Raw genomic sequence first — 57,671 nt, forward strand, 5'->3', positions numbered from 1 at the left:
ATACATTTCTAAATAAATAGATTGTTGTATAGAAATGGATAACGGTTTTTTTTCTTCTTAAAAACATAAAAGTATGGAACAAACTATCAATGACAGGATAAATACTATCATGGAAAGAGAAATGCTTTCTCAAGCGGCATTTGCTGAAAAATTAGAGATCAATAGAGCCACTCTCAATCATATTTTGAGAGGAAGAAATAATCCGGGAGTTCAAATAATTGAAAAATTGATCTCAAGTTTTCCAAAGTACAATGTGGAATGGATTATTTCCGGAAAAGGAGAAATATTAAAGACACCCTATTTGCAGCCTGATTTATTCCAAATAGAACCTTCTGAAGAGGAACAAGGTGTTTCTAATGAGAGTTTTTCAATGAAACTTTTAGAAATCACGCAGAAGTTTTCCAATTTGAGTGAATCTGTGCAGAATCTATCTGCTACAATAAAAGAGGAGCAAAATGCAAATAAAAAATCCGAAAGAAGAATATCCAAAATATATGTCTATTATTCGGATAATTCCTTTGAGGTATTTACTTCGACAGATGCCCAATAAAAAAAAAGCACTACTTTTGAATTATCTACTATTGGATGATTTATAAAAGAGTATGACAACATGAGTTTTTCGGAGTTTTTTGATCTATCCTGTATTTATCATGGAGGACTTCAACCTGTTGATGTTGTAGTTCGATTGCTTTATAGCGTAGTTGTCGGTATGCTTATAGGATATAATCGTCAGGTGCGCTATCAAAGAGCTGGTCTTAGGACATTTACCCTTATTACAGTTGGTAGTACTGTTGCCATGCTTATATCTATTTATCTTCCGGACATCTCCGGAATGGGGGATCCCGCCAGAATAGCAGCACAGGTGCTGTCGGGTGTGGGTTTTTTAGGGGCTGGAGCAATACTTAGAGGGCGTGGAGATAATGTTCAAGGGCTTACTACTGCAGCCGGAATATGGGTTTGTTCCGCATTGGGCTTAGCCATAGGAGCCGGTATGTATATGACATCTGCCATTGTTACCTTGCTGGTGCTCTTTGTTTTAGTAGTTATGGGATATGTTGAAGAAAAACTCGGTTTGAGACAGAAGAACCTTGGTATAAATATAGATACGACAACGGCTCTGCCCGATATAAATGCAGTTAAAGGACTCCTTTCCTGCATGAAAGTTTCGATCTCTAATGTATCATTAGACTCTAATTTCAAAAACGATACCGGACATATTTATATAGAAGCCAAATCAAGTGGAGATAAAGTTAGCTATGAAGTAAATAAAGCCTTAGGTGAATTGGACTTTGTGAGTAGTGTGAAAACTAATACCTACTAGTTTTAGTTTACCTTCCACGAAATAAGAAATTAAAAGCCTGATCTACCCGGCTTACTCCTACAACCTTGATTTTATATTTATTCAAGTCTATTCCTTGCAAGTTTTGAGTTGGAATTATGATTGTCTCAAATCCTATCCTCTGTGCTTCACCAACTCTTTGCTCTATTCTACTAATAGGACGTATTTCTCCACTAAGACCAACTTCTCCCGCAACGCAGATGTTGGTTGGGATAGGAAGATCAAGATTGGATGAAAGCACGGCTGCAAGAATAGAGAGATCCAATGCCGTGTCCGATAACTTAAGTCCCCCCGTGATATTTAAGAATACATCCTTCTGTATGAGCTTAAATCCTGCACGTTTTTCCAATACGGCAAGTAGCATATTCATTCTTTTTCCATCTACTCCTGTAGAGGATCTTTGAGGTGTGCCATAAACAGCAGAACTGACAAGAGATTGTATTTCTATTAGAATTGGTCTGGCTCCTTCCATGGCACATCCTACACAAATACCACTAAGTTGTTCTTCTCTTCTTGTTATCAAAAGCTCTGATGGATTCTCAACACCTCTCAAACCATTTTGACGCATCTCATATATCCCAATTTCGGATGTGCTACCAAAGCGATTTTTATTAGCTCTTAATAGCCTATATTGGTAATTGGTGTCTCCTTCAAATTGCAATACCGTATCGACCAAGTGTTCCAATATCTTCGGACCGGCAATGCTACCATCTTTGGTAATATGTCCAATCAATAAAATAGGGATATCTGTATTCTTCGCATAAGCCATAAGTCTTGTAGCACATTCTCGTACTTGGGTAAGGCTTCCGGGAGATGAGTCTATTTGTTCTGTAAATATAGTTTGAATAGAATCTACGATTACAAGATCCGGAGAAGCCTCTTTGCAAATCTCCAAGATCTTTTCTAAATGAGTTTCACAGTAGATTAAAAAGTTTTCGTGTGGAATCGTTTCTACTACTCTGTCAGCCCTCAGTTTTATTTGTTTTTCACTTTCCTCTCCGGATATGTATAATGTACGTATCCCTTTCGTGTTTAGTAACGTTTGGAGAATAAGTGTACTTTTACCTATACCGGGTTCTCCTGCAATAAGTACAACAGAGCCTTTTACAAGGCCTCCTCCGAGAACTCTATTTAACTCTTTATCTTGCAGATCTAATCTTTCAGCTTCTTCTCCTAAGACTTCTTTTAGTGGTTTAAATGAGACATTTCCTTTATCAAGAGATATGCTCTTAAGTATATAACGAGTATCCTTTACTTTATATTCAGACAAAGTATTCCAAGCATTACACATAGGACACTTTCCGGACCATTTTGAAAACTCATTTCCACACTCTTTACATAGGAATATTACTTTATCCACGTTCTTCCCCATATACTAATGCAAATTATTTCTTTTAAGAAGAAGTTACTTGAAGACCTTTTAGAGAAAGAGACATTTCACTTAAGCGTGCATTTTTCTTCTTTATGAAATCGTTCTCTAGTGTTTTCTTTATCAAATTTACAGCTTTCAGATCTTTTGCCACGATGTACAAGTAACCGCCACCTCCTGCTCCGGGTAACTTATAGCCTAAAGCCCAATCATCTATAGCAGAAATCAGGTATTCTATTTCGGGAGTAGATACACCGGAATCTAATCTCTTATTAAGCTCCCATGCTTCTTTCAGAAGACTTCCATACGTTGTTATATCTCCCTTTTTTATAGCGTGTTCTACTGCGTAGCTATGGGTCTTGATCTCTCTTAGTATATCTAATGTCTGAATATCTTGATCAATCACTCTATTTACGATCTCAACTAAGATATTTTTTGCTGTTCTTGTTATGCCTGTGTAATATAGCATGTGATAGGATCCATAGAGAGGGTCAGTGAAAAGTGTATTTGGCAGTGTTGTGGCATACGGCTGTTGTAAAATAGATGCTTCAGACTCTATAACCTTTATTCCTCCATACATTCCTCCAAATTGATCTTGCCAGCCGCCTCCGGTAGTTAGCAGTTGTTCTACGGCAAGAGTCCTTTGAGCAATTTCTTCGAGACTCCATTCAAATCCGAAGAAATTGCTGAGAGCTCCTAAACATGCTGAGCATAGAAGAGAACTTGTACCAAGACCCGATCCTGCAGGAATACAAGAAAGCATGGTGAGCTCTATCCCATACCCAAGCTGTTTCAGATATTCCTCTAAAGACTTAAAAACATGAGTATTGAACTTTGGGCTCAAACCACACAAGCATAGAGCCGCCTTGGGAATACTGAATGGAGAACCAACTTTGTCAAACTCCTCCAATATATCCAAAGAGGTGATTTTTTCATCCAGTCCGGCATCTATAGAGCGTAGTATTATATGAAGTTCTGGTGTTGGTTTTACAAAGACCTGAAGAGGCTCTTGACCATTGACATTTATAGCCATATTTATGACACGTCCTCCATCTGTCATGCTATAAGGAGGTGTATCTGTCCATCCCCCTGCCAAATCAATTCTCACAGGAGACCTGCTCCACACAATTTGATCCATAAAGACCTTTCTACTTGGGTAGAGAGTTTGCTTAAAGTAGGGAGCTACTATTTGTGATCTGATATCACCGGATCTTTTCAAATTCAAATTTGTTCCCAATATTTCTTTACGGGGAACTTTTTTGTTCTTCATTCTCTATATAGTTCTTCAAAGTCGGTCATACTTCCCAATTCTTTGGCAGAAACCTTGGGGATTTTTTTATATGTTTCTAAAACCTCTTTGTTATTGCTTTTTGAAGAGTATAGATGCCATTGAGATAACCATTCTCCCACAAAGGCAAGCACATCTATATCTTCAGAACAAGGGAAGAGAGGTAGCTCATAGATATCAGTTGTTGTGGATAGACTCGCTATTCCGGCTAACTCTAATAAAGGAGCATTTACAAAAGAGGCTCCCTCTATGGCTGTCCCTTTGAAAAGATCATCTATGCCATATACTCTAAGGCACTTTAGACCGTTTTTCAAAGGTAGAAAATCCAAACATACACCATTCGGAAGCTCCCAACCTTTCATTTCTTTTGGAATATGAGTAAGGATATTATCTCCTTTCAGAATCCATTTATCACTTAGCTCCGAGCTATCTATCCAGCAAGATCCCTTTATATCCAAGTTTAGGGATTTTGCAGATCTTAGCAAGTCCTTACTGGATCCGAAGTGATAGAAATGAGAGTCGGAAGAATCATACATTACTCCTATTGAGAGTTTATGCTCTTTTATTATATCCGGGAAAGAGGAATATAAATCAAAATATTTTAGTTCACCCTCTGTTCCTCTGCTACTTTTGAAAAGAAGGTCTGAAGCCTTTTGGGAAAGCAACCAAAGCCCTGAGTCTATTGCAATCTCAAATTTTTCCTGAAGTACTTCAAGTTGTTGTACCAAAGGCTTTTGTAAAACTTGTATCGGAATAGAGAAAATATTTGCATTTTGAGAAACAATAAAAACACCATGTTTTGAAGCTTTCTCTAACTCGCCTTTTACACCTATACACAATAGATCATAGTGTGGAATAAAGGGAACTTGCTTTAGATCCAATAGCACATCACCACATGAAATAGCTGTGCGATAAAACCCATCTGTATCGGATTCTAAAAAAGTGTCTATCGTTTCTACCTGGATGTCTAAAAGTGTTTTATAAACTTTCCCGGGAAGAGGCATCATCACCTTTCCTTGTACCGAGTAGGCAGGAAGTCTTCTACTTTCACCATCACTATTTATCACAATCTCTCTGTGATATAACTTTTTCCTCTTATCACGAGCTTGCATTATGGCATATACCGAACCTCCTCCCGATCCCAATTTAGCATTTGGAGGATCTGAGCAGAAGAATATATCTCTGTCCTCTCCCTTTTTAGGAAAAGAATTTAGATATTCAACATGATTTGATGGAAGAGAAACTATGTAGATGCTTTCATGCATAGCCAAACAAAACTATTTCTCGTTATGACTTTATAAATTCGGCATAGTCTTCACAACTTTTTTGCAAACGCTCAGGAGTCATATTTACCTCCGCTCCATATAATGCAAAAATGCGTCCGGACTTGGCTCTAACAAAACCAGCAGAGCCTTTGACAAAGCTAAGATATGTCTCCAATGATATTCCCGCATCAAAGACAAATTCCGGAGCACCTGTACTTACAGCCACGTCTATAAGTTTTCCCTCCATCTTGTCTCCGTTTTCTCCGTATGCCCAACCTTCGCACCAAACGGTATCCATCCACTCTTTCATAATGGATGGTACCATGTACCAATACAACGGAAACTGCAAAATGATTCTATCATATTCCGACAATATCTCTTGCTCTTTTTTTATATCAAAGCCCTTCTCTTCACAATGCTCCGAAAGGACTCGTATCATCACATTCAGCTCTTCACTATTAGCTTGAATGTACTCACACCATGCCCTGTTTATAACAGACTTTTCAAGATGTGGATGTCCTACTACTACTAATGTTTTCAATGTTCAATATGGTTTAAGTTGATTTTATCACAAATGTAGGTATTTATTTTAAGAGCATTTCCTACTTCTGCTAAATGGAGAGACTGATCTCTATTGATCTAGGTTGTTTAGAAAATGGTATTTGAAGAAAGCACTAAAGGTTTTGAGAGAAAGCACTAAAGGTTTTGGAGAAAAGCACTAAAGGTTTTAGAGAAAAGCACTAAAGGTTTTGGAGAAAAGCACTAAAGGTTTTGAGAGAAAGCACTAAAGGTTTTGAGAGAAAGCACTAAAGGTTTTGGGATATTGATAATTATCTTTTCAAGGAATAGGGCCTGTACCTTTAGGTATTAATACCTACCTTTGCAAGACTTTTCTAAAAATGGTTCTACAGATTTATGAAGCTAAATCTGTAGAACTTTACATTTTGTGTCATTTTAATTGTATCAATTATTTATGTTAAGAGACATACGACCTTGGGTCTGTAAAGTTTTCTCTGTGGTATTGTTCTTTGCTTCTTCTATTTCTCTTTCCACCCCTGCTGAAGGACAGAGCAAGACAACAACTATCACAACTAAACCTGTAGCGCGCTCCGTGCGTTGTAAGGTTCAGTTTAAGGACTACTCTCCGGCTATTGGAGCAACTATCTATGTCAACGGAAGAGCTACGGCTGTAACAGGTGAAGATGGTTCTTGTCTGATCCGTATTCCGAATGTCAAAGAAAAAATAACTCTGGCTGTTTCCTATGTGGGAATGAAGCCTTTGAAACTATTATATGAGGGAGAAAAACAGCTCTCTCTTATTCTTGAAGACGACTCTTCCGAGTTGGGAGATGTTGTGGTAACCGGCTTTCAGACAATAAACAAACGTAGATGGACAGGAGCAGCCACAACTCTTAAAGCCTCAGAGATTGTTCTTCCCGGTGTCAGTACCATAGATAAGAGTTTGGAAGGATTAGTCCCTGAAATGCTTGTTATGCCTTCCGCCGGTGATATAGGCTCGTCTCCTCGTTTGCGAATACGTGGTACCAGTACTATTTTAGGAGTACGTGAACCTTTATGGGTTGTCGATGGTGTGGTAGTCCGAGATCCTGTAACAATTCCGGCAGAAGATATCAATGATCCTGACTTTATCAATCGAGTAGGTAATGCTATCGCAGGTATCAACCCATCTGATATAGAGCGTATAGATGTCCTTAAAGATGCTGCCTCTACAGCTCTTTATGGGGTACAAGCCGCCAATGGCGTTATTATGATCACTACCAAAAAGGGACAGTATGGTAAGTTGCGCATTAACTATTCGGGGAGCAGTAGTCTATCTCTTCGTCCAAGATACACAGACAGGGATGTCAACTTGATGAACTCAAGAGAGCGAGTCAATTTTTCTCGTGAACTGGTAGAATCCAACTACTATTTTCCTGTTGATATGTACGAAGTGGGATACGAACACTTGGTTAAGAAGTTATATAATAAGGAGATCAGTTTTGAAGAGTTCAATAGTCGTGTGCAGAGCATAGAGTCTCTGAATACCGACTGGTTCTCTCTATTGATGCGTGATGCTCTTTCTACAGATCACCACCTCTCTGTATCAGGAACTTCTGAAAATCTAAATTACTATGCTTCTTTAGGGTATAATCTTAGCAACGGAGTTGTTAGAAGCAATAGAACTCAGCGTACAACAGGTAACCTTAAAGTGATTGCAGATCTCAGCAACAAGAGCAAGTTAAGTGTTTGGATGAGAACGGGCGTAGAGTCGCGTCGTTATAATGCTTCTACAATCAATCCGGTAGACTATGCTTATAATACAGCACGTACCATCCCCACTTATGGAGAGGATGGTGCATACTCTTTTTATAGACGAGGGGATGACAGATATAACTATAATTTTAATATCCTAAACGAACTCGAACATAGTGGATATAAGCAAGACCACTTTAACACTTCTCTGAGTGTGGCGTATGACCTCAAGCTCTCTGATCGACTATCGGCTTCAGCTTTATTGACCTATGCCACTTCCAATACAAATGGGGAAGAGCACCACGATGATAAAACTTATTACGTGGCAGATAAGAGATGGGCAGATTATGGAAAACCTTTCAATAAGGTTGCTTTGGAACATAGTGAACTGCCATACGGAGGAGAACTCAATCACTTTCAAGAGCGTTATCAGTCTCTCTCCGGAAGATTGATGTTGAACTATTCTCGTACATTCGACAATGAAGATATGTTGAACATACAAGTAGGAACTGCTGCTGAAAGCATTCATACCAGAGGTATGAAGCAGATACAGAGAGGCTATTTCCGTGATTATGGAGAAAAGTTTGTTGCTCCGGAGGATATAGATCGCTTCCCTGCATACAAGGCTTGGCTTATAAGTGAAGAGGCACAACCCAGACGTACGGACGATTTGCTCAATCAGGCATCTGCTTTTGCAACCATTTCATATACTTTTCGTCACAATCTCACGTTAGGACTGAATGGACGGACAGATGGCTCTAATCGTTTTGGAAGTCAAAGCAATCGTCGACTTCTTCCTGTATGGTCTGTTTCCGGTAGTTATGATTTCTCTCATCTCCTCGCCGATGGTACTTGGTTCAATTACCTTTACTTGCGTACATCCTATGGCACACAAGGTAATATGTTGAGAGATCAGTCGCCCGAACCGGTTATTCGTAAGCTGAGCACAGACCCTTATTACAATGAAAAGTTGGCGATATTGGCTCGTTATCCTAATCCGAATCTTCGTTGGGAAAAGACAAACTCTTTCAGTGCGGAGCTGGATATTGCTGCATGGCAAAGACGTGTTGCGGCCACTTTGTCTTATTATCACAAATACACCCGTGATGCTTACATGAATTTGGGCATTGATTTGGTGAATGGTTTTCCATCGTATGTTGTCAATAGCGGAAATCTTCGTAATCACGGTTTCAGTCTTGCTCTTTCGGTAGAGCCTGTGCGTGTTCGTGATTTCTCATGGCGTGTATCCACCTCTTTTTCTAAGAGCTTCAATCGTCTTGACAGCAAACCTCAATATGGTCAATATAAAGTTCGAGACTTCTTGCACGGTCGCGCCTTGGTGGAAGGAGAGGCTTTGGGATCATTCTATTCTTATCGTTTCCGTGGACTCAATCCGGAAGATGGAGGTCCGATGTTCCATGATGGAGAAGAGCGTAAAGAAGAATTTTATGGTAAAGGAAACTATGAAGTTTTCAGTGAAGTCTTGTCTAAGTCGGGGAATCGCTATCCTACAGCATTCGGCAGCTTCCGCAATAGTATTCGTTGGGGAGCATTCTCGCTTCGATTTAATCTATCATATAGTATTGGAGCTAAGACAAGACTTTTCAAACCTTATGGCTCAAGCAAGAATTTCTTACCTGAAATGAATGTCAATAGAATCTTTATGGATCGTTGGCGTAAGCCGGGAGATGAACTTTATACACACATTCCTGCCGTAGTAGATCAGATGGTGCCTGCTGTTTCGGATAAATATAACAGGCACTACTCTCGCTATACATCGGGTAAAATGCCTGTAATAGCAGAGAATGTTTGGGATATGTACAACTATTCGGATATTCGTGTGGTATCTGCCGATTACTTGAAGTGTACGGATCTTAGCCTCTCTTACGAACTCCCTTCTAAGTGGTTGTCGCGTCATGGAGTGGAAGCTGCGCGTATTACCTTCTCTACCAATAATGTTTTTGTATTGGCAAGACCGGAACTTAAAGGACAGACTCCCGTTCAAGGAGGATTTACAGAGGTAAATCTGTCCGAACGTCCGCAATACACGCTTCAATTAAATATTACCTTATAAATAAAAAACAGATGAAACGTATAGTTAATAATATATTTGCCGGTCTGTTCCTGATACTGACAGGAAGTATAATGACGACTTCTTGTGGAGATTTTCTTCGTGAACGCTCGAATGACCTTGCTTATATTCGTACAGCTGATGATCTTGATGAGTTGCTTATCGGTGCGTGCTATATGAGTGTGGCACCTACTACTCCTCGCCGTTACGACAACTTTTACTTTCCTTATTTGCACTATATGTCAGATGAGACTCAGGAGCTGATAGGCACTACTCGTTACAATCCGGAAGCCAATATCCGCCCACGTATGTTCGGCTATTATACTTGGCAACAACATATTGGGGAGGCATTCAATGGCTTGGTTTCTTATAAGGAGAGTGTAGATTGGTTGCGTGTATATAACCACATCATCACTTTGAACATTGTATTGAATGAAGCATCAAGCATAAAAAGTACAACAGAAGCAGAGCAGAATCGAATGAATCGCATCAAAGCAGAAGCACATTTTCTTCGTGCTGCCTACTACTTCTTTTTGGTAAATCTTTATGCTCAACCTTATGCTCCTGAGAATTTGGATAAGCCCGGTATTCCGCTTAAAACAGCACACTATATCGAGAATAAGAAATTCCAAAGATCCAGCATCAAAGAGGTTTATGACCATATAATCAGTGATCTTGATGAGGCTTTGAGGATGAGCCAAGGGGTTAAACAGCTTTCTCTTTACAGAATATCAGAAGCCGGAATAAACCTTTTTGCATCGCGTGTATATCTCTATATGCAAGACTGGAAAAAATCCGAGTTTTATGCTCAAAAGGCAATGGATTTGCACCCTCAGCTATGTAATTTGAATGGCTTGGGAGCGGAGGAGTATTTCTTTTCTTCATCTAATCCGGAATTGATATTTAGTATGGGAGGAGGACTCATTGCAGCTGAAATGAGTAACGCTCCCATAGGCGGTTTTGCAGTATCGAAAGATTTGTATGCTTTGTATGACAAGAAAGACCTTCGAGCGCAGCGTTATATGATTCGCTCCCAAGCTAAAGGAGCATTGGATGGAGGACACTATGTGCAGGTAACTAAAACAAATCCTAAAAACTTTAATCGTAGTGAAGTTTCGGACGTCTTTGTGCTTCGCAGTGGTGAGATTTATCTCAACTTAGCAGAAGCACTGGCTATGCAAGGAAAGAATAACGAGGCAGTCGAATTGATTAACAAATTGAGAAAGAGTCGCTACCAAGCAGGAGCTAACTCCGAAATTACAATGTCTGCCAGCAGTGAACTTGTACAAGCAATACGTCAAGAACGCCGAATGGAACTCTGTTTTGAAGGACAACGCTGGTTTGATATTCGCCGTTACAGGGTTAACAGTATTTATCCAAGCAAAGAAGAGCTGGTGAATACATATACTATATACAAAAAAGATGGACGTAACAGCAAGCCGAATATTACTTACTACTATACTCTTCCGGCAGAAGAAGATGAAGGATATGTTCTACCTCTGCCTCGTGAGCAACGTAGTATCAATGATCAAATACAGGATAATCCTCGCTTGGATCGCAAACCCTCAAAAATACATAATTATGAAACCAAATAACAATAATACAATCCTGTTCACTATGTTTTTATTGAGTCTGTTTTTTGCAAGTTGTAGCAAAGAACAGCTCTCCGGAGATGTAGTTCCCGAAATAAATCTCTTTGTTCCGGATGATGCAGACCAATCGGAGGAGGCAAATCTACGCCGTTCGTTTTACGAACAGACCGGATCATACCTCCTTTTTAACGATACACTCCGTCGTGCCAATCATACAAGAGTTCTCAGTATCCCTTATAGTGTTACCATTACCGGTACGGACTACTATGAAGCACAGCTATATCGTCTGAAATATCTACAATCATTGTCCGAGTATAGACAGGCTGCCGAGTTTATTCGTAATAAAGTAGCTTCTTTTGTAGCCAAGAGCACAATGCCGTACTCTTTGTTATTGGTAGACACCATTACTTCTTATCCTTATGATCGTAGTCGTAAAACATACAATATGGATAAGCCAGATGATAAGCATATCACCGTATTTGGAATGCAAACATTGGCAATAGCCGGTCTTAAAGATGTCGGAACTAAGAGCAATGATGAACAACACAAGCTCGCAGTAATAATCTTAAATAACCTGGTGATGCGAGTGATACAGCAAGCAGATGCAGAAACTCTTGCTCCTTTTTACGCCATTAGCGAAGCTTATTATGGCAAGGCTTTTTCGGAAGAAGAAGGTAATATGCCTAATATTAAAGATATTAGGGAGTTGGGATTCCTAAAGTCCTATTACTTCAAAAAAGAAAAGGTCTCATTTTATCCTGCCGATCGTGATTTGGAAGTATTTCTCAAAGAACTTTTAGGCAAGCCTGAAGCCGAGTGGAGAAAGTCTCATGCAGACTATCCATTGGTTATCCGCAAACTGGAGATACTGAAAGCACTCATAGAGAAAAAGGGTATAAGTCTTGACTACTTAGGTTAGAGGGGCACATTACACAAGCTTGGAGAAGAAAACAAACGGATAGGGGATTTAGCGACTTTGCTTTTGTCTCCTGTCCGTATTTTTTCTTTTATTTTCAAAAAAGGGGGGGGAGTATTTCTTTTTATTTTTTTTGGAAAGGGAATATACCTGAAAATTATGTAGCTGTTTTGGAAGAATACTCATAACCCTATAGAATTAGGTAAATGGCATTTGTCTTTTATCCAAAATATAAGGTAGCTAAAAAGAAAAAAGCGTCCTAATTCCAACGAATTAAGACGCTTTCTCAGTTTTTGAGCGGTATGGACGGGACTCGAACCCGCGACCCCCTGCGTGACAGGCAGGTATTCTAACCAACTGAACTACCACACCGGTTAAGGATGAAGTCATCCTTGAGCCTCTTGTCGGATTCGAACCAACGACCCCGAGATTACAAATCACGTGCTCTGGCCAGCTGAGCTAAAGAGGCAGGCGGGTAAGCTTACTACATCGCGCCGCTACAACCATCTACCCTTGCTGCGATCAAGCCCTGGGGGAGTTCAATAGGAGCTGGCCGTATAGGACTTACCCAGCGCAAAGGTACGATATTTTTCTATTACTGCAATACCCTTCAGCTCGCATGGGCACTCTTTTGGAGCTTTCTCTCTAATAATAGGAAAGATAGAAGTCGTATTTTTTTATTCCTTGCGCTCTAAGCGGATCTCTCCGGCTATTTCCCAAATGAGTTTTTACCCTTTCATCGGCAACTTATTCCACTAAATCTGTTCAAAAGATGCTCTTATCGGGTTCAATTCTTCTGTTTAATAGAGTAAGAAGTCCGAATCCTGCCTTGATCTCCACAAATCAAAGCTCGATTTTAGCTCATCAAAGTTTGGTTCATGAAAGTTGGAGCTTGATTTGGAACTCTAAAAGGCATTAAGCTGGTTTTTATTAACGAATAGAGCAGTTTATAAATACGGTTACAGATTTTTGTAAGCAGATGGTGCATGAGAGTAAATACAGTCATTAAAAATTGTTATCTTCGTTCATCTTAAACAAATCTCCTTATGAGTATCGTAGATAAACCTTCTCAGTTTGTGAATGATCCCATTTCTCTCACGGACATTCCTCGTCTTGAAAGAGAGGCGTATAAGCCTCTTAATCCTAAGTATATCAAAGTATTAAGATTGTCCTCCATAGTGCCGATAGTCTTACTGCTTGTTGCTACGATCGTTGCAGGCATTATGAAGAATGATATACCGTTTTGGATAATACTCAGTATCTGCTCCGCTCTGCTTCTCTTTGGTATTGTGCATCAGATGTTGATGGTAAAAATATACAGATTCAAAGGGTATCTTTTCAGGGATAAAGACGTTAGCTACCGATCCGGAATATTTATGCCGAAGGAGAAGAGTGTTCCGTATAGCAAGCTACAACACGTTGTCCTTTCGCAACATCTATACGATAGACCTTTTGGGCTTTACCGTCTTTCTCTCTTCAATGCTGCCGGAGGTGTAGAAGAAGACCTTATAATTGCAGGTCTTGAGAAGGAACAAGCGGAAGCCTATAAGGAGTGGATTATAGAGCAGATATCGGATGTCGAACCATCTAAAGAGTAGGGGAGTCTTGAATACAAATCGAAATCTGTGGTCGGAGCCTCGTAGAATGGGGCTTTCCTCTCTGTTGGTCCTATACATAAGAGAGCTTGTTGCATCCTTGAAGACATGGCCCTTTATTTTTTATTTTCTCCTTTCTTATGCAACCGAAGAGCTATCTGTCTGGCAAAAGTTGGGATATGCTATTGTCTTTTTCTTTGTATTTGTTTTAATCCAAGCTCTTTACAAGTATTTTACGACAAAATATTTTATTGCAGACGAAAAGATACAGATAAGGATTTCGGGGCTGAAAAAGAAAGAACTTTACCTGCCTCTGAAGAAGGTGTATCAGCTGAGAAGCAGTCAATCTTTTCTGTTACAGATGTTGGATATGGAGGTCATACAGTTTGAGTCTCTTGGTTCCAATCAGGTAGAAGTTGAGCTTGTATTGCCTCAAGAAGATGTACGGGCAATGAGAGATTATGCCGCAAGTTTCCAGTCTTCCATGAGTGATTCGGATGGAGAAGAGATGAAAGAGGAAAGCTTGGAACTGCCGGAGAATGAAAGGGGAGAGAGTCCGGTTTTGGGCTCATTCTCTTATACAATATCGAGGAAAGAGCTTCTGATTTCGGGTCTTACCCGAAATCCTCTAAGAGGTTTGATATTGGCGGCTGGTGCTGTCGGTACTGTTTTCAATGAAATATCCGATTATCTCGTAGACTACATCCGGATCTGGTCTGACCGTGTAGAGCTATGGTTTTCCAATCTAACCCTTGCAGTGGGGATAATAATCTTCTTGGGAGTATTTGTTTCATCCTTTCTCATTCAATCTATCTTCCTTATACTCAAGCAGTATGATCTGAACATTTCTGTCAAAGGAGGGCAGCTAAAATATAGTGCGGGGCTTATCAACAAGATTTTTCAATCTTCTACATGTGACAGGATTGTCTCATGTACATTCCAACAAAATCTTGTTGAACAGTGGGTCGGATTAGGGACTGTACACATTCATTTTGCCTCTGCAATGGTGTCGGCAAACGAAAAGAAGGAAGATAAAAAGTCGGATATCAAAATATATGGAATAAATAAAGAGCGTGTCGCAATACCGCTTATGGAGAGTATTTTTCCCGGCTATGAGCCGAGTAGAGGGCGAAGCTACAAGTCGAAGTCTGCTTATCTCCGAAGACTTTTGTTCTTCTCTTCGATAATAACTTTACTTGCTGCTGTCGTTGCCTATTTCCTTAGCCATATCATTTGGTATTTTGTCCCTTTGGTGGCTTTGTCCGGAGTGTTCTATTCTTATCTGTCTTACAGACAGTCTTGGTTCTCTTTTGAGCATAGTCATCTGCTTATAGGTCATGGGGCATTTACTATCAAGCGTACTATTTTGCCTGTAAATCAGGTAGAAACAATGGTGTTGTGGCAAAGATGGAGGCAGAAAAATGGGACAACTGCAAATATGAAGTTTGCAACACGAGGTACATCTCATCAGATTTCATACATTGATAAGAATGTTTTGAATAATCTTCGAGATCATACACTTTGCTTTCTTGAGTTTCCCCGATATGCCTCTTCCGACTCAGTAAAGAGAAGTGATATTGATTCTTAGGGGAATTGTTGTGCCAAAGATAAGTGTCTGCTGTTTCTCTTGAATATTTTTACTATAATCATAGTTATGTCAAATTGAGTGCATCGAAATAGAAATACTCAAGAGAAAAAGATGTAACATATAAAGCAAAAAAGAGCTATCTTTGGACTGATTATGGCTTAGATAACAGCAAACACAGAAGAGAAACTCAAAATGTCATCTACAGAAATCATATTATCCTACAAAGATGTTGCTCTCAAACGAGATGGACATGAAGTATTATCCGGTATAACGTTTGATGTGCACAGAGGAGAAATGCTATACCTTATAGGTAAGGTTGGCAGCGGAAAGTCTACCCTTTTTAAGTCTATCTACAAAGACACGGATATAGCTTCCGGAAGTGCAAGATTTATGAACTATGATTTGTGTAAGATTAAAAGAAAAGAGATTCCTTTTTTGAGGAGAAAATTGGGAATTGTTTTTCAAGATTTTCAGCTGCTTACAGATAGATCCATCGATGCAAACTTAGAGTTTGTTCTTCGTGCTACAGGCTGGAAAAACAGAACGGATATAGCACATCGTATCTCGGAAGTGCTTGAGCAGGTGGACATGACAAGCAAAAGCTACAAGATGCCACACGAACTCTCCGGAGGTGAACAGCAGCGAGTGGTGATTGCGAGAGCTCTTCTGAATAAGCCAGATCTTATATTGGCTGATGAGCCTACCGGAAATCTTGATCCTGAGACAGGGAAACAGATATTCGGTATATTCAAAGAGATTGCGAGCGGAGGTACAGCCGTGATAATGGCTACACACAACTATAATCTGATAAAAAACTATCCGGCACGCATCGTTAGCATACAGCACGAATCTTTACAAGAAGTAGAGCTGAAACAGTAATAAGCAAAATGAACACTGCCAAAACAATTATAATGAAGTTTGGCGGGACCTCTGTGGGTTCTGCCGAGAGAATAAAACATGTTGGAACACTCATAAGCGACAGCCGTGAAAAGATAATAGTACTGTCTGCTATGGCAGGTGTGACCAACAAACTCGTTGAGATATCCAAACACTACTATGACAGCAATCTCAATGCAGCCAAACATTGCATTGACGAGTTGAAGTCAAAATATATGCAAGAGATAGATCTTCTCTACAAAGGAGAGCCTCTAAGAAGAGCCGTAAAGACATTTGTGCAGGAAAAGATGGACTATCTCTGGAGTTTTCATGAGGACTCTTTTACGATATTTGAAGAGAAAGCTGTACTTGCCGTAGGAGAGTTAATTTCTACGGAAATGATGTGTCAGCATCTGAATGAAACGGGTATAGGTGCCGTAAAGTTACCGGCACTGGACTTTATGAGAACGGATAAGTATGGTGAACCGGATATGCAAAGGACAGAGATGCTACTTAAAGAGCAACTCTCTCTCCTACCCCAAAGTCATATTTATATTACAGAGGGTTTTATCTGCAAGAACGCTTATGATGAGATAGACAACCTTCAAAGAGGAGGTAGCGACTATACTGCTTCTATCATTGGTGCGGTTCTGGAGGCGAAAGAGATACAGATATGGACAGACATCGACGGTATGCACAATAATGATCCTCGTATTGTGAAGAAAACGGATCCTGTTCGCCGGCTTCACTTTGAAGAGGCTGCGGAATTGGCATACTTTGGTGCGAAAATACTCCACCCTACTTGTATCCTTCCCGCAAAGCATCGTAATATCCCTGTTCGCTTGCTCAACTCCATGGATCCTTCGGCTCCCGGTACATTGATATCCAATTCTATCGAAGAGGGAAAGATTAAAGCCATAGCCGCAAAGGATAATATTACAGTTGTAAAGATTAACAGCAGTAGAATGCTCTTGGCTCACGGATTTATGAGACGAGTATTTGAAACCTTTGAAAGGCATCAAACGGCTGTGGATATGGTAACAACATCTGAGGTTTCAGTATCTCTAACCATAGATAATGCGAGTCATCTACAAGATATTATCTCGGAACTGAAACAGTTTGCATCTGTTTCTATAGACTCGGATATGGTTAGCATTTGTATTGTTGGAGACCTCAATTGGAAGAACATCGGTTTTGAATCTGCTATTATAAAGGCATTGGACGAAATTCCGGTGAGAATGATTTCTTATGGAGGTAGTAACTACAATGTGACGGTACTCGTGCAGAAAGAGCACAAAGAGATGGCTTTGGAAGCATTGAGCACCCATCTGTTTTATCATGAGTAGATTAAGCATTTGGTTTCAGACCATACGTCCCAAGACTTTACCGGCATCTCTTGCTCCCGTTATTGTTATTGCCGGAGCACTGCTTCATGATGGGTTGTTTCGGCTGAAACCTTTCTTATTGGTGCTTGCTGTGGCTCTTACAGCCCAGATTGCCAGTAATGTTACGAATGATTACTTTGACTATCTCAGTGGCGCAGATAGAAGAAGAAAACTTGGTCCGAAAAGACTTATTACTACGGGAGATATTACACCCGGATGGATGCTTTTGGCATCAATCTTTTGGGTATCGTTATGTGCTGTATTAGGGATCTGGTTGGCTGCTATAACATCCTGGTGGCTGCTCTTGTTGGGGATAGTTGTCCTTTTGGGGATTATTGCTTATTCCGCCGGTCCCTATCCCCTATCTTACAATGGCTTGGGAGATCTTGCCGTTATCCTGTTTTTTGGGATTATTCCGGTATTAGGAGGATATTATGCAATAGGAGAAAGCTTACCAAGTTATCTTATCCCTGCAGCATTTTCTATCGGTTTTTCTAACGCCAATATTTTGGTAATCAATAATTACAGAGACTATCCGGAAGATAAGGAAAGCGGCAAACGAACCCTTATTGTGCGTATGGGAGAAGCCTCCGGACCTTATCTATACATGTTCAATGCTCTGCTCGCTCTTGTCTGTTATATCGTTGCAGGAGTGATGTCCGGGAGTTATATCATTACGACTATCGGGTTACTCCCTATTGCTCTTTTCCTTTATACCGGAACGATAACGACCTTTTCAAGAAAAGGGAAAGGTCTTAATCCCCTATTGGGATTCTCTGCTAAAATTACCGGACTTATCAGTACAATCCTTTTAATTGCATTCATATTATAGCGAAGGCGTTATTCTTTCATTGCACCTCCTATAATCATTCCGGATCCATAGCAAAGTTTGGCATCCTGACTATATAGTGTACAATACTGTCCCGGTGCTATTCCTTGTATTCGTTCACGGCTATAGACACGATAAAAGCCATCCTCCTTAACAAGTGTACCGGATGTGAATTCCGGTGTATGCCGTACCTTAAATGTAATAGGTATAGAGTCTGATTCTTCCGGAAAAGGACTAACGGATATAAAATTAACCTCATTCATATCCACTATATTACCATATTGAAGATCCGGATCGTATCCACGACTTACGAAGATAGTATTTTCCTCTACCTCCTTTCTCACTACAAACCACGGACCACCACTCAAGCCCAATCCTTTCCTCTGCCCTATCGTATGAAACCAATACCCTTTGTGTTCCCCTAAGACGGCACCGGTATCTATATCTACAATCTTTCCCGGTTTTTCTCCAAGGTATTGACGTAGAAAGTCATTGTAGTTGATCTTTCCCAAAAAACAGATTCCCTGACTATCCTTACGGTGTGCCGTGACAAGACCTTCCTTTTCAGCAATCTGTCTGACTTCTTTCTTTGGCAATCTCCCTAACGGAAAATACGCCTTGCAGAGCTGTTCATACGAGATTTGAGCAAGGAAATCGGTTTGATCTTTTACCGGATCGACAGCCGTAGCAAGATGATGTATTCCATCAATGATAACTTTATCTGCGTAATGTCCGGTAGCTATTGCATCAAAGTTTTTACCCCAATACGTATTGAAGAATCCAAACTTAATGAGTTTGTTACACATCATGTCCGGATGCGGAGTAAGTCCTGCCTTTACGGTTTCAAGAGTGTAAGAAACAACATAATCCCAATACTCTTTATGCAGAGAGACTTTCTCAAGAGGAAGATTATAGTGGCGGCTAAGCCAGTTAGCCATTTCAATATCCTCTTCGGAGGGGCAGTCCAAAAAGCCACTCTCTTTCATCCCAATCTGGATATAGAAAAGATGGGGACGAAAACCGGCTTCACACAGCAGGTGAAGTGCTACGGAACTATCCACACCACCCGATATGAGAGCAGCAACAGAGCTATTAGGAGAAAGTATCATATAGGATTAAGAAATTTTGGAGCCGGGAGCTATTTCCTCTTTTGGAGAGATTAAAATCAGTTTTTTATCAGGAGAAACTGCACATAAAATCATTCCCGAACTTTCTACTTCTCTAAGCTTACGGGGAGGAAGATTGGCTATAAAACAAACTTGTTGTCCTATGAGAGTTTCCGGGGCGTAGTATTCTGCGATTCCTGAAACGATTGTACGAGGAGAACCGGAGCCGTCATCAAGGAGAAAACGAAGCAGTTTGTCGCTCTTTGGTATACGTTCGCACTCCAACACAGTACCAACACGAAGATCCATTTTCATGAACGAATCAAAGTCTGTATCGGGTAAAAATGGCTCAGGCTTAGCCTCCATTTTTGCATTGTCTGCTTTTGTTTGTTCCAGTTTTTTGAGCTGAATTTCTATGGTATCATCTTCTATTTTTTCAAAAAGCAGATTCGCTTCTCCTATTTGATGTCCTCCCGGTACAAGGTTTGTAGCTCCAAGCATATCCCAATCGAGAGAAGCAAGATCTATACGAAGCATTCGAGAAAGTTTTTCTGCCGAGTGAGGCAGAAATGGTTCGAAAGCAATAACCAGGTTAGCCGTGATCTGAAGAGCAACGTGCATAATCTCCTTGACACGATCCGGGTCTGTGCGGATCACTTTCCAAGGCTCTGCATCTGCAAGATATTTGTTACCCAATCGTGCAATATTCATTGCTTCACGTTGAGCATCTCTGATATGGAATGTCTCTAACAGCTGTTCTATCTTTTCCTTATACTTAGAAATCTCAGCAAGTATCTCTTTATCCGCCTCCGGCAATGACTCTACTGTGGGAGCGATGCCATCGTAATACTTATGAGTTAGCACAAGTGTACGATTAACAAAGTTTCCAAGTACAGCGACCAGCTCGTTATTATTTCGATTTTGGAAGTCTTTCCATGTGAAATCATTATCCTTTGTCTCCGGCGCATTAGCAGTAAGCACATATCTCAGTACATCTTGCTTACCGGGGAAATCTCTAAGATATTCGTGCAACCATACTGCCCAGTTTCTTGATGTAGAGATCTTATCCCCTTCGAGATTCAAAAACTCATTTGACGGCACATTATCCGGAAGGATGTATGAGCCTTCTGCCTTCAACATCGTAGGGAACACAATGCAGTGGAATACAATGTTATCTTTCCCGATAAAGTGAATCATTCTGGTCGATTCGTCTTTCCACCACTTTTCCCACGTATCCGGTAACAGCTCCTTAGTATTTGAAATATAACCGATAGGAGCATCAAACCAGACATATAGTACTTTCCCTTCAGCGCCTTCTATAGGGACAGGAATACCCCAATCAAGGTCTCTACTCACGGCACGAGGCTGTAACCCCATATCCAACCAGCTCTTACACTGGCCATAGACATTACTACGCCACTCCTTGTGCCCTTCAAGAATCCACTCTTTAAGGAAAGGTTCGTACTTATCCAAAGGAAGATACCAATGCTTTGTCGACTTTAGAACAGGTTTTGCTCCGGAGATTGCAGACTGTGGAGATATCAAGTCTGTCGGGCTAAGGGATGTTCCACATGCTTCACATTGGTCTCCGTACGCTTTACCATTATGGCAGTGAGGACACTCTCCTACAATATATCTGTCTGCAAGAAACTGTCCAGCTTCGGGGTCAAAGAACTGTTCACTCTCTATTTCCAGGAACTCTCCTTTATCATAAAGTGTTCGGAAAAACTCCGAAGCCAGTTCTCTGTGAGTTTCAGAAGTTGTACGAGAGTAAATGTCGAAGCTTATACCAAACTCCTCGAAAGAGTCTTTTATAAGAGTGTGATATCTGTCTACAACATCTTGTGGCGTAACACCTTCTTTCTTAGCTCTTATTGTGATGGGGACTCCATGCTCATCGGATCCTCCTATGAACAAGACCTCTCTCCCCCTTGATCTAAGATAGCGAACATAAATATCCGCAGGAACGTAAACACCTGCCAAGTGTCCTATATGTACAGGTCCGTTGGCATAAGGCAGTGCAGATGTTACCAATGTTCTTTTAAACTCCTTACCACTCATAAAGTCTATATTTATTTTTGTTGTTATCTGTCTAAACTATTACCAAGATTTCTTCTTGACCATATCCATCTCCTTGCGAAGATCTTTCTCTTTAAGAGAAGCTCTCTTATCGTACTGCTTTTTACCTTTGGCTATTGCAATGACCAGCTTCGCAAGTCCTCTCTCATTTATGAAAAGTCTAGTAGGAATAACGGTGGTACCATTGTTCTTAATAGCTTCCTGTATGCTCTTAATCTCCTTTTTTGAGAGCAAAAGTTTTCTTTCTCTTCGCTCTGTATGGTTGTTGTACGAGCCGTAGAAGTATTCGGCTATGTACATATTCTTCACCCATACCTCTCCCCTTTCCACTATACAATATGTATCCACCAGAGACGCTTTAGACAGGCGTATACTCTTGATTTCCGTACCGGTCAAGACTATACCGCAGACAAAAGTCTCCAATATTTCGTAGTCAAAGGTTGCCCTTTTATTCTTTATGTTTACTGTTTTCTGTGTATTCTTTTTTGACATAACGAGGGTCTAAAGCAGGAAGGTAGAAAAAATTTCGCTTGCGACACCGATTAACATCGTATTCACCACAGTGAAAAAGAGAGATATTTTCCGGCTTATCGGAGGTGTTATCTGCAACCCATAAACCAAAGTATTGTATGCTCCCAAGAGCCCTGCAACAAACACAAAAGGTAAAAACCACAATATTTGAAGATGGGGTTGCCCAAAGAGTGCAAACAATAGTAATACCAGCCAGGTCAAAGTAAGGGCTGCCATTATGGGCAAATCCCAGCCACCGGACTGCTCCCTACCTTCAATCAACTTTTTTCCATGAATAGAGCATACCACTCTCCAGTAAAAGAAGGAGGCAAGCATAAGCACAATATAGTATGCTACTCTGAAAAAAGCATAGATAAGAATCTCTTTTGAAAATCCGCTTTCCGCCATTGCCTCTACCACCTCCCTACCCAAAGCCACAAGAGCAATAAGGGTCAAAAACGGGAAGAAGTAGAGAATCATGAAAAACTCTCTACTTTCGGAAGAGGTATTATTGGAGAGACCTCTGCTCTCCAATCCCAGTAGATCTTCCCATATCTTCTTTGGACGAACATGGGAAGACATGAATAGGATAAAGATAGATAGAAAGTTTTCTCGCTTCAAAGCTATATTTCGCTTAGTCTCTTCTTGCACCTATAATGCGAAGAAGATAGATAAAGAGATTGATGAAGTCCAGATACAAGCTCAATGCTGCCATAAGAGCCACTTTGTTGGCAGATTCCGTATCCGGGATGGAGCCTTCTTCAAACAGTTTTTTGAACTTATTGATATCGTAAGCAGTAAGCCCACAGAAGATGATAACTCCTGCAACACTTACAATCCAGTACATCAAAGGGCTTCCCAAGAAGATATTAACCACAGAAGCCAATATCAGTCCGACAAGAGCCATCATAAAGATGGAACCAAACTTGCTCAAATCCTTCTTGGTGAAGAAGCCTATGAAAGCCATTGTGGCAAACATACCACTCGTAATCAGGAAGGTAGAGAGTACGCTGGTTGCAGTGTACATATAGAGTATGGCAGAGAGGGTTACACCGTTAAGGAGGGCATAAACCATGAAGAGGGCAAATGATATCATGGAGTTGAGTTTGCCTATACTTCTTGCAAGGATAAAGACCAAAACGAGTTCGGCAATGATGAGTCCGAAAAACAGACCTTTGCTGGTCATTATGGCATCAAATATACTTGTGCTAAGAGAGATATAAGAAGCAAAAGCAGACACCACAAGAGCCAGAGCCATCCAGCCATAAGTCTTGCTCCACATAGAGCGCATTGTTACCGTATCCAGGATACGCGTTTGCCCATAAGGGGCAGATACATTGTAGCTATCGTTATTGTTGTACATGTTCTATTCTGTTTTTCGTTGGTAAATAATATTTCTGGTTTATGATTATTACTTTCTCGAATCACTCTATACGTTGAAGCGGAAGTGCATGATATCGCCATCCTGCACCACATATTCCTTGCCTTCGACACTCATTTTGCCGGCTTCTTTCACGGCAGACTCTGATCCGAACTTGATATAGTCGTCATACTTGATCACCTCCGCCCGGATAAATCCCTTCTCGAAGTCCGTATGTATCACACCTGCACACTGAGGAGCTTTCCACCCTTTAACGTAGGGCCATGCTCTCACCTCCTGTACACCTGCGGTGAAGTAGGTTTCCAGATTGAGAAGAGCGTATGCCGCCCTTATCAAGCGAGAAACACCGGACTCTTCCAACCCGATTTCGTTCAAAAACATTTGACGCTCTTCGTAGGTCTCAAGCTCGGCAATCTCGCTCTCTATCTTTGCCGCAACAACCAGTATATGTGCATTTTCGGCAGCGACAGCCTCTTTAACCTGCTCTACATAGCTGTTTCCCGTAACGGCAGAACCTTCGTCCACGTTGCAAACATAGAGAACAGGTTTCGCAGTGAGCAGATAAAGCTCGGATGCTGCCTTCTCTTCATCTTTGCTGTCGAACGTTACGGTACGAGCATTCTCTCCTTTGAGAAGAGCGGCTTGGATGCGTTCATACACCGAACATTGCAGTGCGGCAAGCTTATCCCCTCCTGTTTGGGCTTGTTTTTTAACCTTTAAGATGCGGCTCTCTACCGTTTCCAAATCTTTCAGCTGAAGCTCTGTGTCAATGATCTCTTTATCTCTAATGGGATCCACTGAGCCGTCTACGTGAGTTATGTTATCATCGTCAAAGCAGCGCAATACATGTAGAATCGCATCCGTCTCTCTAATGTTTGCAAGAAATTTATTCCCCAAACCTTCTCCCTTGCTGGCACCTTTGACAAGCCCGGCAATATCGACTATCTCAACCGTATTGGGAACTATTCGTTGCGGATTGACCAATCTTGCCAATTCGTTAAGTCTTGGATCCGGAACGGTTATAACTCCCACATTGGGTTCTATGGTACAGAATGGAAAGTTTGCACTCTGTGCTTTTGCATTGGAAAGACAATTAAAAAGGGTAGATTTCCCCACGTTGGGAAGACCTACGATACCGCATTGTAGAGCCATATCTTTGTATTGAGTTCTATATTTATCTGTGTATAATCTTTTGAGTTTACAAAGATAGTGATTTTGTGCCCAATACAAGTAAGGTGCATTGTGACGGATAAGTGGTTTCCGAAATCCTTTCCGATATTTTCTCTTGTCTGTTTCGCTACTACAATCTCCCTCTTCCCTACTATTTTTTAATAGCTTCCCAAAAGTGTTTTAAGTTTAACAATAGTTTGGTTATTTATATTCAGACTTTGGTTTCAAGGCTTGATTGGTGCACATCAAATCTTGAAAGCCTCTACTCAAGGCTTGATTTCCACAATTAAGGGCTTGATTTATAAATCTCTAAATGTTTAGAAACACTTCTTTTAACGTTCAAATCATCTTTCAAATAGGATAAAACAGATTTGTTTTTGGGATTACCCGAAAAGGGCTAACGCTTTACCATACTCCGGATTCAAACTCTTTTACAAAGCTCTCCACTACCCTGTTTTTCAAAAAAGAGACTCGCTAATCGTCTCTATATGTCTCACCTATGTTATTTTTCCCTAACTTTGTTCTTCCTTTTAATTATAATGGAATAAGAATTATGCCAGCACAAATAACACTTAACGATAAGAGTTTTTCGATCTATATCCATGACTCTGAAATCCAGCCACAGATAAAGCGAATGGCAAAAGAGATTGTTGCCGATATGGGAGATAAGAATCCTCTTTTTATCTGCATTCTCAACGGCTCCTTTATGTTTACATCCGAGCTGATGAGAGAGATAGATGGAGACTATCAACTCTGCTTCGCACAATATGCTTCTTATAGCGGGACACGCTCGACAGGTGCTATTCAGGAGATTATGAAGCCTCAAATTTCGGTGGAAGGTCGTCATGTCATTATATTGGAAGATCTCATCGACTCCGGTCTCACGCTGGATCATATACGTGCTCTCTATACATCGAGAGGAGCAAAAGAGGTAAAGCTGGCTGTGCTTCTGCATAAACCGGATGCTCCGAAGGTAGTGGATGTCAAACCGGACTATCTTGGTTTGGAAATCCCACCCGATTTTATCGTAGGTCATGGCTTGGATTATGACGGAAGAGGACGTCTCTATAAAGACATATACAAACTCATAGAATAAAACTAACAGGCTCTTTAAGAGCAAACAACACTAAAACGAACTGTATCAAACACAAGAATAACGTATTGTTATGATAAATGTTTTAATATTTGGTGCGCCCGGTTCGGGAAAAGGGACCCAAAGTGCAAGAATAGCCCAAACTTTTGGGCTGGAACATATCTCTACCGGAGATATCTTGAGAAAAGAGATTGCAGACCAAACATCTCTTGGGATATTGGCGCAAGACTATATAAAGGAGGGACACCTTGTACCTGATGAAGATGTGGTAGCTATGTTGGAACACCACTTAGAAGGGAAGTTGGGCATGGTCAAAGGTTTCATTTTCGATGGTTTCCCTCGTACCATTCCTCAAGCCGATGCGTTGAAACGTATGCTGGCAAGGCATGATTGTGAGGTTTCTATTGTATTGGATCTTAACGTACCTGAAGATGAGCTAATCAGACGATTGCTCGAACGCGGAAAGATAAGCGGTAGAAGCGATGACAACCTTGAGGCCATAAAGTCTCGTCTTGTCGTATATAATAGTCAGACTCTCCCTCTGAAAGAGTATTTCAGAAAGGAAGGTACTCTTACTCCCATAAATGGTTTGGGAGAGATGGATGACATCTTTGCATCCATATCCGAAGCAATAGACAGTGTATTATAAAGAGCAAAAGAAGTTTTTCCTATGGCAGAATCCAATTTTATAGATTACGTAAAGATCTATTGCAAATCCGGAAAGGGAGGGCGTGGTTCTGCCCATTTCAGGAGAGAAAAATATATCCCTAAGGGAGGTCCGGACGGAGGAGACGGCGGTAGAGGCGGTAGCATCTTTCTGAGAGGTAACCGTAACTTTTGGACGCTTCTCCACTTGAAGTACGACAGGCATAAGGTTGCCGAAAGCGGAGAGCCGGGATCAAGCAAAAATTCCACAGGAAAAGCCGGTGCGGATATATATATAGATGTGCCGTGCGGAACAGTGGCGTATGATGCCGAAACAGGTGATTACATCTGCGAAGTAAACGATCATGACGAAGTGATTTTGCTTCTGCAAGGAGGTCGGGGCGGACTTGGGAATACTCATTTCAAGACCCCTACCAACCAGGCACCGCGTTATGCCCAGCCCGGAGAGCCTGCTCAGGAGAGAATGGTTATCTTGCAGCTTAAGTTGCTTGCAGATGTAGGCTTGGTGGGATTCCCAAATGCGGGGAAAAGCACACTCCTCTCTTCTGTCTCCGCAGCAAGACCCAAGATTGCCAACTATCCTTTTACCACACTGGAGCCAAGCTTGGGGATTGTTTCGTACAGAGATCACAAATCTTTCGTGATGGCAGACATTCCGGGCATCATAGAGGGTGCAGCGGAAGGTCGAGGGCTTGGACTACGTTTTTTGAGGCACATCGAGAGAAATTCGGTTCTGCTTTTCCTTGTCCCTGCCGATGCGGATGATATAGCCAAGGAGTATGAGATCCTGCTGTCCGAACTTGAAAAGTATAACCCCGAACTGCTTGAGAAAAATCGTGTCTTGGGAATTTCCAAGTGCGATCTTATAGATGATGAGCTGAAAGAGATGCTCTCCGAACATCTTCCGGAGGGAGTAAAGACGGTCTTTTTCTCCTCTGTTTCCGGTCAGGGATTACAACTTCTGAAAGATACGATCTGGCAAGCCATTGTGTCGGACAACAGACATGATGTCTCCAACATCGTGAGAAAAAATATGAGAGAGGGGTTGTCGGCATCATTCCTTGAGGATGACTTCGACATGGACTCTATCTACTTTGAAGAGGAAGAAGATGAGGAGTATTATGACCCCGATGAGACCGATGTAGAAGTGGATTGGTAACTCTTATGGATCCCTTCCCAAAGAGTCTTTATCTACATGCTCGATAAAAATATTTGAGGAGGCTTGTTGCTTTAACAAGTCTCCTCAAATGTTTTTTGACCTTCTTGATCTTTATGGAATAGCCTCTTTGATGCACTTTCCGAAGCTGTCCGAGAACCTTTCTCCGGAAATCCTTATGGACTTTCCGCTTATTCCTATATGGCTTTTAGCTGATTCCTATATAGCTTTCATCATATTTATCGGCTGTTAAACCGGTTTTCCAATGTATCGGAAATCTTTGCAAAAATAGCGTCTGTGGCTCCCTTGTTTGCGGATAAATATCTTTCAGCTCTGTCTCCTGCTGTTTGGCGGTAATCTTTATCGGAGATGAGTTTTGCCATAAGCAGGTCTGCCTCCTCCTTGGATGCGATGGAGAAACCACCTCCTTCTTTTAGGAGAGAGACTGCTTCCCTGAACTTATGATATTTAGGACCAAACACGACGGGTGCTCCAAATGCTATTGCTTCGAGCGTGTTGTGTATCCCTTTCCCAAAACCACCTCCTACGTAGGTAATGTCCGCATATCTGTACAGCGAAGAAAGAAGTCCGTAACCATCTATGATAAGGGCTTTGGCATTGGCTATCTCTGCTTCGGATGGTTTGTGGGAGAGATAGACCAGATTGGACTTCCCGATGAGCTCTTCCAAATGGGACAAATGCTTTTCATGAACTTCATGTGGGGCAATGATAAGTCTTACATTGTCATGTGTGAGAAGATAGGGCAAGATGACCTTCTCGTCCTCTTCCCAACTGCTTCCGATGACCAAAACAAGTTGCCCTTTTCGCTTGGCATCTTCCCTGAGATACTCGGCTTCTTTTATCTTTTTCGGTTGAGCTGCTATCTGACACACTCTGTCTGCTCTCGTATCTCCGGCTATGGTAATTTTATCGTTGCTTAGACCGATGCTTTTGAGCAGTTGCAAGGAGTTCTCATCCTGCACAAAAAGATGATCATACAGCCTTAGAGCCTCTTTGAACTCTCTTCCCCAAGATTTGAAAAAGACCTGTTTGGGGCGGAAAATGGCAGAAACCAAGAATACAGGAACTCTTTTTTGATGCAATATAGAGATGGTATTGAGCCAAAACTCATACTTTACAAAGAGTGCAATTGTTGGATTCAGAGTCTCTATAAAGGTCTTCAACTCCGGAGATGTGTCTGCCGGAAGATAGGTTACAATATCGGCTAATGGCGTGTTACAGCGCACATCATATCCCGAAGGAGAGAAGAACGTCAGCACAACCTCTGCTTCCGGAAGGTCTTTCCTAATCCGCTCCAAAAGAGGATGCCCTTGCTCGTACTCTCCCAAAGAGGAGACATGTATCCATATCGTAGGTACTCCTTTCTTTCTCTTCTGTTCAAGGTCAGAAAGAGCATACCGCCTACCTTGTATCATCTTTTTTGCTTTCGGATGCCAAGGAGAGATCAGCCGAAGAAGAGTGAAGTAAGCCTTTACTCCGGTATTGTATAAGACACTACTCATTATTGCTTGAGAGATCCTATTGTATCTATCGCTTTTTCTATTCTTGCCAGTGTCTCATCTTTCCCAATGAACTCAAGAATGTCGAATAGATGAGGTCCTTGAAGAGCTCCTACAAGGCTAAGACGAAGAGGATTCATAATGCCTCCGAGGTTGAATCCCTTTTCAGTGATGAACGACTTGAGCGTATCTTCCAAATGAGCCGACTTCCAATCTGTTATTGAAGTAAGACAAGAGTACACTTCTTGCAGCTGAGCAGGAGTGTCTTCCTTCCACCTTTTTTTGATAGCACTTTCGTCATAAGAGGTTGGTGCGACAAAGAAGAAAGAGATAAGAGCCGGGAGATCCGAAAGCAACGTTATACGATCTTTTATGATCTCGGTGGCTGCAGCCAGTCTATCTTCATCATAAGGAAGATTGGCTCTTTCTATGTGAGCCTTTGCAAGCAATACAATATCTCTTCCGGAGAGTTCTTGGATATATTTATGATTGAACCATTTTCCTTTTTCGTAGTCGAACTTAGCGCCACTCTTGGAACATTTTTTCAGATCGAACGAGTCTATCAACTCTTTCATTGAGAATATCTCCTGATCTGTTCCCGAATTCCAACCCAACAGAGCAAGGAAGTTGACAACAGCATTAGGGAGATACCCGCTTTCTCTATAGCCTGAACTTATGGCTTGAGTAACCGGATCCGTCCAAAGCAAAGGGAATACGGGGAATCCGAGTCTGTCTCCATCTCTTTTGCTTAGCTTGCCATTGCCTTCAGGTTTAAGCAGTAGAGGCAGGTGGGCAAACTGAGGCATGGTATCTTCCCATCCGAATGCACGATATAATAATACGTGCAAAGGTGAGGATGGCAACCACTCTTCACCGCGAATGACATGACTTATCTCCATGAGATGATCATCTACGACATTTGCCAAGTGGTAGGTCGGAAGATCATCTGCACTTTTATATAACACTTTGTCATCAAGAACAGAAGAGTTGATGACTACCTCTCCTCTGATGATGTCATTGACTGTTATATCAACATCCGGCTCTATCTTCAAACGCACGACATACTGAGTACCATCTGCTATCAACTTCTTTACCTCTTCTTCTGTAAGAGATAGAGAGTTTCTCAAAGAGAGACGATTTTGGGCGTCATACTGGAAGTTCGGAATTTCGGCTCTGTATTTCTCCAACTCTTCAGGGGTATCGAAAGCATAATAAGCCTTTCCCTCTGAAAGAAGTTGTCCTACATAGTTCCTGTATATATCGCGACGCTCACTTTGACGATAAGGAGCATGAGGACCTTCGGGCGTAGTCCCGATACCTTCATCTATCTCTATACCCAACCAGTGAAGTGCTTCTATGATATAATCTTCTGCTCCGGGAACAAATCTATGGCTGTCCGTATCTTCTATCCGAATAATCATATCTCCCCCGTTTTGACGAGCAAAGAGATAGTTGTATAAAGCTGTTCTGGCGCCACCTATGTGCAGAGGGCCTGTCGGACTTGGAGCAAAACGTACTCGAACTCTTCTATCTATGTTGTTATTTTTCATAAACGAACTGTTTTATATGTATAATCACGGATCACAAAGGTAGTTATTACTGATGATATGAGTGTTATAGGGACTACTAAAAACGAGTAGTTGCTCCACCTCCTCCGGATCGTCCTCCCCCGAAGCCGCCTCCAAAAGAACCTCCACCTCCTCTAAATCCACCAACAGCCCCAATTGCTGCTCCGAGTGCCGCAGAAGACGTAGAGGATAATCGAGGAGTCTTATCCTCCTTGGTGTATTTGCAGTATAAGCAGAAGTATGTTGTATATATGTAGTTTGGGGTAATAGAGGTATTTTCTTTTCTCATTGTTATACCTTTACAATTGGGACATTGTATGTATGGTGAGTATTTAAGAGTCCCATATACCTCTTTATTATTACAAAATCGGCATGTTGCCGCTATATATGATACGGATCCGATATTTTGTTCGATACTCTCCTTTGTCGTAAGATACGGAAGCACTTCATTGGGAGTACGATGAAGTGTAATACTATTATCCGTGTGGCATGCAACGCATTTCTGCATCTGAGAAGATAGCTTCTTTTTATAGACGAAAATCCAAAGTAACTTATAATAAAGAACTACGGGAAGGAAAAGTATAGCAAACAGACTTAGAAATAATCTTTTTGCCGTCAACTCAGCCTTCAGATAACGTTCCACAGGAGTTCTTCCATTTCCACCCTTGATATTGGCACCGGTTATCAGAAACATTAAAAGAAATCCCGAAATGTATGAAATAAGAAAACCATACTTTATGATAGTCCAGTACAGTTGTAGCTCTTTATCATCCCAAACACTCGGAGCCCTAACAGTAAAAGATTTTGTGGTAGTGTCGTACTCCTCTCTCAGGTTCTTTTCTATGGATTTTATCCCCTCTATTATCGCTTTATCAGGATTTCCAGCCTTTAGATAAGGTATCATATCTTCTTTCTGTATCATATAACAGAGAGCATCAGGCAGTACATGCTCCAACCCATAACCTACTTCAAATGATATTCCTCTCTCTTCCGGATTGTAAACATATAGTATCACCAGCCCATTATCATCACTCTTAGAGCCAACTCCCCATGTATTTAGGATATTGTGTGCAAAGCTTTGCAGATCCTGCCCATCAATGCTTTCCAATATCACTATTGCTATTTCGACGCCCATCTCTTCCCGGATATTCCCTATTAGTTGATTAGCTTCATTATAAGCAGAAGGGCTCAAAAGTTTCGATTCATCTGTTATATACAGAGAGGCATTCACTTTCTGAACATTCTTAACATCATCAACACTCCTTACCACTTGGGCATTCAAAAAGGATACATTCAGAATAAGAAGTAGAAAAAAGAGAGATTTAAGTTTGGAATGAAAACAACTCATTGGTCAGATTGAGGTTTATATGATAAAAACAGGCACGTTTAATATCTAAAAATGCTAAGCAAGAAGGTTTAGATCTTCATGCTTAGCATTTCCTTAAGAGGATAGCCCTATTAAAACTGCACTTCCGGAGCAACATCCGCTCCTTCTTTAGCTTCAAAAAGAGGCTTTACTCCAAATCCGAATATACTTGCAACCAAGTTTTTGGGGAACTTTCGGATGTATTGATTATAATTCTTTACAACATCATTGAATCTAGCTCTCTCTACAGTAATGCGATTCTCTGTCCCTTCCAACTGCACTTGAAGCATTTTGAAACTCTCGTTAGCCTTTAGATCCGGATATGCTTCTACAGAAACAAGAAGCCTGCTCAATGCACTGGAAAGTTCACTTTGTTTTGCCATGAACTCTTCCATATCCTTAGCCGTTAAGTTATCAGGATCAACTTTAACCTGAGTAGCACTGGCTCTTGCTTGGATCACACTTTCCAGAGTGCTTTTTTCGTGATTGGCATATCCCTTTACGGTATTGACCAGATTTGGTATAAGATCGGCTCTTCTCTGGTAAACATTTTCCACCTGTCCCCAAGATGCCTTGACCTCTTCATCCAATACAACCATTCTGTTATACTGGCTTCCCAAATAAAATGCAAGAATGCCCAATACTACTATTACTGCAATTAACGTCTTAGATTTTCTCATATTTGTTTCGTAATTTGTTAAACGATTTATGTAACAAAGATAGCCCTAATTTTTCAATTATTTGACTATCAAACAAGAAGCTCTATATTAGCAAAAAATAACATTATTTACATTTGGGGAGAACCTACCTGCTACCCAACGGTTTAACATTTAGATAGAAAAATAGAGCACTACAAAGCAACCACTTACCCCTAATTTCTTGTCAGTAAGGGGTATCAAAAAAAGCAACAAAAGGGTCATTTTTTTTTCTTCTTTATTTTCCCAAACTTTGCATTTACTAAAAGCCAAAAGTTTTGGCTCGAATGATAAACTATATAGAAAGAATGAATCATATTCTCCAACAAGTTTGGCAGCAATGTCTAAGCTACATCAGTGAAGAGATCAGCTCTCCTTCGGATTATACCCGATGGTTCGCGCCGATCGTTCCTGTTAGTTTGGAGGGTAAAAAGCTCACTTTAAGATTACCTTCGGAGCTTCATTTTGACCATATAGAAAAGCAGTATAAGGATCCGTTCAAGAGATCTCTCGAAAAGTATATTGGGGAAAATTTTGAGCTTGAATACGAAATATTTGAAGGCGTTGCCGTACCCAAATATTCTTCCGAAAAGGTAGATGTACAAGCCATAAGCACACCTGTTAAAAACTCTGACAATTCTCAAAAATCTTCCTTTAGAACGAATCTTGAGCCTCAACTCACTTTTGACTCCTATGTTTATGGCGATTCAAATTTGATGGTATATAATGCTGCTCAAGCCATTATAGCCAATCCGGGAAGTTCTTTATTCAATCCGTTGTTCATTTATGGAGCTTCAGGCGTTGGGAAAACGCATATCTTGCACGCGATAGGAAATGCTATCTTGAACTCTTATCCCGAAAAACGCGTTGTTTATGTATCGGCACAGATGTTCAAAATGCAGTATGTGGAAGCTTCTTACAGGAGAAAACGTCCGGAAGACTTCATTCAATTCTATCAGAATATGGATATTCTGCTCTTGGATGATGTCCAAGAGTTGAGAGATGCAGTAAGTACACAGAGTGCTTTTTTCCAGATTTTCAATAATCTTAGAGCTTTAGGACGCCATATTATAATGACATCCGACCGCCCGGCCGTAGATCTTGACGGACTTGAAGAGCGTCTTTATACAAGAATGAAATGGGGGCTGACGGCTGAAATAGAGCGTCCGGATACCGAACTTAGAAAAAAGATTCTGACTCGCATGATGGGTCAGTATAACATTTCACTCCCTCAAGAAGTCTTCGATATTATTATTGCCTCAACCTCCCAAAATGTTCGAGAGTTGGAAGGAGTTGCCAAAACACTCTTCGCTCACCATACTATGAGTCATAAGCCCATATCTATGGATCTTACGACGAAGATATTGAAGCAGTATGTGAAGTATGAGAAAAAGGTTATCACAATCCAAGACATTGTCGAAGCTGTCTGCTCTCACTTCGATATAGAGCCTCGCTTGTTGCAGCAGAAATGCCGGAAACGTCAGATCGTTTTATCCAGACAGATTGCAATGTATCTCTGCAAAGAGCTTACAGATAGCTCTTTCTCTGTTATCGGAGCAGAAGTCGGAGGGCAGGATCACTCTACTGTCATCTATGCCTGCAAGAGTATAGAAAATCTTTTGAGCACAAATGCTCCCAATATCGCAGAGGATATTGCGGAGATCAAATCTCTTTTGGTGTAGGAAGGCATTCTTGCTTTCGCATGATACACTCAGGTTTTTCGGTAATAAGATTCACACCCATCGGAAGTAAATTATAGAATCTTTCGATGCTGCCACTCTGTTCTTTTGTAGAAAAGTCATAAAAGTATCAAGAGTTGCACCTGTCTGTTAAATCTTATTTATCCCTTCCCCCTTTTTGCTTTTTATGACTACATTTGCACCCATTCCTCAAATGTATTTAGATAATAACAGAATGATTATGATCAGAAAGATAGCAACATTGATTGCACTTATCCTTATTTTGACCTCTTGCAATGGAGATGGAAAAGAAATAAAAAGACCGGAAATAAAACAGAAGACGTATAAGAATCTCATATCCAAGGTAGAAAGGTTTTTAGAAAAAGAATCCATCGGAGAAAACCTCTATAAGTATGATGAAAATAACCGAGTAATAGAAATCACCAATATTCAACGGCTGAACGGAGAAAAGGTGCTAAAATCTGCTATCAGCTATTCAAAGGACAAAATTCTCATCGAAGAAGATGTCCTTCCTGAGGCTGAAAGCAACCTTTCGGCACCAACAAAACACGAGATTGTGCTTGATGCTTCCGGAAAGGCCACTATGCAAATAACAACACTATGTTTTCCCGGAGGAAAGGAGGAACGACGAGTGGCAGATAAATTTCAATACAATAAGACAGGAAAACAAATAAGTCAAAAGACTCCTACATTCAGAGCCATAGAACGTACTTGGGCGAATGATAACTGCATTCAGAAAGATCAGATCTATTATCCAAGTAACTCTTCCGGAGAGAATTCTTCCGTATTTTTCTTTTACACGGATAAAGAGAATAATGATACCTATCCGGATCTCAACCAGATTTGGTCTCCGGCTCCCTCTATCGAAGCTCTTTTTGCAGATGAACTCGGCTTAAGATCTTTCAAGTTGCTAAAAGACATTGAGTACACCGATACTCATACTCCTGCAAAAAGTATCTCATACGAATTCGACTCGATGGGAAGAGTCGTTCTCATAACGGTTGTGAGAAAAAGTAAAACAGGTAAATACCCCAGATCCATCTATAAAATCTCCTACAAGGGATAGAGGAAAAGCTTGAATAATTCAAATTCTTTTCAGATTTGAGTCCTACATTTGTGGTCATATAATTCGTAATTCATAAAAACAGACTACAAACATGAGAAAAATTATTACCCTTTTGGCAATCATCATAGCTGCTGCAACATTTCAGATCAAGGCAGATAACGAGAGACCTATACCTTTTGAAAATCTGCCCAAGCAAGCTAAGGAGTTCATAACAAAGTATTATAGCTCCAAAGAGGTGCTACAAGCCTATGTGGACAAAGACATCCTGACCACTACTTATGACGTTATTTTGGAAAATGGTTGCAAGATAGAGTTCAAGAAAAACGGTGAATGGAAAGAGATTACAAGCAAAAGAGTACCCATCCCGTTCTCTATCGCTCCTCGTCCTATTCAAGACTATGTGAAGACAAACTACCCGAACAGTGATCTCACGAACATAGAGAAAAAGTCGAGAGGCCGTTATCAGATAGACCTTTCAAACGGATTGGAGATAGAATTCGACTCCAAATTCAGAGCAAGAGTGGTAGATGTAGACTAATCCTACTCCCCCATTAAAACCGGGATTATAGACCCGATAAGAAGAAAAAGTCTTCTTATCGGGTCTGTTATTTTTCGCAAGAGAAGATGTTTAACCCTTTTAGAAGTTTCGTTTAACAGATTCAAAACCTTTACCGAACCCTTAAACATCTGCAAAACAAAGCATGAGTTCTACCCTTCAAGGCTTGATGAGTAAAAATCAAGACAAGATTTCTACAGATTAAGCCTTGATTTATAGTTCTTATCCGCTTAACAATAAGAATTGAATATATTAAAGCGACCTTTTTAATATGTTCCCAATAAGATTTCAGCTCAAAATATTTCATGCGTAAATTGGTTTATAAAATAAACTTACTTATATTTGCAGTGTGAAAGAAGTTTGTCGATCGTTTATGACAGGCAACTTCATTCTCGGAGACAGGTATTTTTTCTTAGTGTATTACCCTGATAGATCGCTTTTTTTAGTTATGAATGATGTTAAGTTGAATGAGAAAGAGAGCTTGGCTCTTATCTCTCAAATGATTTTAGAAACCAAGCAAAACCTCGGATTGGGACAGTGGAATAAGTTTTTATTCTACGGATACGCATCTGCGATCATAGGCGTTGGAGTCTATTTCTGTTTCAAATTCACGTCAAGTCCCATGTCGTATCTTTTGTGGTTTATCCTACTGCCACTTTCACTCTTTGCAGCACTGTTTTCAAAGAAGCATCCGCCCAAGGTCGTTTCTTATTTGGAAAAAAGCATCAAGTCCGTCTGGATTGTCATCAACACACTATTCTTTCTCTCTTTGCTTATCATCTGTTTGATTTATGCCCTATCTCTCGTAGAGGTAATACACTTTGGACTTATGGCTCCTTTGAGTTTAATGTATGTCGCCATTGGTTGTGCCATTACGGGAGTGCTTCTTAAAGAGAAAGTTGTGGTTTGGACATCGGGATTTTCTTTTCTCTTGGGCGTTTATATCCTTGTAATGCTCCACTCTACCCATTTGTTTCAGAACTACTTCAATCTTCTTTTGGCTCTCTCGTTTGTCATCATGTTGATACTGCCCGGCCATCTTCTCAATGCCAAAGCCAAGCGTGAATTATGATAGAATTAGATCCTCTACTGCATTCCCAACTTCGTCTTGCCATCATCTCCATTTTAATGGGCATAGATGAGGCAGACTTTGTTTTTCTTAAAGAGAAGACTGAAGCGACCTCCGGAAATCTGAGTATTCAGCTGGACAAGCTTTCACAAGCCGGATATATAGAGATCCGAAAAGAGTTTATAGGTAAAAGACCTAGGACATCTTGCAGGATTACCTCCGCAGGCAGGAATGCCTTTGAAACTTACGTGGAAGCTCTAAAACAATATATAGAAATCAAATAATATTATCCCTCTTAAATTTTATAGTGTCATGAAAACAAAAGTAATTCTACTTGCATTTGCTCTATTGGCAAGTTTTGGCATTACTGCCCACGCTCAATACAAACTTTCTATCCGAGTAAAAGGGATAGAGACAGAGAGTGGCAGCATCATGCTTGCTCTTTACAACAATTCGGAAACATTTCTAATAGAGCCATTTAAGACAAAATCCGTTCCAGCCATCGGTACTTCTCAAATCATCGAACTAAATGATTTACAGAGTGGTAGCTATGCGGCAGCTATTTTCCATGATGAAAACGGAAATGGAGATCTGGATAGAGGAGAGTATGGTATCCCTCTCGAAAAGTTTGGTTTTAGTAATAATGTTATCCCCAAAATGGGACCACCCTCTTTCGAGGAGTGTAAAATAGATGTGGTATCCGATACTCAGACTGAAATTCGACTTATCTCTGCATATTCTGCATTCAAAAAGATTTCTTTTAGATCTCTTGTAAATCGTCCTTTCTGAAGGATGTTTTCGATGATCAATAGTGTATGTGAAAAGCCCTGTCTTGGATTCCGATCTCCGAGACAGGGCTTTTTATTGATGTCTTTTGCCCTCTGACTGAAAGCGATATGTGCCGAAGCTAAATGCTAACAGTCCAACTCCAAAGAGCGTAAAAACTCATTCAGCTCTTTATTCAGGTTGGGCATGAGCGGCGTACTCAGATTTATAACCTCACTCTCCCATTGCAGAAACGTGTTTTCCACTTCATTCTCCTCCCCTATCATGGATACGGAAAATGGGATTTTGAAACAGTCTTGATAGAAGAACCCCTTATCCCGAAGCCTTTTTACCGCCTCTTTTATGACCTTATTCATGGCATTGAATTGCCGGCTTTCGTATGGGATTTTAGCCAAGCACTCATGTTCATCGTTCAATAGGTGCAACTCATTTTCCGGAAGCACGTGCTTGAGAAAAAGTGCATGAGTTGAAGCTTCCGGAGTTTGAGATAATACCTTTTTTCCTTCCTTGAATAGCTCTTCTACTGCCTGGGATAGTTTCTGAAACATGTGTAGATAAAATGGATTTGGAAATATTGATTCTCTCTGTTTACTTGCCTAACATCGCAATACGTTCGCGCAATGTCTCCAATTTTTCAGTGGCATCGGACTGTTTTTTTCGCTCAAGAGCCACCACTTGTTCCGGTGCATTGGCAACAAACTTTTCGTTCTCCAGCTTTTTATTCACCGATAGCAAAAATTTCTCGTAGTATGCCACCTCCTCATGAAGCTTCTTTAGCTCCTCTTCGGTATCTATAAACCCTCCCATCGGAATGGCAAATGTCGCTGTGCCTATCATGATTGAAGCATCATTGGGATCGGCTTCTCTATCTCCGACTTCATACTTTTCGATATTTGCCAAACGGCAAACAATGGATACGGCTTCCGTGCTTAGAACGGCTTGTGTCGCGTAAAGAGATAAAGCCTCTTTAGGTGAAATGTTGTTTTTTACCCTTAGATTTCGGATCTGACTGATAAGTTCACGAGCCATCTCGACCTCTTTAAGGAGAGTAGCATCAAAGGTAAAATCTATCTTCAAAGGATGCTTCATGATGCTGTCTCCCTCTTTTCTTTCTTCCACGAGTTGCCATAACTCTTCTGTGATAAATGGCATGAAAGGATGGAGCAACTGCATCAAAATGGAGAAAAAGTCCAAGGTTGCTTGTTTGGTTTCAGCATCTATGGGAGAGCCGTAAGCAGGCTTTACCAGTTCGAGATAACAAGCAGAGAAGTCATCCCAAAAGAGTTTATACAGAAGCAACATAGCATCGCTCAGCCTGTATTTATCAAAATGATCTGCCAGCTCTACGGATACTTCCGAAAGGCGATTACGGAACCAGTTTACGGCTGCAATACTTGCATCTGTCGGCTTTTGTGCAACCGCTACATCCCATCCGCAAACAAGACGGAAGGCATTCCATATCTTATTGTTGAAGTTACGCCCTTGCTCGCAAAGCGACTCGTCAAAAAGAATATCATTACCAGCAGAAGCCGCAGTCATGAGTCCCATACGCACTCCATCCGCACCATATTTTGCAATAAGATCCAACGGATCAGGAGAGTTGCCTAAAGACTTTGACATCTTTCGTCCTTGAGCATCGCGCACAATTCCGGTAAGGTAAACATGGCCAAACGGACGCTTTCCGGTGTATTCATAACCTGCCATAATCATACGTGCAACCCAGAAAAACAAAATGTCCGGACCGGTAACCAGGTCGGAGGTTGGATAGTAATACTCCAACTCTTTTCTCTCTTCTTCTGTCGGGTTAATAACGCTTCCAAAAACCGATATAGGCCATAACCATGAAGAGAACCAAGTGTCCAAACAATCTTCTTCTTGTCTTAGATCTTCAAGGGTAAGCGTATTGTCCTGACTCTTTTCACGTGCTAAGACTAAAGCCTCTTCCTTAGATGATGCAACAACGAAGCCGCCTTGAGGCAGGAAGTAAGCAGGGATACGATGCCCCCACCAAAGCTGACGAGAGATGCACCAATCCTTTATGTTCTCCATCCAATGGAAGTATGTGTTCTTGAATTTGGCAGGTACAAGAAGAACATCATCCTGTTTGACAGCCTCGATAGCCGGTTGAGCCAATCGCTTCATATCAAGGAACCACTGCATCGAAAGTTTTGGCTCGATAGGTACTTGTGTTCGCTCCGAACATCCGACCTTATTAACGTATGCCTCTTCTTTCTCCATCAATCCGGCCATGGCAAGATCTTTTGCAATCTGCTTCCTTACATCGAACCTGTCCATGCCCTTGTACTGAAGACCATGCTCGTTCAAAGTGCCGTTGTCATTGAATATATCTATGGAGGGAAGAGCATATTTCTCTCCCAACATATAGTCATTTACATCATGCGCAGGTGTTACTTTCAAACATCCTGTACCAAATTCTCTCTCGACATACTCGTCCATGATTATCGGTATCTCCCGATTTACAAGAGGGATACGTACATGCTTATCTTTCAGATAGCTGTATCTTTCGTCTTCCGGATGTACACAAACGGCAGTATCACCAAGTATAGTTTCCGGACGAGTTGTGGCAACAATGATGTATTTTCCCGGCTCTTCTACCACTTCATACTTCAAGTAGTAAAGTTTGCTCTGCTCTTCTTTGTAGATTACTTCCTCATCGGATAGTGCCGTAAGAGCTTTAGGGTCCCAGTTGACCATTCTCACTCCACGATAGATATAGCCTTTGTTGTACAGATCAACAAAGACATCTATCACACTTTGAGAGCGATTTTCATCCATTGTAAAGGCTGTCCTGTCCCAATCACAAGAAGCACCCAGCTTCTTGAGCTGCTCCATGATGATGCCTCCATGCTTATCTGTCCACTCCCAAGCATGATCAAGGAATTGCTCTCTTGTAAGTTCGCTCTTTTTGATACCCTCTTCTGCCAACTTATTTACCACTTTTGCTTCGGTGGCAATAGAGGCATGGTCTGTTCCGGGAACCCATAGAGCGTTCTTTCCCATCATTCTTGCACGTCGAATAAGAATATCCTGAATGGAGTTGTTCAACATGTGTCCCATGTGCAATACACCCGTTACATTGGGAGGAGGCATCACTATCGTGTATGGTTCACGAGCGTCCGGTTTGGAGGAAAATATCTTATTTTCCATCCAGTATTTATACCACTTATCCTCCACCAATGAGGGATCATATTTACTTGCAATATCCTTATTCATCGTCTTTATGTTACTTTTTTCTTTGTTTTAAGAGGTACAAAAATAGCAATTATTCTCTGCACATCTACACTTTACTATCTACGCTTTATGATGCTATTGACTACTCGGATGGAAGAGATAATCTTATCCGTTCCGGTCAGAACATCCACATTCCAGACGTGAGAGCTTCTCCCCTTGTGTACTATGGTAGCTACGCCTCTTACCACATCCCCTTCGTGAGCGGACGATATATGGTTGCCGCTTACCTGCATACCGACCTGTATTTCATTTTCATCACAGAGAAAAACAGACCCGTATCCTGCAAGTGTTTCCGCAAAAGCAAGCGTTGCACCCCCATGAAGGATTCCCATCGGCTGACGGGTACGAATATCCACCGGCATGGTCGCTTCCACTCTTCCTTCCGACAGGTGGGTACACTTGATGCCGAGCGTACTCATCAGAGTGTTTTGCATGAGTGAGTTGAAGTACTCAAGGTCTATGGTTTTCTTGTCTTCCGCATGAAAGAATACCTTTTGAATAAGATGCGCAACGCCGTCTTCATTATTACTTTTCGTAATATAGTGCGCACACTGCTTGACTGCTTCCGTTGCATTGCCCATGGCAACACCAAGACCGGCAAGCTGGATCATGGAAAGATCGTTGTAGCTATCCCCTACCGCGATGAGCTGTTTAGGTGTCATGTTGAGTTCGCTCAAAAGAAAAGAGAGGGCTTTACCTTTATCTATTTGAGCCGGAACTATTTCGAGATAGGTTTCTGCCGACCTGTATATATTGATTCGTTGCCCTAAAATCTGAACAAGCTCTGCAAATATCTTATCCAATGGTTTCTTCTCTCCGATTATGGCAACCTTGTGAGGTGGTTTTACCACTGCTTCCACAAAATCCGTTACCTTTCGGATAGGCATATTGCCATTAAGGAAAGATTCATGCTTTACCAGCTCATGATCCGCATCTTCAGTTATGACAGCATCAAATGTATAAGTTAAAATCGACTGCCCCGCATCCTTTGCGTATTGGTACAATACAGGGATCAGATCCAGATCCAAACAGTGGTTAGCCAAGATCTTACCATCGGAACATCTGATGATCTTTCCGCCATTATACGAAAGCATATAACCTCCAAACTCATCCAGCTTCAACTGTCTTGCGATGTGAGAAACACCATGTGTCGGACGTCCCGAAGCAAGAGCTATTTTGAGCCCTGCCTGTTGTATGCCTATGATATACTTTAGTGTGTCTTTGGAGATCTCTTTTTGGTCATTGGTAAGAGTACCATCCAAATCCAGGGCTATCAACTTATACTTATCATCCATATCTGTTGTATCTTTTGTGTCATTGGTTATTTCGTGCAGCCATGAGTGCGCACCATTCATTGTTTACAATCTGCTTTCTTATCCCAAATCCATGTTCGGAAAGCGCTTTTTCTATCATGGGCACATCCTGTTTATAGAATCCACTTAGGAAGATTGCTCCACCCGGTTTTATGGTAGAGATATAAAGGGAAAGATCTTCCATGATAATATTTCTGTTGATATTGGCAATGAAAATATCTACCGGGGCGGACTCTTTCAATAGTTGCGCATCGCCATGCAGTACAATGATTTTATCAACATTGTTGAGGAGGGCATTATCCAAAGTGTTCCGATAGCACCACTCATCTATGTCTATTGCAGTAATGTTTTCGGCTCCTTTGAGGGCGGTATAGATAGCCAATATCCCGGTACCACACCCCATATCCAGGACACTTTTGCCATGTAACTCCTCTTCACTCAGTAGAGAGATCATTCCGGATGTCGTGCTGTGATGTCCCGTTCCGAAAGCCATCTGAGGTTGTATGAGTAGCTCTGTACAAGGAGCCGTTCCGCCATGTGGGGCATGAAATGGAGCACGGATGTAGCAGTCTGCCACGGTAATGGGAGAGAAAAAGTTCTTTTCCCACTCCTCATTCCAGTTTTTATCCTCCATCTCTTCCGATGAATAAGATATTTCGAATCCATCTATCGGCAAAGCTCTGAGGGCTTCCTCCACCGCTTCCGTCAGAGAAGAAGATTTTGGAGCATAAGCCAACAATGAGCCTTCGTCCGTCTGTTCAAAACTTTCAAAACCGCCATCGGCAAGAAATTGGGAGAGAAGATCGAATATCAGAGACCGCTCTATATCTTTAGCTTCACTTGAAAAGGATATTTCAAACCTGTACTGAATATACTTCATTTTCTTATCAATATATCTCTACAAAGATAGCTATTCAATATCGTTTCAACAATCTGTACAGAGAGGTAAAGGTAATGCCCGGCAGCCGAGACCTGTTCTCAATGATGAATTTTCGAGTTTGAATCTTATTATGAACCTGTTAAAGAAAAGAGTTGACCATGTTCAAATCTTCTGCTAAACAGGATAAAAACTATAAATCAAGGCATGACTCGTGAAAATCACACCCTGATTTACAGAAACCAAACCTTGAAGCTCGCAAATCATGCCTCGACTCGAAGATGTTTAAGCTTTTAGTGAAACTCTTTAATCTGTTCATGAAGATTTGCGAACAGGTTCAACGTATTTTATTTCAAGAGACAAGCATCTTGCCAAATCACTTGTTGAGATCAGGCATTGACTTTCGTGCCGGGCTTTCTTTCTATTCCCCTGTCAAGCAAGACAACAACTCATTTGTTACAATTATGATTGAAGAAAAACGTATTCTCCCTCCTTATAATCCACAAGAATGGTTTTGTCTGTGCTTAAACTGTTGCTCAACAATGCTTTGGAAAGCTCGTTCAGAACTCTTCTCTTGATCACTCTCTTCACGGGTCTTGCTCCAAACTGCGGATCATATCCCTCCAAAGCAAGTTCTTTCACGGCTTCTTCAGAGAAGTCTATCTTTATCATATTTTCTTCGAGCATCTTCCGTATTCCTTCAAGTTGCAGTCTGACGATCTTAAATATCTCTTCCTGCGATAGAGGAGCAAACACTATTGTTTCATCTATACGGTTTAGAAGCTCCGGTCGTATCGTTCTCTTCAAAAGCGCCAACACTTTCTCTTTGCTCTCTTTCAAGACTCTGTCCGATCCGGTACGTTCATACTCTTCCATGCTTTCTCGGATAATATCGGATCCGAGATTAGAAGTCATGATGATAATAGTATTCTTGAAGTTCACGGTACGTCCTTTGTTGTCTGTCAGTCGTCCGTCATCCAAGACTTGAAGCAGGATATTGAACACTTCCGGATGTGCTTTCTCTATCTCATCGAAGAGTATCACGGAGTAAGGCTTTCTTCTTATGGACTCTGTGAGCTGTCCTCCTTCATCGTATCCGACATATCCCGGAGGTGCACCAATAAGACGAGTTGCAGAAAACTTTTCTTGATATTCACTCATATCTATGCGTGTCATCATGTTTTCGTCATCAAACAGCAGTTCTGCCAAAGCTTTTGCCACTTCTGTCTTACCCACACCAGTCGTTCCCAAGAAGATGAAAGAGCCGATAGGTCGCTTAGGATCTTGAAGCCCTGCTCTCGAACGTCTCACGGCATTAGCGATGGCAGAGATAGCTTCTTCTTGTCCCACCACTCTTTTGTGCAGCTCCTCTTCCAAGTGCAGCAGCTTCTCTTTCTCCGATGACATCATCTTGCTTACAGGAATATTGGTCCATTTGGAGACAACATCGGCTATATCGTCCTGATCCACCACTTCTTTGACCATTGCGTTATCTCCTTGTATTTTGATCAGTTCCTGTTCTGCCTCCGCTATCTGCTTCTTCTTGGTCTCTATTTTCCCATATCTTATTTCGGCGACTTTACCATAATCGCCCTCGCGTTCTGCTTTATCCGCAAGGTAGTTAAGCTCTTCGATCTCCGTCTTGTTGGCTTGGATGATTCCGATCTGCTCTTTCTCTTTCTGCCAACGTGCTCTCAACTGCATCTCGTCCTCCTTCAAAGATGCAATTTCTGCAAGTATGGCTTTCATCTTGAGCTCATCGTTGTCGAGCTTTATGGCTTCACGCTCTATCTCCAGTTGCTTTATCTTTCTAGAGATTTCATCCAACTCTTCCGGCAAAGAGTCTATCTGCATTCTCAATCGGGCAGATGCTTCATCCATCAAATCTATTGCCTTGTCCGGTAAAAATCTGTCTGTTATATAACGAGAAGATAGTTTTACGGCAGCTATGATGGCATCATCTTTTATTCTGATCTTATGATGATTTTCGTACTTCTCCTTTATTCCTCGCAGGATAGAGATAGTACTCAACTCATCAGGTTCTTCTACCATTACGATTTGGAAGCGTCTTTCGAGAGCTTTGTCTTTCTCAAAATATTTTTGATACTCGTTGAGCGTCGTTGCTCCTATCGCATGCAGTTCGCCACGAGCAAGAGCAGGCTTCAGAATATTAGCGGCATCCATCGCCCCTTCACTCTTTCCGGCTCCCACAAGAGTGTGAATCTCGTCTATGAAAAGAATGATATTCCCTTCCGATTTAGACACTTCGTTTACCACTCCTTTGAGTCGCTCTTCAAACTCTCCCTTGTATTTTGCACCGGCTATCAAAGCTCCCATATCGAGCGAATAGACCTCTTTGGTTTTTAGATTCTCCGGGACATCTCCTCTAACGATACGGTGAGCAAGCCCTTCGGCTACGGCAGTCTTCCCTACCCCCGGTTCTCCTATCAGGATAGGGTTATTTTTCGTTCTTCTTGAAAGGATCTGCAACACTCTTCGTATCTCTTCATCCCGACCGATAACCGGATCCAGCTTACCGCTTCTAGCTTTCTCTGTGAGATTTTGAGCATACTTGCCGAGTGCATCGTAGTTGTCATCCGAAGATTGAGAGGTAATATTGCTTCCCTTTCTCAGCTCCATAATTGCTGTTTTAAGTGCTTGCTCCGTAGCTCCCATATCCTTTAAAAGATGTGCCGCATCCGCTCCTTTCTGAAGGATGGCAAGCAGTAAGTGTTCTACCGCAACGTATTGGTCTTTGAAATCCGTTGCAAGTTGAGAGGCATGGGAAAGCACTGCATTTGAAGCTGAAGAGAGATAGGGCTCCGAAGCTCCCCCTGTTACACGAGGAAGAGAAGCTATTTTATCTTTAATTCGTTTCCTGAGAGTTTCCGGATCTATTCCGATCTTTGGGAATATATAACCGGACAGATGCTCTGCTTCTTCCATTATAGCAAGAAGGATATGCAGGGGATCGATGGATTGTTGATGCTCTTGTTGCGCAAGCATTATCGCTTTTTGAATGATCTCTTGCGACTTGATAGTCATATTATTCCAGTTCATGATATATGTTTTTAGGTTTTGTACTATTTGCTATTGTGAACGATAAAGTACAATCAAAAGCATAACCCAAGTGTCCTGACTGCAGAAAACGGCAGATATACTAAGCCAAAAGTAACATATAACATCTTAAAATGTCATATATCATCCGCTAAAACGTCATTCTTATATGACAAATGACAGAGTTTAAGTAATAAAATCCTATTTATTTGGGTAACTTTGCGGACATAATAAAAACATAATCAGAACAAACACCAAATGGTAACAATAGACAATATAAAGCTTCTAAAAGAGAAACTTTCAGAAGAGAGAACGCAAGCAAAGAAGATAGGATTTGTTCCTACAATGGGTGCTCTTCACGATGGACATATCAGTTTGGTCAAACGCTCCATCAGCGAAAATGATATTACAGTAGTCAGCGTCTTCCTGAACCCCACGCAGTTTAACAACGCAAGAGATTTTGAGACCTATCCGAGAGATCTGGACAGAGATCTAAGGCTACTCTCCGAGGCAGGAGCAGACTATGTTTTTGCTCCGACAGTGGAAGAGATATATCCTAAAGACGAACCTCGCCAATCTCCTTTCGATCTCGGACGAGTGGCAGAGGTCATGGAAGGTAAGCATCGTCCCGGACACTTTGCCGGAGTTGCGGAGGTGGTTTCCAAACTTTTCAGAATAGTGGAGCCGGATAAAGCATACTTTGGAGAAAAAGATTTTCAACAGATTGCCGTTATTCGCCGAATGCTCTCTCTCATGCCGGATGTATCTATTGAGATCATCCCTTGTGAAATAGTGAGGGAAAAGGATGGACTTGCAATGAGTTCTCGCAACACTCGGCTCAACGAAGAAGAACGCCGATCTGCTCCATTCATCTACAAAGCTCTTAAACATGGTGTAGAGCTGTTTCGTAAAGGATCTTCTGTGGAAGAGGTGTATAAAGCCGTGATTGAGCAAATAGACCAAACTCCTCACTTGAAAGTGGAATACTTCTCTATCGTGGATGGAGAGAGTCTCGAAGATATCAAATGCTGGGAAGAGAGTCGGGTACCGGTAGGATGTATTACAGTCTATTGCGGCGAAGTGCGGCTTATAGACCACATCCATTTTACAAGCTAATATCAGACAAACCATGAACAGCACCACCTTTATAAGAATGGCAATAAGGACCGGAAGACCTCTACTCCTTATTGCTATCCTTGTTTTAAGTTCTATACTTCCTTCCGCTGCGGAACGACCGACAAGTCTTTATCCTAAAAGAGAGATGCGCGCAGTCTGGCTGACGACACTTTACGGTCTGGATTGGCCCAAGGCTCGGACAGCGGTATTACAACGACAAGAGATAGATTGTATGCTCGACAGCCTCCGGTCTGCACATTTCAACACCGTATTTATACAGGTAAGAGGGCGGGGAGATGTCATTTACAAGAGTAAGTTTGAGCCGGTCATGCTGCCTTTCAGGGCTGCAATGTCGCAAGATAAAAGCTATGATCCTCTTGCTTATGTCATACAGGGGTGTCATGACAGAGGGATGGAATGTCATGCCTGGATGGTTACCCTTAAAATGGCAAATGTCTCCGAATTCAGACACGCACCGAAAGACTCCTACATAAAAAGGTACAGGGCTCACACTATTCGTCATAACGGGGAGATCTATATGGATCCGGCTTCCGATCATGCTCGAAAGTTTCTTGCGGATATGGCAGAAGAGCTTGCTTCCAACTACGATATAGATGGTATCCACCTGGACTATATCAGGTATCCCGAAAGAGCTGAGAAGCTGAATGACCAACGTTCCTACAAAAGATCCAAAAGCAATCTTTCCCACTCTGCATGGCGAGAGGAGAATATTCACAGGACAGTCTCCATGATATATGACAGAGTGAAAAGCGTAAAGCCGCACATTCAAGTCAGTGCATCACCCATCGGGAAGTATAGCAATGGTGTGAAGAACAACGGACATGTATGGACGGCAAAAGAGTCTGTTCATCAAGATCCCGTGGCATGGAAGCGTTCGGGGAAGATAGACTTTGTAGTCCCGATGATGTATTTTAAGGGAGAAGACTTCTTCTATCACCTCAAGAAGTGGAACAGAGAGATGGATGGGAAGATGGTAGCCGGGCTTGCCTCATACAAGATGCTCAAAAGTCAAGGCGGATGGGACTACACAGATCTCAAACAACAGATTGACAGCTGCCGAGCCGAGTCCGGAGTGGGAGGAATCTGTTTCTTCAGAGCCGAGCAGCTTTTTGACAATAAGTATGGTCTTTGGAACTATCTGCGCCAAGAAGCGTTCACTCGCCCGGCTCTTCTTCCGCTCAGATCATCCAATCCGGCAGCACCGGAGTCTGTCCCGGAGATTACGGACTTCTCTCTGCACGGAGATACACTGGTGGCAGAGTGGAGCTATGCAGGGAAAGACTCTCCCACATTCAACATCTATATCTCCATGGATGGGAATGATGTCCGGACGGAAACCTCCGAATACCTTTCACGTATCGGGATAAAAGAAAAAAAGCTTACCATTCCTCTTGGCAACATACCGGAGGATACGCTTATACAGATCACCGTAACGGCATATACCACAGAGTATGCCGAGAGTGCGCCGGCGCACTCTGCCGTCTATTATCACAGACCCAAAGAGCAACAATAAAGATCTTACAGACAAGTTGTAGTATATATATAATATGTGGACAGACGAAATCATATCTTTTCTCACCGAACCTTCCATCTTACAGGCAGTAGTAGCCTTATTCCTTGTCAGCGGTATAGGGATGTATTTAGGCAAGTTCAGCTTCAAGGGGGTGTCTTTGGGGCTTTCGATGGTATTCTTCATCGGTATCATCTGCTCGCACTTCGGGCTGAGAGTGGACTCTGAGATCCTTGCCTTTACCATCAACGTCGGGCTTATCCTTTATGTCTATACGCTGGGGCTTCAGGTCGGTCCGGCCTTCATCGAGTCTCTGAAGAAGAGAGGCATCGTGCTCAATCTCTGGGCTACAGCCATCATTGTTCTGAGTATTGTGGTGATAGTGGTTCTTTATCTTATCTCCAACCAATCTCTCCCTCATCTGATGGGAGTATTGAGTGGAGCCGTAACCAACATGCCGGTCTTGGGGGCATCTCAGGAAGCCGTCAGCGGAGTATTGGTACATCAGGGAGCATCTCAGGAAGTGCTCTCGAAGACGCTTGCCGAGATGGCTATGGCTACTGCGATAGCTTATCCTTTCGGGGTGATCGGCGTTTTTATCGTCATAGCCATTCTCAAGACGCAGGTGCCTCGTTCCGGAGCATCGGCAGAAGAAGACGACACCGTCAAGACAATCACCAAAGAGTACCTCATAACCAACAGCGCCGTTGCGGGCAAAACCATCAGGGAGCTCATGACGCTCAACACCGTACCCATGCTGGTCTCGCGGATCTGGAGGGAGGGACGGTTTATGATGCCCAAGTCGGACACGGAGCTGCAGCCGGGCGATCACGTCCTTGTCGTGAGCGAAGAGGAACACCATCCCAAGATACTGCTTCTTTTGGGTGAAGAGGCAAAAGGAGTCCGGCCCGGAGAAGAAGTGATAGACTGGGAAGCCGCCAACGAATCGCTCGCATCCCGCAGAATCATCATAACCAGACAGGAGATCAACGGCGTACGTCTGGCATCCTTAGACCTCAGAAGCAGGATGAACATCAACGTAACCTCCGTCATCCGCGCAGGCATCACGCTGCTCCCCTCTCCCTCTCTCCGCCTGCAGATGGGCGACAGGCTCTCCGTCGTGGGCAAAGAAAGCGACCTCAAGGAGCTTTCCCGGATGATGGGCAACGAGCTGAAAGAGCTGGACACACCCTACCTCGTAACCCTTTTTATAGGGATGCTGCTGGGGTGCGTGCTGGGTGCCATCCCCATTGTGATACCGGGCATCTCCACGCCGATCAAGATGGGAATCGCCGGAGGTCCGCTCATTGCCGGTATTCTGATGAGTGCCTACGGAGTAAGGCTCCACCTGAACACCTACATCACCTCCAGCGCCAATCTGATGATACGCACCTTCGGCATCGTGCTTTTCATGGCTGCGCTCGGGCTCAGTTCGGGAGAAGGTTTCTTCGCGACCCTTTCGCAAGGTCCCGGACTGATATGGATGGCTCTCGGCACTGCCGTCACCGTCCTGCCTCCCCTCATCATCGGCTACATCTGCATGAAGTGGTTCAAGCTCTCCTTCAGCCACACGGCAGGAGTTGTATGCGGCAGCATGGCCAATCCCATAGCTCTCGACTACGCCTCCTCTCTCGTAAAAGGCGACACCATTGCGGTGTCTTACGTCACGGTTTACCCCCTCACGATGTTCGCCAGAGTGATTGCCGCGCAGCTCACCGTGGGGATCATCATGGGATGACGGCGGGACGAACAGCCCGTCTGCCATCACTTCTCCCCCACGGCTCCGCATCGTTTGCCGCAAATCAATAGGGGACAGACAGATAAACAAGTAAAAGCAACGTCGGTACGATACGTATCGGCGTTGCTTTCGTTACGGGTGCAAGCTCCCGAAACAGGCGGCAAACGCCCGGAGAGTTGAGAGCTTTTCTCCGGATTGTTACCGCCCGGCCTCTTCCCCCCTGCACTCTCATGAAGAAAAGAGTACGAACAAAAAGGGTCCGACAAAGCGTTCCGGGCATTGAAAATCGGGGCAGAAAACAGCGAAAAAAAGCGGAAAAACAGAGGCTTTTTTTCCCGTTTTGAGGCCGACTTTCGGCTCGACTATTTCAACCTTAATCGTAAAAATGTAATCTCCTGTTTAACAGCAAATTATATTCCTTGAGGATTTGGCGAAAATTTCTTGGCCAAGAAAATTTTTTTTCTTGGCCACAAAAATATTTTTTCTTGGCCACAAAAATTTTTTTTCTTGGCCACACAATTTTTTTTCCTTGCCCAAGCAGTTTTTTTTACGTGCGCACAGAGGTTTTTTTTCGTGCGCACAGAAATTTTTTTTCGTGCGCACAGAAATTTTTTTTCATGCGCACGTAAATTTTTTTTCGTGCGCACGTAAATTTTTTTTCATGCGCACAGAANCACAGAAATTTTTTTTCATGCGCACGTAAATTTTTTTTCGTGCGCACGTAAATTTTTTTTCATGCGCACAGAAATTTTTTTTCATGCGCACAGAAATTTTTTTTCATGCGCACGTAATTTTTTTTCATGCGCACAGAAATTTTTTTTCGTGCGCACAGAAATTTTTTTTCATGCGCACAGAAATTTTTTTTCGTGCGCACGTAAATTTTTTTTCATGCGCACAGAAATTTTTTTTCATGCGCACGTAAATTTTTTTTCGTGCGCACAGAAATTTTTTTTCATGCGCACGTAAATTTTTTTTCATGCGCACAGAAATTTTTTTTCATGCGCACGTAAATTTTTTTTCGTGCGCACGTAAATTTTTTTTCATGCGCACAGAATTTTTTTTCCTTGCGGAAGAAGATGTTGGGTATTCCCTTTTCAGGGACAGAATGGGAGGGAGGGGGGAAAAAGAAGTCCCACACTCTTCGGGAGAGTATGGGACTTCGAGAATCGGTATTTCGGGTCTCGTCAATGCGCCATGTAGGTTCGGGTCAGATAGTCGTGCATGCCTTTGGCTGCGTTTCTGCCGTCTCCCATGGCAAGGATCACGGTGGCTCCTCCACGCACGATGTCTCCGCCGGCAAAGATGTCGGGGATGTCGGCTTGGTTGTTTTCGCTCACGACGATGGTGCCGTGTCGGGTGATGGTGAGCCCCTGTATGCTCTTAGGGATGAGCGGATTGGGAGAGACACCCACGCTGACGATGGCTTCGTCCACGTCTATTTCGACCACGTCGCCCTCGATGGGCACGGGGGATCTGCGCCCGGATGCGTCCGGCTCGCCAAGCTCCATCCTCTGGAGCAGGATGGAGGTGAGGCGTCCTTTTTCGTCCCCTTTGTAGGCGATGGGGTTGTGAAGGGTGAGAAATTCGACTCCCTCTTCCTGTGCGTGGTGTACTTCTTCGAGACGGGCAGGCATTTCGTCCAGACCTCTCCGGTAGATGATCATGGCTCGCTTGGCTCCCAGACGGAGAGCCGTGCGGACGGAGTCCATGGCGGTGTTGCCCCCTCCGATGACGGCAACGCTGAGCCCTCTCGATACGGGGGTTTCGCTCGTTCGGGAGAAAGCTCCCATGAGATTGACGCGGGTGAGGTATTCGTTGCTGGACATGACGCCCACGAGGTTCTCTCCGGGAATGCCCATGAAGCGCGGAAGTCCTGCCCCGCTGCCGATGAACAATCCCTTGAAGCCCTCCCGGTGAAGATCTTCGTAGGAGAGCGTCTTGCCCACGATGCAGTTGGTCTCAAACTTTACTCCCAGCTCGCGGAGCTTGCGGATCTCAAACTCCACAATGTCGTTGGGCAGGCGAAACTCCGGGATGCCGTACTTCAACACGCCTCCGATCTCGTGCAGCGCCTCGAAGACCGTGACGTCGTAGCCGTACTTTGCCATGTCGCCGGCAAACGAAAGCCCTGCCGGTCCGCTGCCCACAACCGCAACCTTGATGCCGTTGCCCTTCGGAAGGGGGGCTTTTTCGGCTGCGTGGCGGAGCGTATGCTCGCGCTCGAAGTCTGCCGCATAACGTTCCAGGTAGCCTATCGCCACAGGCTCTTTCTTGAGCTTGAGGGTGTAGAAGCATTGAGACTCGCACTGCTTCTCCTGCGGACAGACACGTCCGCAAACGCCGGGGAGAGCCGTGGTCTCCCGCAGGACGCGAGCGGCTTCGAGCACTTCCCCACGCTCGATGTTTTTGATGAAGGTCGGGATATGGATCCTCACGGGACAGCCGTTCATGCAGGTGGGATCCACACAGTCGAGACAGCGCACCGACTCCTGTCCGGCCTGCTCGTGAGAGAGCCCGAGATTGACCTCTTCGTTGTTCTTGTTCCGGATGTCGGGATCCAACGCGGGCATCACGACACGAGGGGTTGCGATACGGTCTTTCGCCTTGACGCTCTTGCGCAACAGCTCTCTCCACTCTTCTGCCCGACGTTCTGCTATTTGCTCTTTTTCGGTTGGCATAGGGCTTAATCTTCTCTGCGGTTCAACTCCTGTTCATACTCCCTGTAAGCTCCCTGACGAAGCAACATCTCATCAAAGTCTACCTGATGAGCATCAAACTCCGGCCCGTCCACGCATACAAAGCGTGTCTTTCCGCCCACGGTTACTCTGCAAGCTCCGCACATCCCCGTGCCGTCTACCATGATGGTGTTGAGCGATGCCATGGTGGGGACGTTGTACTTCTTGGTCAGAAGCGATACGAACTTCATCATGATGGCAGGCCCGATCGTTACGCAAAGGTCTACCTTCTCTCTCAGAATCACCTGCTCGACGCCCTCGGTTACAAGCCCTTTCTGTCCGTACGAGCCGTCGTCCGTCATGATGATCACTTCGTCCGAGTGCCGGCGCATGAGCTCTTCCATGATGATAAGCTCCTTGGAACGGGCAGCCAGCACGACGATGACCCTGTTCCCGGCTTCGTGCATCGCCTGAACAATGGGGAACAGCGGAGCAACGCCCACTCCCCCTCCGGCACAAACAACGGTGCCAAACTTTTCTATGTGAGTGGCTTGCCCCAAAGGCCCGACCAGGTCTTGGATATAGTCGCCCTCCGACAACTCGCACAGCTTCTTCGAGCTGCGACCTACATTCTGTACCACAAGTGTGATGGTGCCTGCCTCCGGATCTGCTCCGGCAATGGTCAAAGGTATTCTTTCTCCCTTTTCTCCGACACGAAGAATCACAAAGTGCCCGGCTTTGCGCGACCTCGCAATCCGGGGCGCTTCCACTTCAAATCGGACGACACGGGGAGAGAGAAACTCTTTTTTCAGAATTTTGTTCATACAATAATCGTTCTAAAAACAGTAGTTGCTCCTTCTTTATTCTTAAGGAATGATTAGTTTCTGACCTATTTTGATGTTGTTACTCCTGAGTCCGTTGGCTCGCTTGAGAGATGTTACGGTTACTCCCTTGTATTTAGCGGCTATCCCTCCGAGAGTATCTCCTTTCTTTACTGTATAATATCGCTTTGCCGATCCCGTTGTTACACGCGAACGCTGTTTTTTGTTTTTCTGTGGCTCTGTGGTGTCTATGCCGGCTACGGTGATGTTTGAGGCATCTGTGTCTTTAGGCAGTCTTATAAGCAGCTTTGTTCCGACCCGCAGAGAAGAGATGCCGGCATTCCACTCTTTGATCTCGCTTACCGTTACTTCGTACTTTCGGGAGATAGAAGCAAATGTCTCCCTCTTCCTTACGGTGTGGTAAATCTCCTTATATTCGACCTCTTTTACTTCCTCGCCCTTACCTGCAAAAGGAGCCAGGGCATTCAATGAGTCCCTTTTGAAAGAGAAGGTCAAAGCCGCCTGAGTAGGGAGAGTGAGCACCTGCGTAGTATAAGTACCGGGAACAATGTTGTGCTTGTACTTGGGGTTGAGAGATTTGATAACGTCCACAGGCTCGCCGGAAAGGAGGCTGATCTCTTCGAAGGTCCTTTTCGTTCGGATATGTATAGTGTCCGTAGCCAATACCACATCCATCGTTTGAGGTTCTATACCGTGAGACTTGTAATACTCCATCGTATAGTAAGCGGCTATGAACAGGGGGACGTAAGCACGAGTTTCTCTGGGTAAATACGGAAAGATGTCCCAAAATTTTCTCTTTCCTCCGGCTCTTCGTATCGCTTTATTCACATTGCCGGGACCGCAATTGTACGAAGCGATAACAACCAGCCAGTCTTGGTAGATCTCGTACATATCCTTGAAATAACGAGCGGCAGCTTCTGTGGCAAGACGAGGATCCCTGCGCTCATCTATGAGACTGTTGATGTCAAGACCATAAACCTTTCCGGTATTCAGCATAAACTGCCACAAACCTGTTGCGCCCATCCTTGACACGACAAACGGATTAAGGTTGCTCTCTACAATAGCAAGATACTTCAGTTCATGGGGCAGGTTGTGCTTGTCGAAGACTTCCTCTATCATGGGGAAATATAACCCGGTCTTTGGCAACATGGTGGAAACTAAAGCCCTTCTTCTATTGACATATAGCTCTATACACTCCCGGACAACGCTATTATAGCTCAATGGTATTCTGCTTGGCAGGGCTGCCAATCGGTTTATGTAAACAGAGTCTGCGAGATAAGAAGGATAGACCTGATTTTTTGATGCGGTATTAGGCTTACCAATTTTATAATAATCGGTATATCTCTGAGAGATCAGACTATCTACTTTTTCATCTAAATTCTCCGGTAATAATCCAAGATCTGCCTCCACCGTAACAATCTCAAGAGAGTCCAACGAACTCTCTATTGCCTTGGAAGAGAGATACGAAAAGAAAAATAAGCTGATAAAAAGTAAATATCTTGGTCTAATCATTGAAACAAGATTTAGGATTGGAGAAAACTAAAAACTAAATGCCAAGCCAACGCCAAGAGACTGCTGCGGCAAAAAAGCATGTCTTTGAACGGTCGGCTGGACAGACATTGAAATGTCCGGACTAATATCAAATGTGAACAACTCGGCATCTACATAAGCATCGACCATAACCAAAGCATAGACTGCAGCAGCAACAATAATACTCAAGTCCCTATTACGGCGAAAAAAGTCTCGCCCTCGTTTTAAGTTGTTCTCCAAAGAGGTTTTGAGAGAAGGATTCGTTATGTATGTTTCGGGATCTTGTCCAAAAGGAACAAAGTCTTTCCAAGTGGAATGCTCCATCGGATTAGGACTTCTAAACTCTGAATATGCAGTAGCATAGTCTGTTAAGTTGGCATGATTCCATGATATTGCATAATAGCAAGCCGTATATGCTGTGGCTATTATGGGAAGTTTCCAGTACTGTCTGTTGTAAAGCTGCCCGGCTCCGGGTATAATAGACCAAAGGAGAGCTGTTGTAGAATTGGGAATAAAAGGCTTTTTAATTTTAGGAGACTTAGCAGGGTTTGTCGTAGTTTCTGCCACGGAGATATTTGTTTCTGTTATCTCTAAGCTATCAATCAGAACTTTTTCTGCTGAAAATCCATTCAATGCAAAAATAATACTGACGATAAAAGCTCCTATAAACAATCTTATAAACCTCATAGAATCCATGGTAAATAGACTTAAGTCTTTATTTATTGGGAAGTGAGTCCAAAAGATGAAGGATTTCTTCCAACTGCTCTTCTGAAGTAAAAGGAATAGTAATCTTGCCTTTCCCCTGTTTGCTCAGACTAAAGTTTACATTTGTCTTAAATATTGCCGAGAAACGCTGCGCCAACAGATCCAACTCTACGGCTTTTTCTGCTGTTTTCTTGGGAGTGCCCGTTTCAGTAGTATCATTATCCAATCGCTTCTCATCATCTTTGTATCGCTTGACAATAGCCTCTACTTGACGCACCGAAAGATGGTCTATCAAAATCTGACGATACAACTCTATCTGTAAAGCAGAATCCTCCAATGGAAGCAGTGCTCTAGCATGCCCCATATCTATTACTTTATCTTTAAGACCCATCTGAACTTCTGACGGAAGCTTGAGAAGGCGAAGATAGTTTGCTATTGTAGCTCTGTTTTTTCCAACTCTCGAACTTAATTCCTCTTGAGTTAGTTGATACTCTTCTATCAATCTTTTAAAAGCAAGAGAAACCTCTATCGGATTGAGATCTTCTCTCTGAATATTTTCAATGAGAGCCATCTCCATAACCTGTTCGTCTTCTGCTGTACGAACATAGGCAGGAATGGTAGTCAAACCGGCTATAAGAGAAGCTTTATATCGGCGCTCTCCCGATATTATTTTATAACGCTTGCCCTTTTCTCCTTTATTTACAAATACAGTAATAGGCTGAATAATGCCAACAGACTTAATAGAATTAGCAAGTTCAGACAACGCATCTTCATCAAAAAAAGAACGTGGTTGCTCTTTATTTGGTTCTATCTCCTCGAGAAGTATCTCCGATATAGAAGATGCTCCTGATGGCTGAATATCAGGCATAATATCATCCCCCAATAAAGATCCTAATCCTCTTCCAAGCGATCTATTTCTTTTTTTACTCATTAAAATCTCACTATATTTTCGTTTAGGATGCAAAAACAGCAGACTTCCGTGAGTCCTCTTTTGCTAAAATCTCACGCGCCAACTGCATGTAGTTTTGAGCTCCACGGCTATCTACGTCATAATATAATATCGGTTTCCCATGACTAGATGCCTCACTCAAACGAGTATTTCTATGTATAACAGTAGAGAATACCATCCCTTTGCATCTGGCCTTAAGATCCTCATAAATATCATTCGAGTGACGAGTACGA

47 protein-coding genes and 2 tRNA genes (1 of these 49 running past the window's edge) are annotated in these 57,671 nt (G+C 42.5%); 22 read left to right on the forward strand and 27 right to left on the reverse strand.

Annotated features, from left to right (window positions below; genetic code table 11):
• Positions 1–73: 73 nt before the first annotated feature.
• Both HQ29_RS01050 and HQ29_RS01055 read left to right on the forward strand, forming a co-directional pair.
• Entirely contained in the window at positions 74–550 is a 477-nt protein-coding gene (locus HQ29_RS01050) for a helix-turn-helix transcriptional regulator (protein ID WP_036849027.1), read from the forward strand.
• A gap of 60 nt (positions 551–610) precedes the next feature.
• Positions 611–1,321 carry an MgtC/SapB family protein gene (locus tag HQ29_RS01055; RefSeq protein WP_052089654.1) on the forward strand — a complete coding sequence of 237 codons (711 nt, stop codon included), beginning with the start codon at positions 611–613 and terminating at the stop codon, positions 1,319–1,321.
• A gap of 7 nt (positions 1,322–1,328) precedes the next feature.
• On the opposite strand, the gene radA is transcribed toward HQ29_RS01055, so the two are convergent.
• From radA to HQ29_RS01075, 4 genes are all read right to left on the reverse strand, one after another.
• On the reverse strand, positions 1,329–2,711 hold the full coding sequence (gene radA, locus HQ29_RS01060; RefSeq protein WP_036867086.1) for a DNA repair protein RadA: 1,383 nt from the start codon (positions 2,709–2,711) through the stop codon (positions 1,329–1,331).
• Between the two features lie 22 nt (positions 2,712–2,733).
• On the reverse strand, positions 2,734–3,846 hold the full coding sequence (locus HQ29_RS01065; RefSeq protein ID WP_161781545.1) for a GHMP family kinase ATP-binding protein: 1,113 nt from the start codon (positions 3,844–3,846) through the stop codon (positions 2,734–2,736).
• Between the two features lie 128 nt (positions 3,847–3,974).
• Positions 3,975–5,063 (reverse strand): fucose pyrophosphorylase domain-containing protein, encoded by a 1,089-nt coding sequence (locus HQ29_RS01070; RefSeq protein WP_161781546.1) that lies wholly within the window; start codon positions 5,061–5,063, stop codon positions 3,975–3,977.
• Positions 5,064–5,283: 220 nt separating this feature from the next.
• Positions 5,284–5,802 carry an NAD(P)H-dependent oxidoreductase gene (locus HQ29_RS01075; protein WP_036792439.1) on the reverse strand — a complete coding sequence of 173 codons (519 nt, stop codon included), beginning with the start codon at positions 5,800–5,802 and terminating at the stop codon, positions 5,284–5,286.
• 432 nt (positions 5,803–6,234) lie between these two features.
• Between HQ29_RS01075 and HQ29_RS01080 the strand changes: the two genes are divergently transcribed.
• Genes HQ29_RS01080 through HQ29_RS01090 form a run of 3 tightly spaced genes read left to right on the forward strand, consistent with a single transcriptional unit; the run spans position 6,235 to position 12,096 of the window.
• Positions 6,235–9,588, forward strand: a complete 3,354-nt coding sequence (locus HQ29_RS01080; RefSeq protein WP_082226808.1) for a SusC/RagA family TonB-linked outer membrane protein — start codon at positions 6,235–6,237, stop codon at positions 9,586–9,588.
• 11 nt (positions 9,589–9,599) lie between these two features.
• Positions 9,600–11,180, forward strand: coding sequence for a RagB/SusD family nutrient uptake outer membrane protein (locus HQ29_RS01085; RefSeq protein ID WP_052089659.1), 1,581 nt, complete (start codon positions 9,600–9,602; stop codon positions 11,178–11,180).
• The gene (locus HQ29_RS01090; protein ID WP_036867092.1) at positions 11,167–12,096 is read left to right on the forward strand and encodes a hypothetical protein; all 930 of its coding nucleotides are present in this window, start codon (positions 11,167–11,169) and stop codon (positions 12,094–12,096) included. Before HQ29_RS01085 ends, HQ29_RS01090 begins: the two co-directional genes overlap by 14 nt.
• Before the next feature lie 295 nt (positions 12,097–12,391).
• Here HQ29_RS01090 and HQ29_RS01095 read toward each other — a convergent pair.
• Both HQ29_RS01095 and HQ29_RS01100 read right to left on the reverse strand, forming a co-directional pair.
• Positions 12,392–12,465 (reverse strand) — tRNA-Asp (locus HQ29_RS01095).
• A 23-nt stretch (positions 12,466–12,488) separates the two neighbouring features.
• Positions 12,489–12,562, reverse strand: a tRNA-Thr gene (locus HQ29_RS01100).
• 577 nt (positions 12,563–13,139) lie between these two features.
• Here HQ29_RS01100 and HQ29_RS01105 point away from each other — a divergent pair.
• The 5 genes from HQ29_RS01105 to menA all read left to right on the forward strand — a co-directional run bounded on the left by HQ29_RS01105 (position 13,140) and on the right by menA (position 18,369).
• A complete protein-coding gene (locus HQ29_RS01105; RefSeq protein ID WP_036867094.1) occupies positions 13,140–13,691 on the forward strand; it encodes a PH domain-containing protein in 552 nt (183 codons plus the stop codon).
• A gap of 7 nt (positions 13,692–13,698) precedes the next feature.
• On the forward strand, positions 13,699–15,276 hold the full coding sequence (locus HQ29_RS01110; RefSeq protein ID WP_161781547.1) for a PH domain-containing protein: 1,578 nt from the start codon (positions 13,699–13,701) through the stop codon (positions 15,274–15,276).
• Positions 15,277–15,468: 192 nt separating this feature from the next.
• Entirely contained in the window at positions 15,469–16,155 is a 687-nt protein-coding gene (locus tag HQ29_RS01115; protein WP_036792451.1) for a cell division ATP-binding protein FtsE, read from the forward strand.
• Positions 16,156–16,163: 8 nt separating this feature from the next.
• Positions 16,164–17,498, forward strand: a complete 1,335-nt coding sequence (locus tag HQ29_RS01120; protein WP_036867097.1) for an aspartate kinase — start codon at positions 16,164–16,166, stop codon at positions 17,496–17,498.
• On the forward strand, positions 17,491–18,369 hold the full coding sequence (gene menA, locus HQ29_RS01125; RefSeq protein WP_036792457.1) for a 1,4-dihydroxy-2-naphthoate octaprenyltransferase: 879 nt from the start codon (positions 17,491–17,493) through the stop codon (positions 18,367–18,369). Before HQ29_RS01120 ends, menA begins: the two co-directional genes overlap by 8 nt.
• Positions 18,370–18,377: 8 nt before the next feature.
• Here the strand turns inward: menA and mnmA are convergent, their stop codons facing one another.
• The 6 genes from mnmA to ychF all read right to left on the reverse strand — a co-directional run bounded on the left by mnmA (position 18,378) and on the right by ychF (position 24,594).
• Entirely contained in the window at positions 18,378–19,475 is a 1,098-nt protein-coding gene (gene mnmA, locus HQ29_RS01130) for a tRNA 2-thiouridine(34) synthase MnmA (RefSeq protein ID WP_036867099.1), read from the reverse strand.
• 6 nt (positions 19,476–19,481) lie between these two features.
• Positions 19,482–21,533, reverse strand: coding sequence for a methionine--tRNA ligase (metG, locus tag HQ29_RS01135; protein WP_036867101.1), 2,052 nt, complete (start codon positions 21,531–21,533; stop codon positions 19,482–19,484).
• 39 nt (positions 21,534–21,572) lie between these two features.
• Positions 21,573–22,043, reverse strand: a complete 471-nt coding sequence (gene smpB / locus HQ29_RS01140) for an SsrA-binding protein (protein ID WP_036849053.1) — start codon at positions 22,041–22,043, stop codon at positions 21,573–21,575.
• A gap of 9 nt (positions 22,044–22,052) precedes the next feature.
• Positions 22,053–22,682 (reverse strand): hypothetical protein, encoded by a 630-nt coding sequence (locus HQ29_RS01145; RefSeq protein WP_152566459.1) that lies wholly within the window; start codon positions 22,680–22,682, stop codon positions 22,053–22,055.
• Positions 22,683–22,695: 13 nt separating this feature from the next.
• Positions 22,696–23,424 (reverse strand): Bax inhibitor-1/YccA family protein, encoded by a 729-nt coding sequence (locus HQ29_RS01150; RefSeq protein ID WP_052079317.1) that lies wholly within the window; start codon positions 23,422–23,424, stop codon positions 22,696–22,698.
• A 66-nt stretch (positions 23,425–23,490) separates the two neighbouring features.
• Positions 23,491–24,594: a redox-regulated ATPase YchF gene (gene ychF / locus HQ29_RS01155; RefSeq protein WP_036862931.1), complete on the reverse strand. Its 1,104-nt coding sequence runs from the start codon at positions 24,592–24,594 to the stop codon at positions 23,491–23,493.
• A 571-nt stretch (positions 24,595–25,165) separates the two neighbouring features.
• Between ychF and HQ29_RS01160 the strand changes: the two genes are divergently transcribed.
• From HQ29_RS01160 to obgE, 3 genes are all read left to right on the forward strand, one after another.
• Positions 25,166–25,708: a phosphoribosyltransferase gene (locus HQ29_RS01160; protein WP_036792472.1), complete on the forward strand. Its 543-nt coding sequence runs from the start codon at positions 25,166–25,168 to the stop codon at positions 25,706–25,708.
• Positions 25,709–25,778: 70 nt separating this feature from the next.
• On the forward strand, positions 25,779–26,354 hold the full coding sequence (locus tag HQ29_RS01165; RefSeq protein ID WP_036867103.1) for an adenylate kinase: 576 nt from the start codon (positions 25,779–25,781) through the stop codon (positions 26,352–26,354).
• A 21-nt stretch (positions 26,355–26,375) separates the two neighbouring features.
• Complete coding sequence (gene obgE / locus HQ29_RS01170; RefSeq protein ID WP_036867104.1) at positions 26,376–27,530, forward strand: GTPase ObgE; 1,155 nt, start codon at positions 26,376–26,378, stop codon at positions 27,528–27,530.
• A gap of 236 nt (positions 27,531–27,766) precedes the next feature.
• On the opposite strand, the gene HQ29_RS01175 is transcribed toward obgE, so the two are convergent.
• The 4 genes from HQ29_RS01175 to HQ29_RS01190 all read right to left on the reverse strand — a co-directional run bounded on the left by HQ29_RS01175 (position 27,767) and on the right by HQ29_RS01190 (position 32,661).
• On the reverse strand, positions 27,767–29,050 hold the full coding sequence (locus HQ29_RS01175; RefSeq protein WP_036867105.1) for a 3-deoxy-D-manno-octulosonic acid transferase: 1,284 nt from the start codon (positions 29,048–29,050) through the stop codon (positions 27,767–27,769).
• Positions 29,050–30,597, reverse strand: a complete 1,548-nt coding sequence (gltX, locus tag HQ29_RS01180; RefSeq protein ID WP_036867108.1) for a glutamate--tRNA ligase — start codon at positions 30,595–30,597, stop codon at positions 29,050–29,052. Before gltX ends, HQ29_RS01175 begins: the two co-directional genes overlap by 1 nt.
• Positions 30,598–30,673: 76 nt before the next feature.
• Positions 30,674–31,963, reverse strand: a complete 1,290-nt coding sequence (locus HQ29_RS01185; protein ID WP_036867110.1) for a TPM domain-containing protein — start codon at positions 31,961–31,963, stop codon at positions 30,674–30,676.
• 110 nt (positions 31,964–32,073) lie between these two features.
• Positions 32,074–32,661 (reverse strand): LemA family protein, encoded by a 588-nt coding sequence (locus HQ29_RS01190; RefSeq protein ID WP_036867112.1) that lies wholly within the window; start codon positions 32,659–32,661, stop codon positions 32,074–32,076.
• Positions 32,662–32,963: 302 nt separating this feature from the next.
• Between HQ29_RS01190 and dnaA the strand changes: the two genes are divergently transcribed.
• The 6 genes from dnaA to HQ29_RS01220 all read left to right on the forward strand — a co-directional run bounded on the left by dnaA (position 32,964) and on the right by HQ29_RS01220 (position 37,856).
• Positions 32,964–34,358 carry a chromosomal replication initiator protein DnaA gene (dnaA, locus tag HQ29_RS01195; RefSeq protein ID WP_082226810.1) on the forward strand — a complete coding sequence of 465 codons (1,395 nt, stop codon included), beginning with the start codon at positions 32,964–32,966 and terminating at the stop codon, positions 34,356–34,358.
• Positions 34,359–34,596: 238 nt separating this feature from the next.
• Positions 34,597–35,442 carry a hypothetical protein gene (locus HQ29_RS01200; protein WP_036867114.1) on the forward strand — a complete coding sequence of 282 codons (846 nt, stop codon included), beginning with the start codon at positions 34,597–34,599 and terminating at the stop codon, positions 35,440–35,442.
• 91 nt (positions 35,443–35,533) lie between these two features.
• Positions 35,534–35,980, forward strand: a complete 447-nt coding sequence (locus tag HQ29_RS01205) for a PepSY-like domain-containing protein (RefSeq protein ID WP_036849075.1) — start codon at positions 35,534–35,536, stop codon at positions 35,978–35,980.
• Between the two features lie 466 nt (positions 35,981–36,446).
• On the forward strand, positions 36,447–37,070 hold the full coding sequence (locus HQ29_RS01210) for a hypothetical protein (RefSeq protein ID WP_152565474.1): 624 nt from the start codon (positions 36,447–36,449) through the stop codon (positions 37,068–37,070).
• Positions 37,064–37,351 (forward strand): winged helix-turn-helix domain-containing protein, encoded by a 288-nt coding sequence (locus HQ29_RS01215; RefSeq protein ID WP_152566460.1) that lies wholly within the window; start codon positions 37,064–37,066, stop codon positions 37,349–37,351. The genes HQ29_RS01210 and HQ29_RS01215 overlap by 7 nt, the downstream gene beginning before the upstream one ends.
• A gap of 28 nt (positions 37,352–37,379) precedes the next feature.
• The gene (locus tag HQ29_RS01220) at positions 37,380–37,856 is read left to right on the forward strand and encodes a DUF2141 domain-containing protein (RefSeq protein ID WP_052089660.1); all 477 of its coding nucleotides are present in this window, start codon (positions 37,380–37,382) and stop codon (positions 37,854–37,856) included.
• A 125-nt stretch (positions 37,857–37,981) separates the two neighbouring features.
• On the opposite strand, the gene HQ29_RS01225 is transcribed toward HQ29_RS01220, so the two are convergent.
• The 5 genes from HQ29_RS01225 to clpB form a co-directional block, all read right to left on the reverse strand.
• Complete coding sequence (locus HQ29_RS01225; protein ID WP_036867118.1) at positions 37,982–38,401, reverse strand: hypothetical protein; 420 nt, start codon at positions 38,399–38,401, stop codon at positions 37,982–37,984.
• 40 nt (positions 38,402–38,441) lie between these two features.
• On the reverse strand, positions 38,442–41,087 hold the full coding sequence (locus tag HQ29_RS01230; RefSeq protein WP_036867120.1) for a valine--tRNA ligase: 2,646 nt from the start codon (positions 41,085–41,087) through the stop codon (positions 38,442–38,444).
• Positions 41,088–41,161: 74 nt separating this feature from the next.
• The gene (locus HQ29_RS01235; protein WP_036867122.1) at positions 41,162–42,400 is read right to left on the reverse strand and encodes a Cof-type HAD-IIB family hydrolase; all 1,239 of its coding nucleotides are present in this window, start codon (positions 42,398–42,400) and stop codon (positions 41,162–41,164) included.
• A 19-nt stretch (positions 42,401–42,419) separates the two neighbouring features.
• Entirely contained in the window at positions 42,420–43,298 is an 879-nt protein-coding gene (prmA, locus tag HQ29_RS01240; protein ID WP_052089661.1) for a 50S ribosomal protein L11 methyltransferase, read from the reverse strand.
• A gap of 459 nt (positions 43,299–43,757) precedes the next feature.
• The gene (gene clpB / locus HQ29_RS01245) at positions 43,758–46,355 is read right to left on the reverse strand and encodes an ATP-dependent chaperone ClpB (protein ID WP_036867124.1); all 2,598 of its coding nucleotides are present in this window, start codon (positions 46,353–46,355) and stop codon (positions 43,758–43,760) included.
• Between the two features lie 255 nt (positions 46,356–46,610).
• Here clpB and panC point away from each other — a divergent pair, with 255 nt between their 5' ends.
• From panC to HQ29_RS01260, 3 genes are read left to right on the forward strand one after another with little or no spacing between them, the layout of a single operon-like run.
• On the forward strand, positions 46,611–47,468 hold the full coding sequence (gene panC / locus HQ29_RS01250; RefSeq protein WP_036867126.1) for a pantoate--beta-alanine ligase: 858 nt from the start codon (positions 46,611–46,613) through the stop codon (positions 47,466–47,468).
• A 37-nt stretch (positions 47,469–47,505) separates the two neighbouring features.
• Positions 47,506–49,002 (forward strand): glycoside hydrolase family 10 protein, encoded by a 1,497-nt coding sequence (locus tag HQ29_RS01255; protein ID WP_161781548.1) that lies wholly within the window; start codon positions 47,506–47,508, stop codon positions 49,000–49,002.
• Between the two features lie 34 nt (positions 49,003–49,036).
• Entirely contained in the window at positions 49,037–50,737 is a 1,701-nt protein-coding gene (locus HQ29_RS01260; protein ID WP_036849091.1) for a putative transporter, read from the forward strand.
• A 1,184-nt stretch (positions 50,738–51,921) separates the two neighbouring features.
• On the opposite strand, the gene gltA is transcribed toward HQ29_RS01260, so the two are convergent.
• The 6 genes in view from gltA to HQ29_RS01300 are tightly spaced (at most 42 nt apart) and all read right to left on the reverse strand, a layout consistent with a single transcriptional unit that may run on beyond the window.
• Positions 51,922–53,415, reverse strand: coding sequence for an NADPH-dependent glutamate synthase (gene gltA, locus HQ29_RS01275; protein WP_036867132.1), 1,494 nt, complete (start codon positions 53,413–53,415; stop codon positions 51,922–51,924).
• A 5-nt stretch (positions 53,416–53,420) separates the two neighbouring features.
• Positions 53,421–54,236, reverse strand: coding sequence for a sulfide/dihydroorotate dehydrogenase-like FAD/NAD-binding protein (locus HQ29_RS01280; RefSeq protein WP_036867134.1), 816 nt, complete (start codon positions 54,234–54,236; stop codon positions 53,421–53,423).
• 42 nt (positions 54,237–54,278) lie between these two features.
• Complete coding sequence (locus tag HQ29_RS01285) at positions 54,279–55,766, reverse strand: lytic transglycosylase domain-containing protein (protein ID WP_081964600.1); 1,488 nt, start codon at positions 55,764–55,766, stop codon at positions 54,279–54,281.
• A gap of 27 nt (positions 55,767–55,793) precedes the next feature.
• A complete protein-coding gene (locus tag HQ29_RS01290; RefSeq protein ID WP_036792928.1) occupies positions 55,794–56,471 on the reverse strand; it encodes a DUF5683 domain-containing protein in 678 nt (225 codons plus the stop codon).
• A 28-nt stretch (positions 56,472–56,499) separates the two neighbouring features.
• On the reverse strand, positions 56,500–57,420 hold the full coding sequence (locus HQ29_RS01295; protein WP_036867136.1) for a ParB/RepB/Spo0J family partition protein: 921 nt from the start codon (positions 57,418–57,420) through the stop codon (positions 56,500–56,502).
• Positions 57,421–57,442: 22 nt separating this feature from the next.
• Positions 57,443–57,671, reverse strand: the 3' portion of a protein-coding gene (locus HQ29_RS01300; protein WP_036849213.1) for a ParA family protein. The gene runs 563 nt beyond the window's last position; 229 of the gene's 792 nt are visible here — the last part of the coding sequence; its start codon lies off the right edge, out of view; the stop codon is at positions 57,443–57,445.

The sequence above is a fragment of the Porphyromonas canoris genome, assembly GCF_000765975.1.
GTDB lineage: Bacteria > Bacteroidota > Bacteroidia > Bacteroidales > Porphyromonadaceae > Porphyromonas_A > Porphyromonas_A canoris.

What these genes read in the sequence shown, in the direction of transcription:
- HQ29_RS01050 (WP_036849027.1), top strand. Translation starts at nt 74, where the DNA reads ATGGAACAAACTATCAATGACAGGATAAATACTATCATGGAAAGAGAA.
- HQ29_RS01055 (WP_052089654.1), top strand. Translation starts at nt 611, where the DNA reads ATGAGTTTTTCGGAGTTTTTTGATCTATCCTGTATTTATCATGGAGGA.
- radA (WP_036867086.1), bottom strand. Translation starts at nt 2,711, where the DNA reads ATGGGGAAGAACGTGGATAAAGTAATATTCCTATGTAAAGAGTGTGGA.
- HQ29_RS01065 (WP_161781545.1), bottom strand. Translation starts at nt 3,846, where the DNA reads ATGGATCAAATTGTGTGGAGCAGGTCTCCTGTGAGAATTGATTTGGCA.
- HQ29_RS01080 (WP_082226808.1), top strand. Translation starts at nt 6,235, where the DNA reads ATGTTAAGAGACATACGACCTTGGGTCTGTAAAGTTTTCTCTGTGGTA.
- HQ29_RS01085 (WP_052089659.1), top strand. Translation starts at nt 9,600, where the DNA reads ATGAAACGTATAGTTAATAATATATTTGCCGGTCTGTTCCTGATACTG.
- HQ29_RS01090 (WP_036867092.1), top strand. Translation starts at nt 11,167, where the DNA reads ATGAAACCAAATAACAATAATACAATCCTGTTCACTATGTTTTTATTG.
- HQ29_RS01105 (WP_036867094.1), top strand. Translation starts at nt 13,140, where the DNA reads ATGAGTATCGTAGATAAACCTTCTCAGTTTGTGAATGATCCCATTTCT.
- HQ29_RS01115 (WP_036792451.1), top strand. Translation starts at nt 15,469, where the DNA reads ATGTCATCTACAGAAATCATATTATCCTACAAAGATGTTGCTCTCAAA.
- HQ29_RS01120 (WP_036867097.1), top strand. Translation starts at nt 16,164, where the DNA reads ATGAACACTGCCAAAACAATTATAATGAAGTTTGGCGGGACCTCTGTG.
- menA (WP_036792457.1), top strand. Translation starts at nt 17,491, where the DNA reads ATGAGTAGATTAAGCATTTGGTTTCAGACCATACGTCCCAAGACTTTA.
- mnmA (WP_036867099.1), bottom strand. Translation starts at nt 19,475, where the DNA reads ATGATACTTTCTCCTAATAGCTCTGTTGCTGCTCTCATATCGGGTGGT.
- metG (WP_036867101.1), bottom strand. Translation starts at nt 21,533, where the DNA reads ATGAGTGGTAAGGAGTTTAAAAGAACATTGGTAACATCTGCACTGCCT.
- smpB (WP_036849053.1), bottom strand. Translation starts at nt 22,043, where the DNA reads ATGTCAAAAAAGAATACACAGAAAACAGTAAACATAAAGAATAAAAGG.
- HQ29_RS01150 (WP_052079317.1), bottom strand. Translation starts at nt 23,424, where the DNA reads ATGTACAACAATAACGATAGCTACAATGTATCTGCCCCTTATGGGCAA.
- ychF (WP_036862931.1), bottom strand. Translation starts at nt 24,594, where the DNA reads ATGGCTCTACAATGCGGTATCGTAGGTCTTCCCAACGTGGGGAAATCT.
- HQ29_RS01160 (WP_036792472.1), top strand. Translation starts at nt 25,166, where the DNA reads ATGCCAGCACAAATAACACTTAACGATAAGAGTTTTTCGATCTATATC.
- HQ29_RS01165 (WP_036867103.1), top strand. Translation starts at nt 25,779, where the DNA reads ATGATAAATGTTTTAATATTTGGTGCGCCCGGTTCGGGAAAAGGGACC.
- obgE (WP_036867104.1), top strand. Translation starts at nt 26,376, where the DNA reads ATGGCAGAATCCAATTTTATAGATTACGTAAAGATCTATTGCAAATCC.
- HQ29_RS01175 (WP_036867105.1), bottom strand. Translation starts at nt 29,050, where the DNA reads ATGAGTAGTGTCTTATACAATACCGGAGTAAAGGCTTACTTCACTCTT.
- gltX (WP_036867108.1), bottom strand. Translation starts at nt 30,597, where the DNA reads ATGAAAAATAACAACATAGATAGAAGAGTTCGAGTACGTTTTGCTCCA.
- HQ29_RS01185 (WP_036867110.1), bottom strand. Translation starts at nt 31,963, where the DNA reads ATGAGTTGTTTTCATTCCAAACTTAAATCTCTCTTTTTTCTACTTCTT.
- HQ29_RS01190 (WP_036867112.1), bottom strand. Translation starts at nt 32,661, where the DNA reads ATGAGAAAATCTAAGACGTTAATTGCAGTAATAGTAGTATTGGGCATT.
- dnaA (WP_082226810.1), top strand. Translation starts at nt 32,964, where the DNA reads ATGATAAACTATATAGAAAGAATGAATCATATTCTCCAACAAGTTTGG.
- HQ29_RS01200 (WP_036867114.1), top strand. Translation starts at nt 34,597, where the DNA reads ATGATCAGAAAGATAGCAACATTGATTGCACTTATCCTTATTTTGACC.
- HQ29_RS01205 (WP_036849075.1), top strand. Translation starts at nt 35,534, where the DNA reads ATGAGAAAAATTATTACCCTTTTGGCAATCATCATAGCTGCTGCAACA.
- HQ29_RS01210 (WP_152565474.1), top strand. Translation starts at nt 36,447, where the DNA reads ATGAATGATGTTAAGTTGAATGAGAAAGAGAGCTTGGCTCTTATCTCT.
- HQ29_RS01220 (WP_052089660.1), top strand. Translation starts at nt 37,380, where the DNA reads ATGAAAACAAAAGTAATTCTACTTGCATTTGCTCTATTGGCAAGTTTT.
- HQ29_RS01225 (WP_036867118.1), bottom strand. Translation starts at nt 38,401, where the DNA reads ATGTTTCAGAAACTATCCCAGGCAGTAGAAGAGCTATTCAAGGAAGGA.
- HQ29_RS01230 (WP_036867120.1), bottom strand. Translation starts at nt 41,087, where the DNA reads ATGAATAAGGATATTGCAAGTAAATATGATCCCTCATTGGTGGAGGAT.
- HQ29_RS01235 (WP_036867122.1), bottom strand. Translation starts at nt 42,400, where the DNA reads ATGGATGATAAGTATAAGTTGATAGCCCTGGATTTGGATGGTACTCTT.
- prmA (WP_052089661.1), bottom strand. Translation starts at nt 43,298, where the DNA reads ATGAAGTATATTCAGTACAGGTTTGAAATATCCTTTTCAAGTGAAGCT.
- clpB (WP_036867124.1), bottom strand. Translation starts at nt 46,355, where the DNA reads ATGAACTGGAATAATATGACTATCAAGTCGCAAGAGATCATTCAAAAA.
- panC (WP_036867126.1), top strand. Translation starts at nt 46,611, where the DNA reads ATGGTAACAATAGACAATATAAAGCTTCTAAAAGAGAAACTTTCAGAA.
- HQ29_RS01255 (WP_161781548.1), top strand. Translation starts at nt 47,506, where the DNA reads ATGGCAATAAGGACCGGAAGACCTCTACTCCTTATTGCTATCCTTGTT.
- HQ29_RS01260 (WP_036849091.1), top strand. Translation starts at nt 49,037, where the DNA reads ATGTGGACAGACGAAATCATATCTTTTCTCACCGAACCTTCCATCTTA.
- gltA (WP_036867132.1), bottom strand. Translation starts at nt 53,415, where the DNA reads ATGCCAACCGAAAAAGAGCAAATAGCAGAACGTCGGGCAGAAGAGTGG.
- HQ29_RS01280 (WP_036867134.1), bottom strand. Translation starts at nt 54,236, where the DNA reads ATGAACAAAATTCTGAAAAAAGAGTTTCTCTCTCCCCGTGTCGTCCGA.
- HQ29_RS01285 (WP_081964600.1), bottom strand. Translation starts at nt 55,766, where the DNA reads ATGATTAGACCAAGATATTTACTTTTTATCAGCTTATTTTTCTTTTCG.
- HQ29_RS01290 (WP_036792928.1), bottom strand. Translation starts at nt 56,471, where the DNA reads ATGAGGTTTATAAGATTGTTTATAGGAGCTTTTATCGTCAGTATTATT.
- HQ29_RS01295 (WP_036867136.1), bottom strand. Translation starts at nt 57,420, where the DNA reads ATGAGTAAAAAAAGAAATAGATCGCTTGGAAGAGGATTAGGATCTTTA.